13 protein-coding genes are annotated in these 42,308 nt (G+C 73.2%); 7 read left to right on the top strand and 6 right to left on the bottom strand.

All coding sequences use genetic code 11. The features are described 5' to 3' along the window. Positions 1 to 165 precede the first annotated feature (165 nt). Positions 166 to 2,829, bottom strand: coding sequence for a winged helix-turn-helix domain-containing protein (locus QQ657_RS52190; RefSeq protein ID WP_284749933.1), 2,664 nt, complete (start codon positions 2,827 to 2,829; stop codon positions 166 to 168). 118 nt (positions 2,830 to 2,947) lie between these two features. Here QQ657_RS52190 and QQ657_RS52185 point away from each other — a divergent pair, with 118 nt between their 5' ends. Continuing rightward, positions 2,948 to 3,286 (top strand): hypothetical protein, encoded by a 339-nt coding sequence (locus tag QQ657_RS52185; RefSeq protein WP_284749932.1) that lies wholly within the window; start codon positions 2,948 to 2,950, stop codon positions 3,284 to 3,286. After that, entirely contained in the window at positions 3,193 to 3,555 is a 363-nt protein-coding gene (locus QQ657_RS57070) for a DUF8691 family protein (protein WP_491047362.1), read from the top strand. The genes QQ657_RS52185 and QQ657_RS57070 overlap by 94 nt, the downstream gene beginning before the upstream one ends. Before the next feature lie 35 nt (positions 3,556 to 3,590). Here the strand turns inward: QQ657_RS57070 and QQ657_RS52180 are convergent, their stop codons facing one another. Together QQ657_RS52180 and QQ657_RS52175 are read right to left on the bottom strand one after the other, a co-directional pair. Further along, positions 3,591 to 4,955, bottom strand: coding sequence for a DUF2252 domain-containing protein (locus QQ657_RS52180; protein ID WP_284749931.1), 1,365 nt, complete (start codon positions 4,953 to 4,955; stop codon positions 3,591 to 3,593). Between the two features lie 333 nt (positions 4,956 to 5,288). Next, on the bottom strand, positions 5,289 to 5,795 hold the full coding sequence (locus QQ657_RS52175; RefSeq protein ID WP_284749930.1) for a DUF1269 domain-containing protein: 507 nt from the start codon (positions 5,793 to 5,795) through the stop codon (positions 5,289 to 5,291). A 202-nt stretch (positions 5,796 to 5,997) separates the two neighbouring features. Between QQ657_RS52175 and QQ657_RS52170 the strand changes: the two genes are divergently transcribed. After that, on the top strand, positions 5,998 to 6,459 hold the full coding sequence (locus QQ657_RS52170; RefSeq protein ID WP_284749929.1) for a DUF7144 family membrane protein: 462 nt from the start codon (positions 5,998 to 6,000) through the stop codon (positions 6,457 to 6,459). Positions 6,460 to 6,550: 91 nt separating this feature from the next. Next, entirely contained in the window at positions 6,551 to 9,109 is a 2,559-nt protein-coding gene (locus tag QQ657_RS52165) for a winged helix-turn-helix domain-containing protein (protein ID WP_284749928.1), read from the top strand. Between the two features lie 4 nt (positions 9,110 to 9,113). Here the strand turns inward: QQ657_RS52165 and QQ657_RS52160 are convergent, their stop codons facing one another. From QQ657_RS52160 to QQ657_RS52150, 3 genes are all read right to left on the bottom strand, one after another. Continuing rightward, positions 9,114 to 10,343, bottom strand: a complete 1,230-nt coding sequence (locus QQ657_RS52160) for an AI-2E family transporter (RefSeq protein WP_284749927.1) — start codon at positions 10,341 to 10,343, stop codon at positions 9,114 to 9,116. A 119-nt stretch (positions 10,344 to 10,462) separates the two neighbouring features. Continuing rightward, positions 10,463 to 11,632, bottom strand: coding sequence for a hypothetical protein (locus QQ657_RS52155; protein ID WP_284749926.1), 1,170 nt, complete (start codon positions 11,630 to 11,632; stop codon positions 10,463 to 10,465). Positions 11,633 to 11,714: 82 nt separating this feature from the next. Continuing rightward, positions 11,715 to 12,251, bottom strand: a complete 537-nt coding sequence (locus QQ657_RS52150) for an EF-hand domain-containing protein (protein WP_284749925.1) — start codon at positions 12,249 to 12,251, stop codon at positions 11,715 to 11,717. 213 nt (positions 12,252 to 12,464) lie between these two features. Between QQ657_RS52150 and QQ657_RS52145 the strand changes: the two genes are divergently transcribed. The 3 genes from QQ657_RS52145 to QQ657_RS52135 are packed head-to-tail and all read left to right on the top strand — an operon-like array spanning position 12,465 to position 42,192. After that, positions 12,465 to 28,724, top strand: a complete 16,260-nt coding sequence (locus QQ657_RS52145) for a type I polyketide synthase (RefSeq protein WP_284749924.1) — start codon at positions 12,465 to 12,467, stop codon at positions 28,722 to 28,724. Then, positions 28,725 to 41,030 (top strand): type I polyketide synthase, encoded by a 12,306-nt coding sequence (locus QQ657_RS52140; protein ID WP_284749923.1) that lies wholly within the window; start codon positions 28,725 to 28,727, stop codon positions 41,028 to 41,030. Next, entirely contained in the window at positions 40,942 to 42,192 is a 1,251-nt protein-coding gene (locus tag QQ657_RS52135) for an activator-dependent family glycosyltransferase (protein ID WP_284749922.1), read from the top strand. The genes QQ657_RS52140 and QQ657_RS52135 overlap by 89 nt, the downstream gene beginning before the upstream one ends. Positions 42,193 to 42,308 lie beyond the last annotated feature (116 nt).

Here is a 42,308-nt window from a genome sequence, read left to right as displayed (position 1 = left end):
CGGCCCCCCCCCCCCCACCCCCCCCCCCCCCCGGCCCCCCCCCGGGGCCCCGCCCCGGGCCCTCCCGGGGGGCCCGGGGGCGCCCCCGCCGCCCCCCCCCCCCCCCCCACTCGACCGGATCCCGGGCCCGTCCGCCTCACCCGCGCCGGGTGGGGCGAACGGGCCTCAAACCGTGAAGTCGGCGACTTCGGCGTCGAGCAGACCGCGCTCCTGCGCGATCGCCACGGCCTCGCGCCTGCTGCGGACGTCGAGCTTCGAGTAGATGCCGCGGACGTGGGTCTTGACGGTGTTCGGCGAGACGGTCAGGTCCTGGGCGATCTCGTCGATCGACCGCTGGGTCGGCAACAGGCGCAGGACACTGCGTTCGCGTTCGGTCAGCGGCGCCGGCATCGCCGGGGTGCGCAGCCGGCGCCGCGCGGCCAGGATCTCGCCGGCGAACCGCTCGCCGGTCCCGAGACCGCCCAGCCGGCTGGTCAAGAACCCGATGAGCTCGGCCGGGGCGAAGACGAAGGGGAACCGGACGCCGGTGGGCTCGGCGGTGCGCAACGCTTCGTCGAGCAACCGGGCCGCCCGCTCCCGCGCCCCGGCGGCCAGTGCGGCCTGCACGCCGACCAGCGAAGCCTCGATCGCGGCCCACCCCAGCTCCATGGGCACCTCGTCGTCGGCCAGTGACCGCAGCACGGTGCTCGCCGCGTGGTGCCTGCCGAGCCGCAGCTGGGTCCGGGCGCGCATCAGCAGCAGCTCGCCCGATCCGACCAGGACCGGCAGGGCCCAGCGAACGGTCTCCCGCGCCTGGGCCGCCGCGCCCAGCCGGAGCGCCGCGCGCTGCTCCAGCACGGCACACAGGGCGGCGTACCCCGGCGGGCAGAGCCGGGCCCGGCCGATTCCGAGGCGGGTGCGGGCCCGGCGCATCCGCCGCAACCCCGCGTGCCAGCCGCCGAGCTCGAACTCGGCGGCGCCGTGCAGCGTCTCCGAAAGCAGCCGCAGGTCGCAGGCGGCTCGCGCCGGGGCGTCCCCGACGAGGTGCCGGATTCCCTTCGCGTACTGGAGGCACTCGGCGGGCTCGCCCCGCAGCAGGGCGCCGTAGGCCAGCAGGGCAGTCGCCTTGGCTCCCTGCAGGGACCGCAGGGAATCCCGGCGCGGCCGGCGGGTTTCCGCCCGGCGGGCCAGCGTCTCCATCACCCGGTAGTCGCCGTCTCGACCGGCCAGCTCGGCCAGTGTGGTGAGGCACAGGGCGACCGTGAAGTCCTGCCGGGACTCTTCCGCGGTACCGAGGAGCCGCACGAGGGTCTCCCGGGCCTCTTTGCGGGCGAGCAGGATCCCGGCGCGGTGGAGGATCGCGAGGCCGCCGAGACCGGTGTCCGCGGCCAGCCCTTCGTCGATCTCTTCGGCCGCGCGGCGGACCTGGGCCGGCGTGCGGTCGAGCTGGGCGAGCCGGGAGAGCGCGAGCTGCCGCAGGACGACCAGCTCCGCAGCTGGCCGGTCCGGCCACACCGAATCCGCCCTGGCCAGCTGCAGGCCTGCCGCCGACGTCTCGGCCGTCTCGAGGCAGAGTGCGGCCGAGATCAGGGCGGCCAGCGGGTCGGCGGGCATCCGCCGGTCTTCGAACACGGCGAGCGCGAGACGCAGGACGTGGTGCTCGCCCGCGAGGAACAGCGTCACGGCGTGCTCGCGCAGCAGCTCGCCGACCCGGGCGGGATCGCCCGCGCGGACGCTGTGCAGCAACGCTGGCGCCGGGCGGTCGTGCCCGGCGAACCAGCGGGCGGCGGCCGAGTGGAGGGTCCGGGCCCGGTCCGGTGCCCGGCGTTGCAGCTCGGCCCGCAGGTAGGTGCGCACCAGTGGAGTCACGCTGTGGTGGGGCGGGGTGCCGTCGGAATCGACCACCCGGGTGGCGGGCTCGCCCAGCTCGTGAAGCATCGCTTCCGCGTCCGCGCGGCCGCTGAGCACGGGTGCGAGCCCGGACGGGAGCTCGTCGCAGATGCTGATCGTCCGCAGCAGTTCCCGCTGCGCCGGGGTGAGGGGCGCGAGGACTTCGTCGGTCAGGTAGTCGAGCACACCGCCGTCGTGCCCGGTGTCGAACTCCCGCAGGCTGCCGTGCCGGGCGGCGGACGCCGCGGCCAGGCGCAGTCCGGCCGGCCAGCCCCCGGTCCGGGCGACGAGCGGAGCGACCTCGTCCGGCGGGATCGCCGCGTCGGCCGTAGCGAACAGGGCGTCCGCCTCGCCGGCGGTGAACCGCAGCCGGGCGGCGCCGATTTCGACGAGCCGGTCCGCGAGCCGGGCCCGGCCCAGGGGCAGCGGTGGTTCCCGCCGGCTCGAGACCGCCAGGCACAGCCCGGCCGGCTGGTGGCGGACCAGCGATCGCAGCCCCTGCCACGGATCGGGGGAGGTGATCTCCTGAGCGCCGTCGAGGACGAGCACGACGGGTTCGGGCAGTTCGTCGAGCGCGTCGGCGACCTGGCCCAGGAAAGCGAGGTCGGTGCTCGGGGCATCGGGGACCGCCAGCAGCCGCAGCGGGTTGCCGTCCGGGATCCGGCCGCAGCCCCCGAGTGCTTCGAGGACCGCGGACCAGAAGAGCCGGTCATCGTTGTCATCGGCGTCGGCGGACAGCCAGGCGACCGTCTCGCGATCGCGGCTCCGTGCCCACTCGGCGAGGAGCACGGTCTTGCCGAACCCCGCCGGGGCACCGACGAACACCATGGCCGCCTCGCTCGCTCCGTCGAGGACGGTGAGCAGACGCGGTCGCGAAACGAGATCCGCCGGGGGACCGGGGACCGTGATCTTCGTGCTCGGTACGCGTCTTCGGGACGGAACTTCGCGGCACTGGGGCATGCGCAATTCTCCTTCGAGCTCGGTCCGGGCATTCCCGGCGGATCCTGCCACGCCATTTCCCCCGGCTCACCCGCTGCGGGCGAGGAAAACAACGGCCGTCAGCAGAATTGTCAGGCGGGTGAAAAGTCTTGGGAATTCCTCGGGAAGCCGCCGTCGACGATTCGCCTTCTCGCAGTTCTTCTGGCTCGGGCCGGGCGAGGTCGTGGTGCTCGACGTCGTGCGGACGGGCCGGGTCGGCATCGGGTCGGTGCTGCTGGGGGTGGCCGTCGTGCTCTCCGCCCTGACCCCGGTGGCCGAGGTGCGGACCGGTGTCCGTGCCGGTGCCGACCTGGTCGCGAGGCTGGTTTTCCTGCCGGCGCGCGGGTGGTCGGCGGTGGTGGTGCTGCTCGACGTGGTGGTCGTCGCCCGCGCCTGGTACTCGGCCGGCCGGGCCCGCCGGGACGGGAGTGCCCGGTGAGCCGGGCGGGCATTCTCGCCCTGGACGCGGGTACGAATTACGTCTTCCGGGGATGCGGTGCCATTTCGGGACGGGTCGACGAGAGTGCCGAGGATTTCCGCGGGGTGCTCGTCGTGCCCGTTCCGCCGGAAACGATAGTTTTCGGGACGGTCACCGACCCCGGATGCCTTCCGGGGATTTTGCGCAGGCTCGAGGTGCTCGGGATGCACGTGGAATCCGTGCACCGGGTCCGGGAGCTCCCTCGGCCGGTGCGCCGCGCCGGCGGGTGACGGGCCGGCTCGCGTCACCCGCGCGAGGCGATCCGTCACGACCCGGACGCCGCCGTCACGTGCCCGGTCCGGATCGCCTGCCGCAGGGCGGCGTGGTCGCGTTCGTTCTGGTCGGCGCAGGCCACCGCGAACTCCCGGACGGCTTCGGCGAACACCGGACCCGAGCCGAGGTACGCGGCGATGGCGAGCGGATCCCCGGTGCGCGCGTGCGCCCGGGCCAGGGTCCACCCGCAGAGCCGAGCGTGGGCTCGCAGCACGTCCGGGGTCATCGTCGTGACGTCGCCGGCGTCCTGGTCGTCGCGCAGCCGGCGGACGTGGAATTCGCCGTCGTGACCGTCGAACCCGGCGGTGCGGGCCCAGCCGAGGAAGACGTCACCGGTGGCCTGGATCCGCCGTTGCCCGGTGACCACCCGCCGGCCGGGGCCGCCCGGCGCGGCGGTGCCGGTGTACTCCTGCAGCACCGACGACCGTGCTTCCTTGACCTGCAGGAAGAGTGGGTCCCCGGTGCCGGTCCGGACGAGCAGCGCCACCCAGCACCGGGTGCCCGCACCGCCCGGCCCGGTCACCGTGCGGGCCGCGTCGGCCAGCCGGTAGCGGTCCAGCAGCGCCTGCCGCGCCGGGCCGAGCGTGCGCCGGTACTGCGCGAGCACGGCGCCGAGGCGGTCGGTCAGCGTCACCGGGTCGCCGTCTCCGGCCAGGCGGCCCGCCGGGACGACCGAGGGCGGGCGAGCGGCCAGCCGCAGGTGCCCGTCACGGATTTCGGTGAACCGGCGTGTTCCGGCGGCGCGGCGTCTCGCCGGTCCCAGCCGGTGGGCCGCGACCGCCCGCAGCGTCCGGGTGTCGGCCGGGGTGAAGAAGATGTCGAGCGGTGTGCGGCGCGCGAAGTCGTGCATCGCCAGGCGGTACGACTCGACCGAGGCGAGCACCGTGCGCCGGCGCTGGGCCGCCGGGTGCTCGTTGTCCCGGCCGGTGACCTCGAAGCTCGCGGCCAGCCGTTTGACGTCCCATTCCCACGGTGCGAGCAGGGTTTCGTCGAAGTCGGCGAAGTCGAACACCATCCGCCGGCCCTGTGCGGCGAACAAACCGAAGTTGGCCAGCTGGGCGTCTCCGCACGCCTGGACCGAAAACCCGGTTCGCGGGGTCTTCGCGAGGTCGGCCGCCGCGGGGAGCACGGCGCCGCGGAAGTAGGCCAGCGGCGACGCCGCCATCCGGCCGTACCGCAGCGGCACCAGTTCCGGGACCCGGTCGCGATCCTGGCGAGCCAGCAGCGCGAGGGGATCGCCGCGCCGGAGCGAACCGGGGAACTCGGCGTGGCCGGCCGCCGGCACGGCGGTGCGCGCGGCGCGGGCCCGGGCGATCCGCGCGTCGGGTGCCGCGGTCTCCTTGTCGATGAGAGTCATGGGACGGATCGTCGGCCGCGGAACCGGCCGGGGCGTCGCCCGCCGGGGGTGAAGCGGGGAGTCATCCACCACGGGTGACGACCGGAAGCGGCGCGCGCCGCAGGGTGTTCCCCGGAGGTGCGGTGATGACGAAGTGGACGACGAGCGCCCGCCGGCGCCGGGCCGGAGTGCCACGGGGATCTCCCCGGCGATGCTCGGCGCCTCGCTTCGCCATCCCGTCTGCCCGCCCCGCGGCGCTCTCGGGGGAGCGCCCCCGGGCGGGCTGAACCTCCCGCGGGGCCGCGGCGACGCTCGGGGGCGCCGCCGCGGTCCCGCCCACGGAAGTTCCGGGCGCTACAGCGTCTCCCGCTGCGGGGCTTCGCCGAAAGCGTCGCGCAGCCGGGCTTCTTCCTCATCGGACAGGTTGGTGCTCAGCAACGTCGCGCCGGTTTCCTTGAACGGCTCGACGACCCGGTCCAGCACGGTGTCCTCGGACATCACGAACAATGCCGAAGTCCCGGGCGTGACCTGAGCCCGGACGGCGTCGATGAACTCTTCGTCGATCCCGACGTGACTCAGTGACCCGGTCAGTGCCCCGATCGCCGCGCCGACGGCCATGCCCAGCAGCGGGACGAGGAAGATGAGGCCGAACAGCAGACCCCAGAAGCCTCCGCCCAGCGCGCCGGCGCCGGTCAGGGAGCCCAGGTCCTTGGTCTTCGGCTTCTTCCGTCCTTCCGGCCAGGTCACGTAAGCCGCATCGGCGATCGACATCAGCTGCTGCTTTTGCAGCTGCCGGAGCAGATCCAGTGCGGTTTCGGCACCTTCGACGGTCGGGAACCGCCATACGGTCAACGTGGACATGACATCCTCCTCGGTCCGGGATCGGTGGTCGTGCCGCACTGTCGCCCGGGTGCCGGCGTGGGGCATCGCCCGCGTCACGTGAGCCGCGGACCTCCTGCGATCGGGACACCTGATCTCACCTGGGGCGGGCGAGGCCCGGCGGACGGGCGACCGACCATGATCGCCCGGTCCGCAGCCCGTCCACGAACGAGGAAGAGGGATCATGACCGAACCCATGCAGCCCCGGACCGGAACGACCGGCGCCCGGGTGCCCCTCCCGCCGGAGCGGGCCGTCGCGCGGTCCCGGCGGGTCGGCTGGATCTGGTTCGCCGCGGCGATCACCGTCCTGGCCGGACTGTTCAACGTGGTGGAAGGCCTGGTCGCGTTGTTCGACCGGGACTACTACGTCATCGGCCCGGCCGGGCTGCTCGTCTTCTCCTTGGCGGGCTGGGGCTGGCTCCACCTGGTCGTCGGTGTTCTCGTCGTGATGACGGGCATCGCGTTGTCCACCGGTTCGCAGTGGGCGCGGGTGCTCACGGTCGCGCTCGCCGGGTTCAACGCACTGGCGCAGCTGGCTTTCCTGTCCGCGTACCCGTTCTGGGGCGCCATCGTGATCGCCCTGGACGTCCTCGTGATCTGGGCCGTCATCGTGCACGGGGACGAATCGACCTACGAAATCTGGTGACCCGGCGCCCCGGTGATCAGTACAGTCGTGGCCTCCGCCCGGCGTCGACCGCGGAACCGGGGCGAAGTCTCCCGACAGCCGAGAGGTTGACGTGCCTGATCCTGCGACGCCCCTGTTCCGGCCGGTTCCCGGCGCCAAGGTCGCGGTTCCGCGGCTGCCGGGGATCTTCGTCCCCCGTGCGCGGCTGGGGGTGCTGCTGGATCGCGCCACGACCCGGCCCGTCACCCTGGTCCGGGCACCGGCCGGGGCCGGCAAGACCACGGCGCTGGCCGGCTGGGCCGGCGATGGCCACGATGTCGCCTGGGTGTCCCTGGACGACGACGACAACGACGAGTCCCGGTTGTGGGCGGCGATCCTCTGCGCGTTGCGCCGGTGTCCCGTGGTGCCCGCGGACGGAGCTCTGCACCGGCTGGGCCCGCCGCCGCCCGGGCGGCGGCGGGCGTTCCTGGCCGACCTGGAAGACGCGGTCGCGGGTCTGGACCATCCGGTGCGGCTGGTCCTGGACGACCTCCAGGAGATCTCCGGTCCGGAACCGCTGGACGCGCTCGCGGCCCTCGCCCGGCACCTGCCGCCCGGGCTGAGACTGGTGCTGGCCACGCGCGTCGAGCCGCGGCTGCGGCTGGCCCGCCTGCACGTCGAGGACACGCTGTCCCGGGTGGAGGCCGGCGAACTCCGTTTCACCGCAAAGGAAACCGCCGTCCTGTTGCGGGCCACCGGAGCCAAGGTGGGTGACGACCGCGTTCGCGAGCTCACCGAACGCACCGCGGGCTGGGCCGCGGCCCTCGGCTGGGCCGCGGTTTCGGTGCGCGATGCCGATGACGCGGACGCACTCGTCGCGTCCGTCACCGGTGATGATCGCACCGTGGCAAGGTTCCTCGCCGACGAAGTGCTCTCGCGACTGCCCGCGGCCACCGCGGATCTCCTGCTGTGCCTCAGTGTCTGCGACGCGGTTTCCGCGACGCTCGCGGTCTGCCTGTCGGGTCGTGCGGACGCCGGGGCCAGGCTGGACGAGCTCGAGCGCGCGATGGGCCTCGTCACGCGCACGCCGGCCGAGACCTACCGGCTCCCGCCGCTGCTGCGCGTCTTCCTGCGTGCCGAGGTGGCGCGGCGGGACCCGGCGCGGGTGCCGCGGCTGCACGGGATCGCCGCGCGGTGGTACGCCGGCGAAGGACGGTTCGGCGAAGCACTCCGGCACGCCGTGGCGGGCCGCGACGGGGAGCGGGTCCTGGCCCTGGCGCGAGGCCAGGCCGTGCGCCAAGTGCTGGCCGGTGACGGGGATCCGGTGCGGGTCGCCCTCACCCACCTGGGCGCCGAAGCGGTCGCCGAGAGCCCGCAGCTGCGGCTGGCGTCCGCACTGGAGAACATCCAACGCGGCCGGCTCGCCGAAGCGACGGCCGATCTCGGCGAAAAGGCGGCGGACGACGACTTGTGGCCGCTCGCCGTCCGGCACCTGGCCTCCGTGACGGGACGGCGGCCGCCGGAGACCGAACTGCCTGCGGCCCGCCGCCCCGAGGCCGACGCCTGGGCGAACCTGGACCGCGCGTGGCGGTCGCTGTACCGGGGTGCCCGCCGGCACGCCGTGACCCAGGCGCAGGAAGCCCTCCGCCTGGCCCACGCCGAGCGGCTCGACCACCTCGTGCTCCACAGCAGGCTCGCCCTCGCCGTCGCCACCGCCGTGGGCGGGGAGCACCCGGCGATGCGCCGGGCTTGCACCGGAGCCCTCGCCGTCGCCCGCCGGCACGGCTGGCGCCGCTCCCCGGGAGTGGCCGAATGCCACCTGTTGCTGGCCTACGACGACCTGATGCGCGCCGAGCCGGTCGCCGCGGCCCGGGAACTGGCCCAGGCGACGTCGGCGGAGGTCCCCGGCGGAATACCGGTGCTCCGGCCGCTGCGCGAGTTCTTCGAAGGCATGGTGCGCTTCGACGACGGCGACCGGGTGGCGAGCTCGCAGGTCATGCGGGCGGCGCGGCACTGGCTCGCCGACCTCGAGCTGCCCCGCGAGGTCGTCGGGGTGTGCGCGGTCGCGGAGTACCACGCGGCGATCACCCTCGGGGAGGGTCTGCACGCGGCGGAGGTGCTCGCCTGGGTGCAGGAGCGGCTGCCCGGCAGCGGCGAGCTGGCGGTCCTGCGGGTCCGCGCCCACCTCGCCGCCGACGAACCCGACGCGGCCGAGGCGGTCCTGCGGGACACGGTTTCGGCGATCGCGGTGCTGCCGGCCACCCCGGTCGACCGGTGCCTGGCCGAAACCGCGCTCGCGCTGCGTTCGCATCGGCGGACCAAGGCGCTGCACGCCCTCGACCGCGCGCTCGCCCTCGCCCGGCCGAACGGGCTGGTGCGGCCGTTCGCCCTCGCCGAGCCGCAGGTCGGGCACCTGCTGATCGACCACTCCGGCGGGTTCGGCTCGCTGGACCGGTTCGCCCAGGCGGTCCGCGGCCGGCTGGTCCCGCACACCCCGCCCAGCGATCTGACCGACCGGGAGCAGGTGGTGCTGCAGCGGCTGCCTTCCCAGCGTTCGCTGGACGAGATCGCGTCCGACCTCACGGTTTCGGTCAACACGGTGAAGACCCACGTGCGGGCCATCTACGGCAAGCTCGGCGTGAACAACCGGCGCTCCGCGGTCGTGGTCGCCCGCCAGCACGGCCTGACCTGAGCCCTCACTCTTCGTCGCGGCGCGGTGCGGAAAGCAGCGCGTCGGCCCAGCGGGCCCGCGGGTCGACGTCCACCAGCAGGGCCTTGGCCAGCAGGGTCGCCGGCACGGCGAGGACCGCGCCGAGCGGGCCCAGCAGCCAGGTCCAGAACACGAGCGCCAGCACGGTGACCAAAGTGGACAGACCGACCGAGCCGGCGACGAACCGGGGCTGGATCAGCGACTGCACCACGAAGTTCAGCCCGGCGTACACGACGAGCACCACGAGCAGGCTGCTCCAGCCGCCGTCGAGGAGCGCGATGAGCGCGGGCGGGGCGACCCCGATCACGAAGCCCACGTTGGGGACGTAGTTGGTGACGAAGGCGAGCAGCCCCCACAGCACCGCACCCGGGACGGAGAGCAGGGCCAGCGCGGTGGTGTCGAGCGCCGCCACGAGCCCGCCGAACACGGTCGTCACGAGCAGGTACCGCCGGGTGCCGATGACGAAACCCCGCAACGACGCGGAGATCCACGGCCGGTCGCGCCCGATCCGGCCGAGGCGCTGGCCCGCCCAAGCCGTCTCGGCGCTCAGGAACAGCAGGAGGGCGAACAAGAAGGCCAGGTTGGTCACCAGGCCGCCCACCCCGGCGAGCAGGGAACCGGCCAGGCCGACGAGCTTCCCGGCGTCGACGGACGACAGCATGGTGCGCAGCTCCGGTTCGCCGACCCCGAACCGGCCGAGCACGGTCAGCCCGTCGTGCAGCAGCTCGTCGACGCGCCCGGTGTACCGGGGGAGCAGGACCGACAGCTGCGCGACGGACACCACGACGACGAGGAAGAAGGCGAGCAGGGCCGTGTAGACGGTGACGACCAGCACGGCGACGGTCAGCCAGCGCGGCAACCCCTTGCGCCGCAGCCAGGTCCGCACCGGATCGAGGGTGATCACGACGACGAGGGCGAGGAAGACCGGGCCGGCGAACCAGGCGACGGCTTGCACGCCGGCCAGCACGACCACCGCGGCGGCGGCGCCCAGTAGCACCACGAGCGCGCGGGGCAGGGAGGTGCCACCGGTCCCGTGGTCGCTTTCGGGCGGCCACGGGATCGGCGGCGGGTGCGCGCCGGCGCCGAACCGGTCGGCGAGTCTCCGGAAGGGGTGCCGGACGGAGCGGTGCGCTCGCCGGTCACCGGGCTCGGCCCGGCGCCGCCGGGGCTTGCGGAACCGGCGGGCCGATGAATCGGTGAGCGAAGCTCGCACCATGCGAATCCTCCAGGAGACGGGCGGCGGCGACGTCCACGATGGCCCGTCCCGGCGGCCCCGCCGTCACCTGGCGAGGGCGAGATCGGGGCTGGTTCGGCCGTCTCCGGGCGCAGCGGTCATCACGGGGACGTCGCGGTGTTCGTCTGGAGGGTGAGGTAGACGGCGCGGACCGCGAGGGTGCGTTCGATCTCGTCGATGATCGGGGCGAAGAACTGTTTGCGGTGTTCGGTGTCGCTCATCGAGGTGACCGCGAAGTACATGCTGCCGAATCCGGCGAGCAGGGTGGCGTTGCGCAGCAGGGCGACCGGGACGCCGGGCAGCAGCGGCGAGATCGCCGGGGTGCTGCCGATCCATTGTTCGGCCGCGGCGGGGGTCACGATGATCACGCCGAGGAGGACGAAGAAGGCGAACGAGGCGAGGCCGATGACCGCGGCTTGGACGAGCTGGCGGGTGGCGAGCATCAGCAGCAGGTTGCGTTTCTGGCGGCCGTTGAGGCTGATCGCGCGGATGGGCCCGTCGATGGTGACGGCAGCCAGGGGGGTGCCGGCGCAGGCGGCGGTCAGCATGGGCGGGCTGAAGTCCTGCTCGACCCGGCCGATTTCTTCGCGGAGGCGGGCGGCCGCGGCGAGGACGGTGACCGCGCCGAAGAGGGCGACGACGAGGGTGAGGCGCCACCAGGCGAGCTGGTTCATCAGCTGCCACAGCTCGCCGGTGAAGAACAGGAACAAGGTGACGAAGAGCAGGACGGGCAGGGCCCGGCCGAGGACTTGGACGCTGTTGCGGAGGTCGGTGATGGCCTGCCGGATGGCTTGGCGCAGGAGGGTGCCGAAGCCGTAGGTGGCGGCGAGGGCAGTGGCCGCGAAGACGGCGGCGAAGAACACGAGGAACGCGAGGACGCCCAGCGCGCGGGCGCCCGGGAGGGTGATGGCGCCGTCGAAGGCGAGCTGCAGCAGCGGCACCGCGACCGGCATCGCGGCGTAGGTGATCAGGATGGCGATGGTCGCGCCGCGGGAGAAGCGGGGGAGGCGCCGGACGAACAGCGAGATCGTCACCCAGGCCGCGATGGTCACGGCGACGACGACGCCGAGCAGAACCCACCGGCCCGAGCCGGCGGTCTTGAGCGGGACGAGCCAGGCGAGGCTCGCGAGGGTGACGAAGACGAGCGCGGGCAGCATGCGGGGCAGGACGTGCTCGGTGAAGCCGTATCCGGCGATCATCGTCGGGGTCCCGCGCCGGAGGAACCAGCGTTCGGTCCGCTGGACTCGCGCCCGGGGTGAGGAGGTCGGCATGAGGAGATGATTCCCCGCGGCTTCGGCGCGGGCCCGCCCGGCCCGGGCTAGCCGAATCCCCCTGCTTCCGGCGGGGCCGGGGTCAGCCGAGCAGCCGGATGTCCGAGCGCCCGTAGTGGAACTCGCGGACGGCGATGACGAGCTCGTCGACCGTGAGACGGCCGTCGCCGTCGAGGTCGATGCGGTCGAACGTCGCGTCGGAGTCGGCGTCGCCGAGTCCCACCGCCGGGCCGAGCCAGCGGCGCAGCTCCACCTTGCTCACGTACCCGTCGCGGTCGGTGTCGCACAGGTCGGCGATCGCGGCGATGGTCGGGCGGAGCAGCTCTTCGAACCCGCTGTCACCGCGGTCGTACATCAGCTCCCGGTTGGCGGCGAGGTACTGCTCCTGGTTCATGGCCCCGTTCGGGCCGACGCCGGCGGCTTCGGCCTGGCGCTGGTACATCGCGAGCAGGGCATCCCGCACGGCCCGGCCGCGGTCACTGGTCGTCGTTTCGCCGAAGGCCTCGACGATGCGGCGCGCTTCCGCGTCGTAATCGGTGCGATCGATGACGCCGTCCCCGTTGGCGTCCCATTTCTTGAATCGCTTGACTTCGTGCTCGGTCCTCAGGGCGGTGGTCATGGCCTGGAACTCTAGGGCTGAACGCCGGTATCGGGCAGTCGCACGAAAGGTGGACCGGATCGCCGACGGTGTTTCTCTTGTGGGCGGGCACTTCACGGACGGTGAGGTCGACCAGGCATCGCCCCTAACGGGACCGCTAGGGGTGGAGTTCGGATCGTACCGATCGGTATGTTTTTGGCCGGATTCGGACCACACCGCCCGGGGGCAGGGGACATGGGGATTTCCGATGGTGTCGCGGTCGTGGGGATGTCCTGCCGGTTTCCGGGGGCGCCCGATCCGGACGCGTTCTGGCGGCTGCTGCGGACCGGCACCGATGCGGTGACCGGAGTACCGGCCGATCGGGTGGATCCGGGCCTCGGCCGGGGTGGGTTCCTGGACCGCGTCGGGGACTTCGATCCGGCCTTCTTCGGGATCTCCCCGCGCGAAGCGGCGGCGATGGACCCGCAGCAGCGGCTGATGCTGGAGCTGGGCTGGGAGGCGTTCGAGGACGCGGGCCTGCCGCCGGGCGGGAACGCGGGCGTGTTCGTCGGCGCGATCCGGGAGGACTACGCGGATCTGCGGCCGGACATCAGCGCGCATTCCATGACCGGCCTGCAACGCGGGATGATCGCGAACCGCGTCTCCTACGCCTTGGGGCTGCGCGGTCCCAGCTTCGTGATCGACGCGGCGCAGTCGTCCTCGCTGGTCGCCGTGCACACGGCCTGCGCGAGCCTGCTGGCGGGCGAGTGCACGCTGGCTCTCGCGGGCGGCGTCACCCTCAACCTGAGCGCGGACAGCGCCCTGACCGCGGTGCGGTTCGGCGGGCTCTCCCCGGATGGCAAATGCCAGGTGTTCGACGCGCGGGCCAACGGTTACGTCCGCGGTGAGGGCGGTGCGCTGGTCGTCCTCAAGCGGCTGGCCGACGCCGTGGCCGACGGCGACCTGATCCACTGCGTGATCCTCGGCAGCGCCGTCACCAACGACGGTGGCGGCAAGAGCCTGACCGCACCGGAGCGGGCCGCGCAGGAGGAATGCCTCCGGCTGGCCTACGCACGCGCCGGCGTCGACCCGGCCGACGTGCGGTACGTGGAGCTGCACGGCACCGGCACCAAGCTCGGCGACCCGATCGAAGCCGCCGCCCTCGGCGCGGTCCTCGGCGAAGGCCGCGGCGCCGACCGGCCGTTGCTGGTGGGCTCGGTCAAGACCAACATCGGTCACCTGGAAGGCGCCGCGGGCGTGGCGGGCCTGCTCAAGACCGTGCTCAGCCTCGAGCACGGCGAGCTGCCCGCGAGCTTGAACTTCAGCACCCCGAACCCGGAGATACCGTTGGACGCGCTGAAGATCCGCGTCCAGGACCACCCGAGCCCCTGGCCCGGGGCCGGGCTGGCCGGGGTGAGCTCGTTCGGCATGGGCGGCACCAACTGCCACGTCGTGCTGGCGAAGTGGACCGGCAGCGCGGCGCCACGCGGGTCGCGGGTGGCGCCGTGGGTGCTCTCGGCCAAGACCGGCCGGGCGTTGCAGGAGCAGGCCGCGCGGCTGCGGGAGCACCTCGAGACGCACCCGGAGCTGGACCTGGCGGCCGCGGCGCGCTCCTCGGCCACGACCCGGCCGGCGTTCGACCACCGCGCGGTGCTGATCGCCCCGGACCGCGACCGGCTTCTCCCCGGCCTGACCGCTCTGGCCGAGGGCGTCCCGTTTCCCGGGCTGACCACGGGAGTCGCGCGGCGCGCGGGCAAGGTCGCCTTCGTCTTCCCCGGGCAGGGCACGCAATGGCGCGGCATGGCCGCGGAGCTGCTGGATGCGTCGCCGGTTTTCGCCGCCCGGATGCACGAATGCGCCGACGCGCTGGCCCCGCACGTGGACTTCTCGCTCCTCGACGTCGTGCGCGGGGAAGTGCACGACATCGAGGTCATCCAGCCGGCCCTGTTCGCCATGATGGTCTCGCTGGCCGCCCTGTGGCGTTCCCTCGGCATCGAGCCGGACGCCGTGGTGGGCCATTCGCAGGGGGAGATCGCGGCCGCCTGCGTGGCGGGGGCGTTGTCGCTCGAGGACGCGGCGAAGGTGGTGGCCCGGCGCAGCCAGGCCTTCCGCGACCTGCTCGGCGAGGGCGCGATGGCCTCGGTGACCCTGCCGGAGCGGGACGTGGCACCCAGGCTGACCGAGCGCGTGTGGATCTCCGCGGTGAACGGGCCCGCCTCGACCGTGGTCGGGGGCGACGTGGCGGCGGTCGCGGAGTTCGTCGCCGGCTGCGAACGCGACGGCATCCGAGTCCGGCGGGTGAACGTCCGGCACGCGTCGCATTCACCCCTGATGGAGCCGCTGCGCGAACCGCTCCTCGCCGCCCTGGCCGGCATCCGGCCGGTGGCCACGGACGTCGCGTTCGTCTCGACGGTCACCGGTGGCGTGCTGGCCGGCACCGAGCTGGACCCGGCGTACTGGTACCGGAACCTGTCGCAGCGGGTCGAGTTCGAAAAGGCCACCCGATCGCTGGCCGCACTGGGCTGCGACCTCTTCGTCGAGTCCAGCCCGCACCCCGTGCTCACCGCGCCGGTGCAGCAGATCGCCGAGGACGCCCTGGTGGTCGGTTCGCTCCGCCGGGACGCGGGTGGGCTCGAGGAGGTCCTGGCCTCGGCCGCCCGCCTCCACGTGCGCGGGCGGGCACCGGACTGGGGGCGGGCGTTCGACGGCGGCCGCGTCCGGCTGCCCACCTACGCGTTCCAACGCCGGCGCTACTGGCTCGACGAGACCGCGCCCGAACCCGAGGTGCACGAGGCACCTCGGGACGTGCTGGGTCTCGTGCGGGCACACACCGCCGCGGTGCTGGGGCATCCGACACCGGAAGCCGTCGCGGTGGACGCGACCTTCCGGGAACTGGGGATCGACTCGCACCTCGCGGTCGAGCTGCGCAACCGGCTCGCCGCGGACACCGGCGAGGACTTGTCCGTCACGGTCCTGTTCGACCACCCCAGCTGTACCGACCTGGCGGCCCACCTGACCGGGGGCCGCGGCGAGCACGCGCCCGAGATCCGGGCGGCGTCGGACGACGATCCGGTCGTCGTGGTGGGGATGGCCTGCCGTTTTCCGGGCGGGATCGCTTCGCCGGAGGACCTCTGGGACGTGGTGGCCGAAGGCCGGGACGTGGTGTCCGCGTTCCCGGCGGACCGGGGCTGGGGCACGGGGTCCGGCGGGTTCCTCGACGACGTCGCCGGGTTCGACGCGGACTTCTTCGGGATCTCACCGCGCGAGGCACTGGGCATGGACCCGCAGCAGCGACTGGTCCTGGAGTGCTCGTGGGAGGCGCTGGAGCGGGCCGGGGTCGACCCGTCGGCGGTGCGGGGCAGCGATCTCGGCGTCTTCGTCGGGGTGATGGGCGGGGAAGGGGCCGGGGTCACCGGTCGCGCGGCGAGCGTCGTGTCCGGGCGGGTCGCGTACGTGCTCGGGTCCGAAGGCCCGGCGATGTCGGTCGACACGGCTTGCTCGTCCTCGCTGGTGGCGCTGCACCTCGCGGCCCGGTCCGTGCGTGACGGCGAGTGTTCGATGGCGTTGGCCGGCGGGGTGACCGTGTTGTCGTCGCCGGAGCTGTTCGAGGAGTTCGCGCGCAACGGTGGCCTGGCGGCCGACGGCCGGTGCAAGTCGTTCGCGGACGCCGCCGACGGCACCGGGTGGGCCGAAGGCGTGGGCCTGGTGGTGGTGGAACGGCTGTCCGACGCCCGCCGCCGGGGCCATCGTGTGCTGGCGGTGCTCCGGGGGAGTGCGGTGAACCAGGACGGCGCGTCGAACGGGCTGACCGCACCGAGCGGTCGTGCGCAGCGGCAGGTGATCCGGCAGGCGCTGGCGAACGCGGGTCTCCGGCCCGCCGACGTCGACGTGGTCGAAGCACACGGCACCGGGACGCGCCTCGGCGATCCGATCGAGGCGCAGGCGGTGCTGGCTACCTACGGCCAGGACCGGACCGAGCCGGTCTTGCTGGGGTCGGTGAAGTCGAACATCGGGCACACGCAGGCGGCCGCGGGGGTGGCCGGCATTGTGAAGATGGTCCTATCCATGCGGCACGGTGTCGTGCCGGCGAGCCTGCACATCGACCAGCCGTCGTCCTTTGTGGACTGGGAAGCGGGCGCGGTCGAGCTGGTGGGGGAGCCGGTGCCGTGGCCTGAGGTGGCGCGGCCACGGCGGGTGGGCGTGTCGTCCTTCGGGGTCAGCGGGACGAACGCGCACGTGATCCTCGAGCAAGGACCGGACGTCGAGGTCGCCGACCGGCCGGACGGTGGCCTGGTGCCGTGGGTGCTGTCCGCACGGTCGGATGACGCGTTGCGAGCGCAGGTTTCGCGGTTGCGGGACCGGCTCGGGACGCGCCCCGAATCGGGCGTCGATGTCGGCTATTCGCTGGCGTACGGTCGTGCCGCTCTGGAGCATCGCGCGGTGCTGCTGGGTGATCGGGTGGTCGACGGTGTCGTCGAGCCGGTGGCCAAGACCGTGTTCGTCTTCCCGGGGCAGGGTTCGCAGTGGATCGGGATGGCGGCGGAGTTGTGGGACTCGTCGCCGGTGTTCGCTCAGTGGATGGATCGCTGTGCGAGTGCGCTGGGTCCCGGATTCGACTTGCGGGAGGGGCTGAGCAGTGAGCGTGTGGAGGTGGTTCAGCCTGCGTTGTGGGCGGTGATGGTGTCGCTGGCCGGGTTGTGGCGGTCGTTCGGCGTCGAACCCGATGCGGTGGTGGGACATTCGCAGGGTGAGATCGCCGCGGCCTGCGTAGCGGGAGCGCTGTCGCTCGAGGACGGCGCACGGGTTGTGGTGGCACGCAGCAGGCTCATCGCGGAGCGGCTTTCCGGCCGGGGCGCGATGGCGTCGGTGACGCTTCCGGACGGCCACGCGCTGGACGACCGGCTGTCGGTGGCGGTGGTGAACAGCCCGGCTTCCGTCGTGGTGTCCGGGGATCCCGAGGCCATCGACGAGCTTCTGCTGGCTGTTCCCGGCAAGCGGATCGCCGTCGACTACGCGTCGCATTCGGCTCAGGTCGAGTCGGTGCGGGACGAGCTTCTCGCCGCGCTGGACGGGATCACGCCGCGTCGGCCGACGATTCCGTTCTGCTCCACCGTGTCCGGCGCCGCGGCCTTCGACGCCGAGTACTGGTATCAGAACCTCCGGCAAACCGTGCAGTTCGAGCAGGCCGTCCAGTCCCTGGGTGACGGCGTGTTCCTGGAGATGAGCCCGCATCCGGTACTCACCCTGCACATCCCCGGCACGGCCATCGGCTCACTGCGCCGCGACGACGGTGGGCTCGAGCGGTTCCTGACATCGCTGGCCGAGGCGTACGTGCGCGGCGTCGAAGTCGACTGGATGCCCCTGCTTGCCGGCGGGCGGCTGGTGGACCTGCCGACCTACCCCTTCCAGCATCGCCGGTACTGGCTCGATGCCCGGCCGGCGAGTGGATCGGCACACCCGACCCTGGCGGCCACCGTCGAGCTGGCCGACGGCGCCGGATCGCTGTCCACCGGCCGGATCTCGCTGCGCGCGCAGCCCTGGCTCGCCGACCACGTCGTGGCGGGCAAGGTCTTGTTCCCCGGCACCGGCTTCCTCGAACTGGCGGGCCACGCCGGCGCCCGGCTGGATTCGGCGACCGTCCGGGAACTCACGGTCGAGGCGCCGCTCGAACTGTCCACACCGGACGTCGTGGACGTGCAGGTGCTGGTGGGTCCGGTCGACGGCTCCGGGTGCCGGCCGGTGAGCGTGCACGCACGGTCCGCCGGCGACGCCGAGTGGCGCAGGCACGCGAGTGGATCGCTGGCCGCGACCGAGCCGCCGACGGGGTTCGGCCCGGCGGTGTGGCCGCCGGAAGACGCGGTCCCCCTGGAAATCCGCTACGACGTGCTGGCCGAGACCGGCTTCGAGTACGGGCCCGCGTTCCGGGGACTGCGCGCGGCCTGGCAACGCGGTGAAGAGCTGTTCGCCGAGGTCGACCTCCTTCCCGAGCCGGACGGGTTCGCCCTGCACCCGGCGTTGCTCGATGCGGCGCTCCACCCGCTGCTGCTCGACGGCGGTGGCTTGCGGGTACCGTTCGCCTGGGCCGGAGTGCGATGCGTGGCAACGGATGCGACGACACTGCGAGTCCGGCTGACACCGGCGGGTGAAGGCGCCTTCGCCGTGGCCATGACGGACGCCGACGGCAAGCCCGTGGCCACGATCGAATCCTTGACACTCCGCCCGGTGGGCCGGGTCCGCCGCACTCTGTACGAAGTGGACTGGAAGCCGGCGCCTCCGGCCGGGAAACCGGCGACGGCCACCGTCTTCGAGTGCCCGCAACCCGACCAGGCGTTGGTCGCGGCGGTACGCGAGGTGCTGAAGCAGGTCCTCGACGCGACCCGGGACTGGCTGGCGGACGAGCACACGCCGGACGAGCGGCTGGTCCTGGTGACCCGGAACGCGACGGGCGCCGACCCGAACCTGGTCCACGCTCCGGTGTGGGGGCTGGTCCGCTCGGCGCAGGCCGAGCACCCCGGCCGGTTCGTCCTCCTCGACCTGGACGAGTCCGGCGCCGTTCCGGACGTGGTGGGCCTGGACGAGCCGCAGCAGGCCGTCCGCGACGGTGCCGTCCTGGTACCGAGGCTCCGCAAGCTGACGGCCGAGCCCGGTCCCGCGCTGGATGGGACGGTGCTGGTGACGGGCGCGACCGGAACGCTGGGTGGCTTGCTGGCCCGGCATCTCGTGACCGCGCACGGCGTCCGGCGGTTGCTGCTGGTGAGCCGGACCGCGACGGCCGGCCTGGGCACCGAACTGACCGGACTGGGGGCGACGGTCGAGGTGGTCGCCTGCGACCTCGCCGATCGTGACCAGGTGGGCAGGTTGCTCGCCGACCACTCGGTCGATGCCGTCGTCCACGCGGCGGGTGTCCTCGATGACGGCCTGATCGAATCGATGACCCCGGAGCGGCTGGACGCGGTGCTGGCCCCGAAGGTGGACGCCGCCTGGCACCTGCACGAACTGACGAAGGACCTGTCCCGGTTCGTGCTGTTCTCGTCCATGGCCGGCGTGGTCGGCACGGCGGGACAGGGCAACTACGCGGCGGCGAACGCGTTCCTGGACGCACTGGCGGCCCACCGGCGGGCCCGTGGCCTGCCCGCGGTGTCGATGGCCTGGGGCCTGTGGGACGAGCAGAGCGGCATGACCAGCGGGGTCGGCGAGCTCGAACGCCGGAGACTGGCGCGCGACGGGATGGCTCCGCTGCCCACCACTCAGGCACTGGACCTGTTCGACGCGGCACTGGGCGCTGACCGCCCCGTGGTGGTCGCGACCAGGATCGATCCGCGCGCTTTGCGTACCGACGCCACCATGCTGCGCGATCTGGCCAAGTCCGCGACGGTCGATCGTGGCCGCGCGCTCGCGGACCTCCCCGAGGCCGAGCGGTACCAGGCCGCACTCGACCTGGTTCGCACCCACGCGGCCGCGGTCTTGGGACACCCGTCGCCGGAGGCGCTGGCGCACGGACGTCCCTTCCGGGAACTGGGCTTCGACTCCCTGACCGCGGTCGAGCTGCGGAACCGGATCGCGGCGGCCTGCGGCGTCGCACTGCCCAGCACGCTGGTCTTCGACTACCCGACGCCGGAGGCGATCGCCGACCGGCTGCTGGAACGAACGCTGGACGAGAAGAAGCCCGCGGTGCGCCAGGCGTCCGACGACGACCCGGTCGTGCTGGTGGGGATGGCGTGCCGTTTCCCGGGAGGTGTGGCTTCTCCGGAAGACCTGTGGGACGTGGTGGCCGACGGACGCGATGTGGTGTCTTCGTTCCCGGTGGATCGCGGCTGGGGAACCGGCTTCGGCGGGTTCGTCGACGACGTGGCGGGGTTCGACGCCGAGTTCTTCGGGATCTCGCCTCGGGAAGCACTGGGCATGGATCCCCAGCAGCGGCTGGTCCTGGAGTGTTCTTGGGAGGCGCTGGAACGGGCGGGGATCGATCCGTCGTCCGTGCGGGGCAGTGGGCTCGGCATCTTCATCGGCGTGATGCGCGGCGACTACCGGACCGACGGCGATTACGGCCTGACCGGCGGTGCCGGGAGCGTGGTGTCCGGCCGGGTGGCGTACGTGCTGGGGACCGAGGGCCCGGCGATTTCGGTCGACACGGCGTGCTCTTCCTCGCTGGTGGCCCTGCACCTGGCGGCCGAGTCGGTCCGGCGGGGCGAAAGCACGATGGCGCTGGCCGGCGGGGTGACCGCGATGTCGTCACCGGTGTTGTTCGAGGAGTTCGCCCGGCAGGGCGGCCTGGCCGCCGACGGGCGGTGCAAGTCGTTCGCCGGCGCCGCCGACGGCACCGGGTGGGCCGAGGGCGTGGGCCTGGTGGTGGTGGAGCGGCTGTCGGACGCCACCCGCCACGGGCACCGTGTGCTGGCGGTTCTGCGGGGCAGCGCGGTCAACCAGGACGGCGCCTCCAACGGGCTGACCGCGCCGCACGGACCGAGCCAGCAGTGGGTGATCCGGCAGGCGCTGGCGAACGCCGGTCTCCGGCCGGCCGACGTGGACGTGGTCGAAGGACACGGCACCGGCACCCGGCTCGGCGATCCGATCGAGGCGCAGGCCGTGCTGGCGACCTACGGCCAGGACCGGGCCGCGCCGCTGTGGCTGGGGTCGGTGAAGTCCAACCTCGGCCACACCCAGGCCGCGTCCGGCATGGCCGGCTTGATGAAGATGGTCCTGGCCATGCGGCACGGCGTCGTCCCGGCCACCTTGCACGTGGACGAGCCTTCACCGGTCGTGGACTGGGAATCCGGCGCGGTGACGCTCGTGCGGGAGCCGGTGGCGTGGCCCGAGGCGGACCGGCCGCGGCGGGCGGGGGTGTCGTCCTTCGGGATCAGCGGGACGAACGCGCACGTGATCATCGAGCAAGGTCCGGCTCCCGAGGCGAGCGACCGGCCGGAGGGTGATCCGGTGCCGTGGGTCGTGTCCGCCCGGTCGGAAGTTGCTTTGCGGGAACAGATCGGGCGGCTGTCCGAGTGGCCGGGAGCGGCTGTCGATGTCGGCTATTCGCTGGTGCGCGGTCGTGCTGCCTTCGACCATCGCGCGGTGCTGCTGGGTGATCGGGTGGTCGAGGGCGTTGTCCGGCCTTCGGGGAAGACGGTGTTCGTCTTTCCGGGTCAGGGTTCGCAGTGGATCGGGATGGCGGCCGAGCTGTGGGATTCGTCGCCGGTGTTCGCCTCGTGGATGGATCGGTGCGCGGTCGCCCTGGCACCGTGGGTCGACCTGCGGGACGCGCTGGATAGTGAGCAGGTAGAGCTGGTTCAGCCTGCGTTGTGGGCGGTGATGGTGTCGCTGGCTGGGTTGTGGCGGTCGTTCGGTGTCGAGCCGGACGCCGTCGTGGGCCATTCCCAGGGCGAGATCGCCGCGGCCTGCGTGGCGGGTGCGCTCTCGCTCGAGGATGGCGCCCGGGTCGTGGTGGCCCGGAGCCGGGTGATCGCCGAGAGGCTTTCCGGCCTGGGCGCGATGGCATCGGTGACGCTGCCCGAAGGCCACGTACTGGACGACCGGCTGTCGGTTGCGGTCGTGAACAGCCCGGCTTCCGTTGTGGTATCCGGTGATCCCGAAGCGATTGACGACCTTCTGCTGACTGTCCCGGGCAAGCGGATCGCCGTGGACTACGCGTCGCACTCGATGCTCGTCGAATCGGTGCGCGACGAACTTCTAGCGGCGCTGGGTGAAATCACGCCGAATCCGCCCGAGATCGCATTCTGTTCCACGGTGTTCGACACGGCGACCTTCGACGCCGAGTACTGGTACCAGAACCTCCGCCAGACTGTGCAGTTCGAGCGGGCCGTCCAGTCGCTGGGTGACGGTGTGTTCCTGGAGATGAGCCCGCACCCGGTGCTCACCATGCACCTCCCCGGCATCGCCATCGGCTCGTTGCGCCGCGGCGACGGTGGACTCGAACGCTTCCTGACGTCGCTCGCCGAGGCCTACGTGCACGGCGTCGAGGTCGACTGGACGCCACTGCTCGAAGGTGGCCGGCTGGTCGACCTACCCACCTACGCCTTCCAGCACCGGCGTTACTGGCACCGGACCGAAGCGTCCACAATGGACGACTGGCGGTACCGGATCACCTGGCGGCAGCTGCCCGAGACGCGGCAAGCCTTGGCCGGAGTCTGGATCGCCGTGGTGCCTGACGACGGCACCGCGGACCTGGGCCCGGACGTGGAAATCGTCGCGCTGAGCAGGCTTGCCGAGCGCCTGGGTGCGGGCGAACCCGCCGGCGTGCTGTCGCTGCTCGGGTTGGACGACACCTTGAAGCTGGTCCGGCTGCTCGCGGACGCGGAGATCGATGCGCCGCTGTGGCTGGTGACGTCCGGTGCCGTCGCGGCGGCGCCAGGAGACGTGGTGCGCCAACCGGACCAGGCGCAGATCTGGGGCCTCGGGCTGACCGTCGGGCTCGAACACCCCGATCGCTGGGGCGGCCTGGTCGATCTGCCCGAGAACGTGGACGCCCGGGTGCTCGGCAGGCTGGCCGCCGTGCTCTCCGGCGACGAAGACCAAGTCGCGGTGCGGGCCGGCGGGACCTACGCGCGACGTCTCGTCCGCGCACCCCGCACCCGGCCGGGGCGCGTCTGGCGGCCGCGTGGAACCGTCCTGGTCACCGGCGGAACCGGCGGGCTCGGCGCCCACGTGGCCCGGTGGCTGATCCGGAACGACGCCGAGCGCGTCGTCCTGGCCGGGCGCCGGGGTCCCGACACCCCCGGCGCGGCCGAGCTCGCGGCCGAACTGGGGGACCAGGTCACCTTCGCCGCACTCGACGTGGCCGACCGGGACGCCGTCCGGGAACTGCTCGCGTCGCTGCCGGACCTGACGGCCGTGGTGCACGCCGCCGGAGCCGGCCAGCACAGCACACCCGTGACCGAGATCGGCGACCCCGCCGAGGTGATGCGGGCGAAGGTCGCCGGTGCGGCGAACCTCGACGCCCTGCTGGACCACGACACCCTGGACGCGTTCGTGCTGTTCTCGTCCGGCGCGGGGGTGTGGGGCGGCGGCGGGCAAGGCGCCTACGCGGCGGCGAACGCCTATCTGGACGCGCTCGCCCAGCAGCGCCGGGCCGCGGGCGGCAACGCCACCTCGATCGCCTGGGGCACCTGGGCGGGCGACGGCATGGCGCGAGGTGGCGTCGGCGAACGGTTCCGGCGGCTCGGACTGCCGGAAATGGACCCGCGGCTGGCGGTGCGCGCGCTCCAGGAGCTCGGCGAACCCGGCCTGGTCGTCGCCGACATCGACTGGCCGGTGTTCGGGCCCGCCTACTCCGTCGCCCGCAATCGTCCCTTGCTCGCCGAGGTCTTCGAAGAGCCCGAACCCGCGCGCCCGGTCGTCGGCGACGCCCTCCCGCTGGTCCGCGCGCAGGTGGCGGCCGTGCTGGGGATGGACTCCGGTGCCGCGATCGACGTCCGGCGTGCGTTCCGGGAGCTGGGCTTCGACTCGGTCACGGCCGTCGAACTGCGCAACCGGCTGAACCACGCGACCGGCTCGAACCTGCCGGCGACGGTCGTGTTCGACCACCCGAACTGCGCCGCCCTCGCCGCTTACCTGACTGGGCCCGCGCCCGAGCCGGTAGCGGCTGCTGTGCCCGTCGGCGAGCCGATCGCGATCGTGGCGATGAGCTGCCGGTTCCCCGGCGGCGTCGAGTCGCCCGAGGACCTGTGGCGGCTGGTCGCCGAGGGGGCCGACGCGATCGCCGGCTTCCCGGCCGACCGCGGCTGGACCGTGTCCGGCAGCGGCGGGTTCCTCTACGACGCCGCCGAGTTCGACGCGGGCTTCTTCGGGATCTCCCCGCGGGAGGCGACCGCGATGGACCCGCAGCAGCGGCTGATGCTGGAGTGCTCCTGGGAGGCCTTCGAGCGGGCGGGCATCGACCCCACGTCGCTGCGCGGCAGCCGGACCGGAGTGTTCGTGGGCGCGCTGGCCCAGGACTACGGCCCGCGGATGCACCAGGCGCCGGCGGACTTCGCGGGATACCTGGCCACCGGCAGCACCGGCAGCGTCATCTCGGGCCGGATCGCCTACACCTTCGGGCTGGAGGGCCAGGCGGTCACCATCGACACCGGCTGCTCCTCGGCGCTGGTGGCGTTGCACAACGCGTGCCAGTCGCTGCGGCAGGGCGAGTGCTCGATGGCGCTGGTCGGTGGCGTCACGGTGATGTCGAGTCCCGGCGCGTTCTCGGAGTTCACCAGGCTGGGCGGGATCGCCGCCGACGGCCGCTGCAAGCCGTTCGCGGACGCCGCCGACGGCACCGGCTGGAGCGAAGGCGCGGGCATGCTGCTCGTCGAGCCGTTGTCCGAAGCCCGCCGCAACGGACACCCGGTACTGGCGGTGATCCGCGGCAGCGCGGTCAACCAGGACGGCGCGTCGAACGGGCTGACCGCGCCGAGTGGTTCCGCGCAACAGCGCGTGATCCGGCAGACCCTGGCCAATGCGGGCCTGTCGCCTGCCGACGTGGACGTCGTCGAGGGGCACGGCACCGGGACTCGGCTGGGTGACCCGATCGAGGCACAGGCGGTGCTGGCGACGTATGGCCAGGACCGGACCGAGCCGGTGTTGCTGGGTTCGGTGAAGTCGAACATCGGACACACCCAAGCGGCCGCGGGCGTGGCCGGGGTGATGAAGATGGTGCTGGCGATGCGTCACGGTGTGGTGCCGGCGAGCCTGCACATCGACCGGCCGTCGTCCTTTGTGGACTGGACGGCAGGCTCGGTGTCGCTGGCGCAGGAGCCGATGGAATGGCCCGAGGCGGACCGGCCGCGACGGGCGGGGGTGTCGTCCTTCGGGGTCGGCGGCACCAACGCTCACGTGATCATCGAGCACGTGCCGGTCGCGGAGGCGCCGGACGGACCTGACAGCGGTCTGGTGCCGTGGGTGGTGTCCGCGCAGTCCGCGGGAGCGGTGCGGGACCAGATCCGGCGGCTTTCCGAGTGGCCGGGGACGGCTCTCGATATCGGCTATTCGCTGGTGCGGGGTCGGGCCGCCTTCGACCATCGCGCGGTGGTGCTGGGGGATCGGACAGTCGAGGGCGTCGCTGAGCCGGTGGCCAAGACGGTGTTCGTCTTCCCGGGTCAGGGTTCGCAGTGGGTGGGGATGGCGGCGGAGCTGTGGGAGTCGTCGCCGGTGTTCGCCGGGTGGATGGATCGGTGTGCGGCCGCGTTGGAGCCGTGGGTCGACTTGCGTGATGCGCTGAACAGTGAGCGTGTCGAGGTGGTTCAGCCTGCCTTGTGGGCGGTGATGGTTTCCCTCGCCGGATTGTGGCGGTCCTTCGGTGTCGAGCCGGACGCCGTGGTGGGCCATTCGCAGGGCGAGATCGCGGCGGCATGCGTGGCGGGTGCGCTCTCGCTCGAGGACGGTGCTCGGGTTGTAGCGGCCCGGAGCCGGGTGATCGCGGAGAGGCTTTCCGGCCGGGGCGCGATGGCGTCGGTGACGCTTCCCGAAGGCCACGTGCTGGACGACCGGTTGTCGGTGGCGGTGGTGAATGGTCCGGCGTCGGTGGTGGTGTCCGGGGATCCCGAGGCGATCGACGATCTTTTGCTGACTGTTCCGGGCAAGCGGATCGCGGTGGACTACGCGTCGCACTCGATCCACGTCGAGTCGGTGCGAGAGGAGATTCTTGCTGTGCTGGAGGGGATCGTGCCGCGCGCGGCGACGATCCCGTTCTGTTCCACGGTGTTCGACACGGCGACCTTCGACGCGGAGTACTGGTACGAGAACCTCCGTCGGACCGTGCAGTTCGAGCGGGCCGTCCAGTCGCTGGGCGATGCTGTGTTCCTGGAGATGAGCCCGCATCCGGTGCTGACCATGCACATCGAGGGGACCGCGATCGGCTCACTGCGCCGCGGGGACGGCGGGCTCGACCGGTTCCTGACGTCGCTGGCCGAGGCGTACGTGCACGGCGTCGACGTCGACTGGACGCCCCTGCTGGCCGGCGGGCGGTCGGTGGACCTGCCCACCTATCCCTTCCAGCGGCAGCGTTACTGGCTGAACGCCGACGACACGGACGCGACCCTGCACGGTCACCCGTTCCTCAGCACGGTGACCACGCTGGCGGACTCGGCCATGACGGTGTTCACCGGCCGGCTCGACCCGGACCGGACGCCCTGGCTCGCCGAGCACGCCGTCGGGGACACGGTGTTGCTGCCCGGAACAGCTTTCCTCGACCTCGCGTTGTGGGCCGGCGACCAGATCGGCGCCCCGAGGGTGGCCGAACTGACGCTCGAGTCTCCGTTGGCGTTGCCGGGCGCCGTCACGATCCAGCTCACGGTCGACGGCCCGGATCAGTCCGGTCGACGGCCGGTGCAGCTGTACTCACAGGCGGAGGACGTGTCGTGGACCAGGCACGCGTCCGGCGTCCTCACCGCCGAGGTCTCCGCGTCCGGCGAACCGGTGCCGTGGCCGCCCGCGGATGCGGAACCCCTTGAACTGACCGACCTCTACGCCAAGCTGACCGGGCTCGGCTACCACTACGGGCCCGCGTTCGGCGGCCTGCGGTCGGCCTTCCGGGCGGGTACGGACCTCTACGCCGAAGTGGCGCTGCCCGAACGGCTTCGTCCGGAAGCACGCCGGTTCCGGCTGCACCCCGCGCTGCTCGACGCGGCCCTGCACGTCCTCGGGGTCGACCGGACCAAGCCGGCCCTGCCGTTCTCGTGGAGCGGGGTCTCGCTCACCGCGCCCGGAGCGGCCGCGCTCCGGGTCAGGATCTCGCTGCGCGACAACGACGTCGTCTCGATGGAGATCTCCGACGACCACGGCAACGAGGTCGCGCGGGTGGACGCGCTGGCGCTGCGCTCGCCCACCCCGCACGACCGGCTGTTCCGGGTGGACTGGCGCACGGCACCCGAAGGAGCGCCGGAGGGATCGCACACGGCCGTCACGGACCTGGCCGAACTGAGGGACATCCCCGCGACCGTCTTCCTGGAAGCCTGCTACACCGGCGAAACCGTGCGAGAAGCCACTGTCGGGATGCTGGCGGTCTTGCAGGAATGGCTGGACGACGGCCGGTTCAGCGCTTCGCGGCTGGCGATCGTGACCCAGGGCGAGGAACTCGCCCGCGCGGCGGTCCAGGGCCTGGTCCGGTCGGCCTGCTCGGAGAACCCGGACCGGTTCGCCCTCGTCGACCTGCGGGACGGCGACCTCCCGGTGAACGCGGTCCTGGCGGCGCTGGCCGCCGGGGAGACGGAGTGCGAAGCCCGGGACGGGAGCGTCCGCGTTCCCCGCTTGACCCGGGTGACCGGGGAACGCGGGACCGCGGTCTGGGACACCACGGGCACGGTGCTGATCACCGGCGGCACCGGGGTGCTGGGCGGGCTGGTCGCCCGGCACCTCGTCGCCGAGCACGGCATCCGCAGCCTGGTCCTGGTCAGCCGGCAGGGGCACGCGCCCGATCTGGTGGCGGAGCTCGAAGCCGCCGGCGCACTGGTGACGGCCGCCGCCTGCGACGTGTCCGACCGGGACGCGCTCGCCCGCGTCCTCGCCGGGATCCCGGCCGGGTTCCCGTTGCGCGGGGTGGTGCACGCGGCCGGCGTCGTGGCCGACGGGATCATCGACTCCCTGACCCCGGAACGGGTGGACGCCGTCCTGGCGCCGAAGGCCGACGGGGCCTGGCACCTGCACGAGCTGACGAAGGATCTCTCCCGGTTCGTGCTGTTCTCCTCGGCGGCCGGCGTGTTCGGTACGCCGGGACAGGGCAACTACGCGGCGGCGAACGGGTTCCTGGACGCCCTGGCGCGCCACCGCCGGGCCGCAGGACTGCCCGCGGTGTCCCTGGCGTGGGGAATGTGGGAACCGCGCAGCGGACTGACCGGCGGGCTGGGCGAAACCGACGTGGCACGCATGGCCGGCTGGGGCGTGCGCCCGCTGTCCCCGGCCGACGGGCTCGCCTTGTTCGACGCCGGCTGCGCCCAGGACGAGCCGGTGGTGGTCCCGGTCCGGCTGGACGTCACCGGTGTCGAGGAAGTGCCCGGCCTGCTGCGGGGACTGGTCGCCGCCAAGGCACCGGTCCAGGTCGAGACCGGGCTCGCTCGGCGCCTCGCGACGCTGCCGGAAGCCGGTCAGCATCGCGCGTTGCTCGACCTGGTGCGGGGACACGCGGCCGCGGTGCTCGGCCATCCCGCGCCCGACCTGGTCGAGACGACCCGGGGGTTCCTGGACGCGGGCTTCGATTCGCTGACCGCGGTGGAACTGCGCAACCGGCTGGCCGCGGCGACCGGCGTGCGGCTGCCCACCACGGTGCTGTTCGACCACCCGACCCCGGTCGCGCTGGCCCAGCGCCTGCACGGCGAGCTGGTGGGCGGCCCGTGGTCGCCGATCGACGAGCTGGACCGGCTGGAGGCCCGGTTGCGGGAGTCGGCCGACGACGACACGCGGCTGGCGGTGGCGGGCCGCTTGCGGTCGCTGCTGGCGGGCCTCGGCGGCGGCGCGGACACCACGCGCCTCGACTCCGCCACCGACGACGAACTGTTCGAGCTGGTCGACGACGATCTGGGGATCCTCTAGATGGACAACGAACAGAAGCTGCGCGACTACCTCAAACGGACCATCGCCGACCTGCAGCAGACCCGGGACCAGCTGCGCGAGGCCCGGTCGGCGGCGGCCGAGCCGATCGCGATCGTCGGCATGGGCTGCCGGCTGCCCGGCGGGGTGATGAGCCCGGCGGACCTGTGGCACCTGGTCAGTTCCGGCGTGGACGCCGTCTCGGAGTTCCCCGCCGACCGCGGCTGGGACCTCGACGCCCTGTACGACGCCGATCCCGGCCGCACCGGCACCAGTTACACGCGCCACGGCGGCTTCCTGCACGACGCCGCGCTGTTCGATCCCGGCCTGTTCGGCGTGTCCCCGCGCGAGGCGCTGGCGATGGACCCGCAGCAACGGCTGATGCTGGAGACCACCTGGGAGGCCCTGGAAAACGCCGGGATCGACCCGCTTTCCCTGCGGGGCAGCGACACCGGCGTCTTCACCGGGGTGATGTACCAGGACTACGCCAGCCGGCTGCACCGGATCCCGGACGGCTTCGAGGGGCAGCTCAGCATCGGCAGCTCACCCAGTGTCGTGTCCGGCCGGGTGTCCTACACTTTCGGCCTCGAAGGCCCGGCGGTCACCGTGGACACCGCGTGCTCGTCGTCCCTGGTCGCCCTTCACCTGGCGAGCCAATCGCTGCGGCGCCGGGAGTGCTCGCTGGCCCTGACCGGTGGCGTGGCGGTGATGGCCACGCCGGGCACGTTCATCGACTTCAGCCGGCAGGGCGGGCTGGCCCCGGACGGCCGCTGCAAGGCGTTCGCCGCCGCGGCGAACGGCGCCGGGTTCGCCGAAGGGGCCGGCGTGCTGGTGCTCGAACGGCTGGCGGACGCCCGGCGCCACGGCCACCCGGTGCTCGCGCTCGTGCGGGGGAGTGCCGTGAACCAGGACGGCGCGAGCAGCCGGCTGACCGCGCCGAGCGGGCCGGCGCAGCAACGCGTGATCCGCCAAGCCCTGGCCGACGCGCGGCTCACGACGGCCGACGTCCACGCCGTCGAGGCGCACGGAACCGGCACCACCCTCGGCGACCCCATCGAGGCGCACGCCCTGCTGGCGACCTACGGGCAGGACCGGGCCGAGCCGCTGTGGCTGGGGTCGGTCAAGTCCAACATCGGGCACACCCAGGCGGCCGCCGGGGTCGCGGGCGTGATCAAGATGGTCCTGGCCATGCGGCACGGCACGCTGCCGAAGACCTTGCACGTGGACTCCCCGTCGGCGCAGATCGACTGGTCGGCCGGTGCGGTCGAGCTGCTGACCGAACCGCGTCCGTGGCCAGGCCCGGCTCGACGGGCCGCCGTGTCGTCGTTCGGCGCCAGCGGGACCAACGCGCACGCGATCCTGGAACAGGCCCCGCCGGAAGAGGCGAGTGACCGGGTCCGGTTCGCCGGGCCGGTGCCGTGCTTGCTGTCCGCCCACAGCGCGGCGGCGTTGCGCGCCCAGGCCGAACGGCTCTCGGCGCACCTGGCCGGGACCGACGTCGACGTGCTGGACGTGGGACACACCCTCTCCGGCCGGGCGATGCTCGGCGAACGGGCCTTCGTGGTCGCCGACGACCGGGACAGCTTGATCACCGCTCTCGGCCAGGTCGGGAGCGAAGGAGCGGTGGCGGCCGGCGGAGTCGCGTTCCTGTTCTCCGGTCAGGGCTCCCAGCGGGCGGGCATGGGGCGGGAGCTGGCCGCGACCTTCCCGGTGTTCGCCCGTGCCTGGGACGCGATCGGTGCTCACCTCGACCTCCGGACGGACGCCGAGTCGCTGGAGCAGACCGGGTTCGCCCAGCCCGCCCTGTTCGCGCTCGAGGTCGCCCTGTTCCGGCTGCTGGAGTCGTGGGGGCTGCGGCCGGACGCGGTGCTGGGACATTCGGTCGGCGAGGTCGCGGCGGCGCACGTGGCGGGCGTGCTGTCCCTTGTGGACGCTTGTGCGCTGGTGTCCGCGCGGGGGCGCCTGATGCAGGAGCTCCCCGCGGGCGGGGCGATGGTGGCGGTCCGGGCCACCGAGGAGGCGATCCGGCCGTTGCTGGGCGAGGCCGTCGACCTCGCGGCGGTCAACGGCCCGTCGTCGGTGGTGCTCTCCGGCGACGAGGACGCCGTGCTGGCGCTGGCCGCACGGTTCGAAGACTCGAAGCGGCTGCGGGTGAGCCACGCGTTCCACTCGGCGCGGATGGAGCCGATGCTCGCCGACTTCCGCCGGGTCGTCGAGGGCCTTTCCTTCCGGCAGCCCGGGATCCAGGTCGGGTCCGGTGCCGTCACGGACCCGGAGTACTGGGTGCGCCAGGTGCGGGAACCGGTCCGGTTCGCCGACGGGATGCGGACGCTGCTCGACCTCGGTGTCCGGTCCTTCGTGGAGCTCGGGCCGGATGGGACGTTGTCGGCGATGGGCCAGGACTGCGTGGGGGAGACAGGTGCGGCGCTGGTACCTGCCTTGCGCCGGGACCGGCCGGAGCCGCACTCGGTCGTCACCGCGCTGGCTCGCTTGCACGGGTGGGGTGTCCCGGTCGACTGGACGAAGTACTTCGCGGACACCGGGGCACGCCAGGTGGAGTTGCCCACCTATGCCTTCCAGCGCAAGCGGTACTGGCTCGACGCGCCCCGCGAGGCCGACGACGTTACTTCGGTCGAGCTGGCCGGGGTCGACGGCCTGCTGCTGACCAAGAAGCTGTCGCTGCGGTCGCACCAATGGCTGGCCGACCACGCCGTGCTGGGATCGGTGCTGCTGCCGGGCACGGCGTTGCTGGAGCTGGCGGTCCAGGCCGGGGACCGGGTGGGCTGTGGCCGCGTCGCCGAACTCACCCTGCACGCCCCGATCGTCTTGCCCGCCACCGGCGAGATCGACCTGCAGCTGAGGGTGGACGACCGGCGGGAACTGAACATTTACTCCCGCGACGGCTCCGAGTGGGTGCACAACGCCAGCGGCGTGCTGTCCAGTGGCGTGCCCGAGAGCTTCCGGCTCACCGACTGGCCGCCGTCCGAGGCCGTCGCCCTCGAGGTGGACGGCCACTACGACCGGCTCGCCGACGCCGGACTCCGCTACGGGCCGGCGTTCCGGGGTTTGCGAGCGGCCTGGCGGCGCGGTGACGAAGTGTTCGCCGAGGTCACGCTCCAGGACGCCCACCTCCCGGCGCTGCTCGACGCGGCCCTGCACGCGATCGGGCTGGGGCCGCTCGGCGACTCGGGCCTCGCGCAGCTGCCGTTCGCCTGGCACGACGTCGACCTGTACGCCACCGGCGCTTCGACGATCCGGGTCCGGATCACCCCGGCCGGGCCCAGCGCAGTCTCGCTCGAGATCGCCGACGGCACCGGGCTTCCGGTGGCGTCGATCGGATCGCTGGCACTGCGACCGGCCACAGTGGACTCGAAGCACGACAGCATGTACCGCGTCGAATGGGTTCCGGTGCCGGCCGGATCGCCTGCCACGGACGTGGTCCTGACCCAGTGCGACACCGGCGCCGAACTTCCCGAGGGCGGCGGGCAGGCGGCTCGCGACGCTCTGGAGCAGGTGCAGCGGTGGCTGGCCGAAGAGCAGCCGGAACGGCTCGCGTTCGTGACCAGGGGTGCCGTGGCCGTCGGCGCCCAGGACGTCACGGATCTGGCGAACGCCCCGGTGTGGGGTCTGCTGCGGTCCGCGCAGAACGAGCACCCGGACCGGTTCCTGCTGGTGGACGTCGACGACGACCCGGAGTCGGCGCGGATCCTGCCGGACCTGCTCGGTGCCGGGGAACCCCAGCTGGCGATCCGCGCCGGGATCGGTTACGCACCACGGCTCACCCGGTTCACCACGGGCAGCAGACGGCTCGACGTGTCCGCGCCGGGCACCCTGGACGGCCTCGCGTGGGTCCCGGCACCGGAGGCCGAGCGGCCTCTCGGCCCCGGCGAGGTGCGGGTCGAGATGCGCGCCGCCGGCGTGAACTTCCGTGATGTGCTGCTCACCCTCGGCATGTACCCGGGAACGGCCGTGGTCGGCTGCGAAGGGGCCGGTGTGGTCGCCGAAACCGGTCCGGGCGTGACCCGGTTCCGGCCGGGAGACCGGGTGTTCGGGCTGTTCGCGGGTGCGTTCGGCCCGCTCGCCGTGACCGATCACCTGCTGCTGGCGCCGACTCCGGCCGGCTGGACCGCCGAACAAGCGGCCGCGGTGCCGCTGGTGTTCCTGACCGCCTACTACGGACTGCACGACCTCGCCGGGGTCCGGGCCGGGGAACGGGTGCTCGTGCACGCGGCGGCCGGCGGGGTCGGGATGGCGGCGGTCCAGCTGGCCCGGCATTTCGGAGCCGAGGTGTTCGGCACCGCCGGTCCGGGCAAGCAGGATGCGTCCGGCCTGGACGACGAGCACTTCGCCTCCTCGCGGGAGCTGGGCTTCGAGGAGAAGTTCGGCGGCGTTGACGTCGTGCTGAATTCGCTGGCCCGTGAGTTCGTGGACGCGTCGCTGCGGTTGTTGCGGCCCGGCGGCCGGTTCCTCGAAATGGGCAAGACCGACGTCCGCGACCCGGCCGAGCACCCCGGCCTGGTCTACCGGGCCTTCGACCTGTTCGAAGCCGGCACCGACCGGCTCGGGGAGATGCTCGGCGAGATCGTCGACCTGTTCGACCGGGGCGTGCTCGGCCACCTGCCCGTGACTACTTGGCCGCTCGGCCGGGCCGAGCAGGCGTTCCGGTTCCTCGCCCAGGCCAAGCACGTCGGCAAGGTCGTGCTGACCGTGCCGAAACCCCTCGACCCCGAGGGCACGGTGCTGATCACCGGCGGCACCGGGGCGCTGGGCGGCCTGCTCGCCCGGCACCTGGTGACCAGGCACGGCATCCGGCACCTCGTGCTGGCGAGCCGTCGAGGCGAAGCCCCCGAGCTGTGCGCGGAACTGACCGCCTTGGGCGCCGAAGTCACCACGGTCGCCTGCGATCTGGCCGACCGCGCGGCCGTCGAGCGGATGCTGGCCGCGATCCCGCACCAGTTGACGGCGGTGGTGCACGCCGCCGGGGTGGTCGCCGACGCCACCGTCTCCGCCTTGACGCCGGAGCAGCTCGACGAGGTGCTGCGGCCCAAGCTGGACGCCGCCTGGCACCTGCACGAGCTGACCACGGACCTCTCGGCGTTCGTGCTGTTCTCCTCGGCGGCCGGGATCCTGGGCGGGCCGGGCCAGGCCAACTACGCGGCCGGCAACGCCTTCCTGGACGCCCTCGCCCAGCACCGCCGCGCACACGGCCTGCCGGGCGTCTCCTTGGCCTGGGGCGCCTGGGAACACGGCATGGCCGGTCAGCTCGACGAACGCGATCGCGCTCGCATCACCGGATCGGGCATCGCGGCCCTGTCCGAGCAGGACGGGCTGGCCCTGTTCGACGCCGCGCTCGGCGCGGAGGAAGCCGTGCTGGTCCCGGTCCGGTTCGACCCGGCCGCGCTGCGCTCGGAGTCACCGTTGCTGCGGCGCCTGGTGCGCGGCCGGACCCGCCGGGTGGCCGAAGCCGCGACCACGTCCACTGTGGACACTTCGGAACCCGCGCTGCTGGACCTGGTGTGCGAGCACGCGGCGATGGTGCTCGGGTTCGGCTCGGCGGCGGAGATCGACCGCGGCCGGGCCTTCCGCGACCTGGGCTTCGACTCGCTCACCTCGGTCGAGCTGCGCAACCGGCTGGGCGCCGCGACCGGTCTGCGGCTGCCGTCGACGCTGGTGTTCGACCAGCCGACCCCGGTCGCGCTGGCCGCCTTGCTGCACCAGGAACTGCGCGGCGGACCCGCCGAGACCGCCCCAGCGGCCCGGGCCGCGCCCGCCGACGAGCCGATCGCCATCGTGTCGATGAGCTGCCGGCTGCCCGGCGGGGCGGATTCTCCCGAGGACCTGTGGGAGCTGGTCGCCGCGGGCCGGGACGCCATCGCGGGGTTCCCGGCCGACCGCGGCTGGGACGTCGGCGGGCTGGGCCCGAGCGGGGGCGGGTTCCGGTACGACGCCGCCGAGTTCGACGCGGGCTTCTTCGGGATCTCCCCGCGGGAGGCGCTCGCGATGGACCCGCAGCAGCGGATGCTGCTGGAAGGGTCGTGGACGCTCTTCGAGCGGGCCGGGCTGGATCCCGCGTCGCTGCACGGTGCGCCGGTCGGGGTCTACGTCGGCGCGATCCACAACGGCTACGCCGAAAGCGTGGGCAGCGAACGCGACAGCGTCGAGGGCTACCTGGTGACCGGCACGATGAACAGCGTCGCCTCGGGCCGGCTGGCCTACACCTACGGGTTCGAAGGCCCGGCGATCACCGTGGACACCGCGTGCTCGTCGTCCCTGGTGGCGATCCACCTGGCGGCCCAGGCACTCCGCCAGGGCGAGTGTTCGCTGGCCGTGGCCGGCGGGGTGACGATCTCGGCGACCCCGGACATCTTCGTCGAGTTCGGCAAGCAGCAGGCCCTGTCCGCGGACGGGCGGTGCAAGGCGTTCTCGGCGGCCGCCGACGGTTTCGGGGTGGCCGACGGGCTCGGCCTGGTGCTGCTCGAACGGCTTTCCGACGCCCGGCGCAACGGCCACCGGGTACTCGCGGTGGTGCGCGGTTCGGCGGTCAACCAGGACGGGGCCTCCAACGGGCTGACCGCGCCGAGCGGGCCGGCACAGCAGCGGGTGATCGGCCAGGCGCTGGCGAACGCGGGCCTGCAACCGTCCGAAGTGGACGTCGTGGAGGCGCACGGAACGGGCACCCGCCTCGGTGACCTGATCGAGGCGCAGGCGCTGTCGGCGGCGTACGGGCCGGTCCGGGTGGGCTCGGTCAAGTCCAACATCGGGCACGCCCAGGCGGCCGCGGGCGTGGCCGGCCTGATCAAGATGGTGCAGGCGCTGCGCGCGGGTGTGCTGCCGAAGACCCTGCACGTCGACAACCCGCTGCCCGGGCTGGCGGAGCTGCGGTTGCTGGCCGAGGCCGAGGACTGGCCGGAGACCGGCAGGCCGCGCCGGGCCGGGGTGTCGTCCTTCGGGATCAGCGGCACCAACGCGCACCTCGTGGTGGAGCAGGCCCCGGCCGGCTTGCCGATACCGTCCACATCGGACGCTCCGGCGCCGGTGCCGTGGGTGGTGTCCGCCCGCAGCGCGCAGGCGCTGACGGCTCGGCTGGACCAACTGCGGGCGCACGTGCTGGCGCACCCCGAGCTCAGTCCCGCCGACGTCGGCTTCGGCCTGGCGACCGGCCGGTCGGAGATGCGGTACCGGTCGGTGGCGATCGGCGAAAGCCGCGAGGAACTGCTCGCGCACCTCGGCGCGGTGACCGGCGACGCGCCGACATCACCCGGGGTCGTGTTCGTGTTCCCGGGACAGGGCTCGCAGTGGACCGGGATGGCGACCGAGCTACTGGAGTCCTCGCCCGTGTTCGCCGAGCGGATGCGGGAGTGCGCGGCGGCCATCAAGTCCCTTTCGGACATCGACGTCTTCGCCGCGCTGCGGGACGGATCGGCGTTGGAGCGGGTCGAGGTCGTGCAGCCCACCCTGTTCGCGGTCATGGTGTCGCTCGCCGCGCTGTGGCAGTCCTACGGTGTGAAGCCGACCGCGGTGATCGGCCATTCGCAAGGCGAGGTCGCGGCCGCCTGCGTCGCCGGTGCGCTGTCGCTGGCCGACGCGGCCCGGGTCGTCGTGACGCGCAGCCGGTTGTTCGCGGAAACCATGGTGGGCGAGGGAGCCGTGCTCGCGGTGGCCCTGCCGGCCGACCAGGTCGCGCGGAGGCTGACCCGGTGGGACGGTCGGCTGTCGGTGGCCGGCATGAACGGACCCGCGTCCTCCACCGTGGCCGGTGACTTGGACGCGCTGGCCGAGTTCGCCGGGGACTGTGCGGCGGCCGGGGTGCGCACCCGGATGGTGCCGGGGACGATCGCGTCCCATTCGGCCCAGGTGGACCGGATCCGCGACCGCCTGCTGGCCGAGCTGGCCGACGTGGCACCCCGGGCCGGCGACGTGCCGTTCTACTCCACGGTCACGGCGTCCCTGCTGGACACGACGGTCTTGGACGCGGGGTACTGGTTCCGCAACGTCCGTGAGCCGGTCGACTTCGACGGCGCCGTCCGGACGGCCATGGCCGACGGGCACGCCGTCTTCGTCGAGGCCAGCCCGCATCCGGTCCTCACGATGAGCATCGCCGACATCGGCGCCCTCGCGGTCGGCTCGCTTCGCCGCGGCGAGGGGCACCTGCGGCGGTTCCTGACCTCGCTGGCCGAGGCGTACGTCCACGGTGCCGACGTCGGCTGGGCGTTCCCGCCCGGCGCCCGGCTCGTCGACCTGCCGACGTACCCCTTCCAGCGTGAGCGGTACTGGCCGGACGGCGCCCGGTCCGCCGACGTGCGGTCGGCCGGCCTGGACGCCGCGGACCACCCCCTGCTCGGTGCGACCGTGACCCTGGCGGAGTCCGACAGCGTGGTGTGCACCGGACTGCTGTCCCCGGGAGCCCAGCCTTGGCTGGCCGACCACGTCGTGGCCGGCACGGTGCTGTTCCCCGGCACGGGGTTCGTCGAGCTGGCCCGGCACGCGGGCGAGCAGGTCGGCTGCGGCACGCTCGACCGGCTGACCCTGACCACGCCACTCGCCCTGCCCGCCGGGGAAAGCGTGCAGGTGCAGGTCACGGTGAGCGCGCCGGATCCGGCCGGGGCCCGCCCGGTGGCCGTCCACTCCCGGCGGCCGGACACCGAGTCCTGGACCCGGCACGCCACCGGCCTGGTGACCTCCGAACAGCCGCGGTACTCCGAGCTGACCCACTGGCCGCCCGCCGACGCGGTCGCGCTGGACCTGGCCGGGCTCTACGAGCGGCTGGCCGAAGCCGGCCTGGCGTACGGCCCCGCGTTCCGGGGGCTGAGCGCGGCCTGGCGGCGCGGCGACGAACTGTTCGCCGAGGTGTCCCTGCCCGCGGAGCTGCGCGACGCCGGCCGCTACGGCCTGCACCCGGCCGCCCTGGACGCCGCACTGCACGTCCTGGGCATCGCCGGCCGGGGCAGGCTGCTGCCGTTCGAATGGTCCGGGGTGTCGTGGCACGCCACCGGGACGTCGACGCTTCGCGTGCGGCTGGCACCGGCGGGAACCGACGCGTTCTCGATCGACCTGGCCGACGCCACGGGTTCGCCGGTGGCGTCGGTGGAGTCGCTGTCGTTCCGGGCCGCCACCGGGGTGCGACCGGACTCGCTGTACCGGCTCGACTGGGTACCGGTGCGTGCGGCCGGGCCGGCCGCCGAGGTCGTGTTCGCCGAGAACTTCACCGGCACCGCGGACGCGCTCGGCCTGATGCAGGCCTGGCTGGCCCAGGACACCGGCGCACGGCTGGTGTTCGTCACCCGGGCGGCGGTGGCGGCCCGGCCGGGCGAGGACGTGACCGACCTGGCCAGGGCCGGAGTCTGGGGGCTGGTCCGATCCGCGCAGGCGGAGCATCCGGAGCGGTTCGGCCTGCTGGATCTGGACGGGGACCTGCCGGAAAGCGCCGTCGCCGCGGCCTTCGGTGCCGGCGAGACGCAGCTGGCGGTCCGCGGCGGCGAACTGCTGGCGCCCCGGCTGGAACGGCTCGCCGACGAGCTGCGGCCGCCGGCCGGCTCCTGGCGGCTGCACAGCGGCCAGGGCGCCCTGCGAGACCTGTCCTTGGGCGCGGCGCCGGAGGCCGACCGGCCGCTGGCCGCCGGTCAGGTGCGGGTCGCCGTCCGGGCGGCCGGGGTGAACTTCCGCGACATCATGGTCGCGCTGGGCCTGGTGCCCGAGGGTGACCGGGCGATCGGCGCCGAAGCCGCGGGCGTGGTCGTCGAGATCGGCCCGGACGTCCGAGGCCTGGCGCCGGGCGACGCCGTCCTGGGCCTGTTCTCCGGCGCGTTCGGCCCGGTGGCGGTCACCGACCACCGGATGCTGGCGCGGATCCCGCACGGCTGGTCCTACGCCCAGGCCGCCGCGACCCCGGTCGCGTTCCTGACCGCCTGCTACGCGCTCACCGACCTCGCCGGTGTCCGACCAGGGGAGTCGGTGCTGGTGCACGCCGCGGCGGGCGGGGTGGGCATGGCCGCCGTGCAGTTCGCGCGGCAGCTGGGCGCGGAGGTGTACGCGACGGCGAGCCCAAGCAAGTGGGACGCCTTGCGGTCGCTGGGACTGCCGGACGACCACATCGCCTCGTCCCGGGACCTCGAATTCGAAACGAAGTTCCCCCCGGTGGACGTCGTGCTCAACTCGCTGGCGAACGAGTTCGTCGACGCGTCACTCCGGCTGCTGCGCCCGGGTGGGCGGTTCCTCGAAATGGGTAAGACCGACATCCGCGAACCCGCCGACGTCGCCTACCGGGCGTTCGACCTGGCCGAAGCCGGGCCGGAGCGGATCGGGCGGATGCTGGCCGACGTGCTGGCGAGGCTCGAGGCCGGACAGTTGCTTCCGTTGCCCGCCAAGCTGTGGGACGTCCGCCAGGCGCGGGAGGCGTTCCGGTTCGTGGCGCAGGCCCGGCACGTGGGCAAGGTCGTGCTGACCGTGCCGCCGCCGCTCGACCCGAAGGGCACGGTGCTGATCACCGGCGGCACCGGCACCCTCGGGCGCCGGATCGCCGAGCACCTGGTGGCCGAACACGGCGTGCGGCACCTGCTGCTGACCGCGCGCCGCGAGGACCACGCGCCGGTGGAGGTGGACGCCGAGGTGGTCGTCTGCGACGTCGGCGACCGCGCCGACGTCGAGCGGATGCTCGCGCGGATCCCCGCCGAGCGCCCGCTGACCGCGATCGTGCACGCGGCCGGGGTGCTGGACGACGGCGTCATCGAGTCGCTGACGCCGAGCCGGCTGGACCGGGTTTCGCGGCCGAAAGCCGAAGCGGCCTGGCACCTGCACGAGCTCACCCGCGAGCTGGACCTGGCCGCGTTCGTGCTGTTCTCCTCCAGCGCGGGCGTCCTCGGCTCCGCAGGCCAGGGCAGCTACGCCGCGGCGAACACCTCCCTGGACGCGCTCGCGGCGCACCGGCAGGCGCGGGGACTGCCCGCGGTCTCGCTGGCCTGGGGCCTGTGGGCGGACGAAAGCGGGATGACCGCCACCGCGGACACCGCGCGACTGTCCCGGTCCGGACTCGAGGGCTTGTCCACCGCGGAAGGGCTGGCGCTGTTCGACGCCGCGCTGGCGGCCGGCCTGCCGATGGTGGTTCCCGCGAAGCTGGCGCCGCGGGCACGGGTCCCACGCCGGACCGTCCGGTCCGATGTGGACGGTCTACGGCGACGGCTGGCCGGCCTGCCCGCGGCCGACCAGGAGAAGACCCTGGTGGAACTCGTGCGCGGCCACGCGGCCGCCGTGCTCGGCCACGCCGGGCCCGAGGCCGTGGCGCCGGAGCAGGCGTTCCTGGAGGTCGGGATCGACTCGCTGACCGCGATGGAGCTGCGCAACAGCCTCAACGCGGCGACCGGCCTGCGGCTGCCGGCCAGCGCGGTGTTCGACCACCACACCCCGGCCGGGCTCGCCCGGCACCTGCTGGCCGAACTCGGCACGGAAGCGCCCGCGACGACGGACCTGCTCGGCGACCTGTTCCGCCAGGCCGTCGCGGACGGACGTGTACCGGAAGGCCTCGAGCTGCTCAAGGCGGCCGGCGGGTTGCGGCCCACCTTCACCTCGGCGGTGCGACCTCCGCGGCAGGTGCCCCTGGCCACCGGCCCGAACCCGACCGGCCTGCTCTGCTTCCCGTCCCCGATGGTGATGGGCGGCGTCCAGCAGTACGCCCGGCTGGCCGCGCACTGGCGTGCCGTGCGCGCGGTGCAGGCCATGCCGGTGCCGGGCTTCACCGGCGCCGAGCCGCTACCGGCCACAGTGGACGCTCTGGCCGGCGTGCTCGCCGAAGCCGCGCTGAGCCAAGGCGATCCACGCGGGCAGGTGCTGCTGGGCTACTCCTGGGGCGGCCTGCTCGCGCTGGCCACCGCGAGCGCGTTGGAACAGCGAGGAGTCCGGCCCGCGGGGGTCGTGCTGCTCGACACGTATACCGGCGAGGTCGACGGGCTTTTCGAGAACCTGTTGCAGGGACTGCTGGACCGAGAACCGCTGTTCGGCCCGTTCACCGGCACCCGGCTGTCGGCGATGGGCCAGTACCTCCGGCTGCTCGGCGGACACCGGCCGCCGGAGATCACCGCACCTGTGCTTTTCGTACGGCCCGAGGGCTCGGCCGGTCTGCGGCCGGGCTGGCCCACGGTGCTGGACGTGCCCGGCGACCACTTCACGATGGTGCAGGAGCACGCCGGCGACACCGCACGCGCGATCGAGGAATGGTTGGGAGAGTTCGATGAAGGTTCTGTTCACGACGCTGGCGGCGAACGCGCACCTGTACAACCTGGTGCCGATGGCGTGGGCGCTGCGCGCGGCCGGTCATGACGTCCGGATCGCGGCCCAGCCGGATCTCACCGACGCCATCGTCCACACCGGACTGCCGGCGGTCGCGGCCGGTCCGGCGCTGGACCTGGCCGGGCTGAGCCGCCAAGCTCAGAAACGGCCGGCCAATAAGACCGTCTTCGGCTCGGAGTTCGACATCACCGAGACCCGGGAGGACCGGCTCACCCTGGACTACGTCCGCGGCGTGTTCACGACGTGGTGCTCGATCGGGCTGGAGCGGCTCGCCCACGAAGCGGTGCTCGACGACCTGGTCGGGTTCGCCCGGGCGTGGCAGCCGGATCTGGTCGTCTGGGACGCGCTGACGTACCTGGGGCCGATCGCGGCGCGAGCCAGCGGTGCGGCGCACGTCCGGATGCTGTTCGGGCTCGACCACTGGGCCCGCATGCGCGGCCGGTTCTTCGCACTGGGCGGCGCCGGCGGAGCGGATCCGATGGCGGAGTGGCTGTCGGGCAAGCTGGACCGGTACGGCTGCACGTTCGACGAGGAACTGGTCCTCGGGCAGCGCACGATCGACCCGCTCCCGCCGTGGACCCGGTTCCCGGTCGGCGTGGACTACCTCCCGGTGCGCCACGTGCCCTACAACGGCCCGTCGGAGGTACCGTCGTGGCTGTCCGAGCCGCCCGCAAGGCGCCGGGTCTGCGTCACCCTCGGCATGTCCCGGCGCGACCTGTGGGGCGAGGACCGGTTCTCGGTCGACGACCTGTTCGACGCGGTGGCCGGCCTGGACGTCGACGTGGTCGCGACGCTGACCGCCCGGCAGGTTTCGGCGGCCTCGGCGGCACCGGCCAACGTGCGGTTGTTCGACTTCGTGCCGTTGGACGCGCTCCTGCCGACGTGTGCGGCGGTCCTCCACCACGGCGGCGCGGGCACGACCGGGAACGCCGTGGTGCACGGGGTGCCGCAGCTGGTGATCCCGGGCAACATGTGGGACAAGGCCGGTCTGGCCGATCTGCTGGCCGACCAGGGAGCCGGTCTGGTGCTGGACCCCGAGCAGGTCACCGCCGGGCACCTGCGTGCACAGCTGTTGAGGCTGCTCGACGAGCCGTCGTTCGCCGCGTCGGCGGAGAAGGTGCGGGCGCAGATCGAGGAGATTCCCACGCCGGCCCGGATCGTGCCGGAGCTGGAACGGCTGGCGAGCGTCTGAGGTCGTGGGGGTGTAAAACGGTTGGTAAAAGGTTTATGCCGCAACACCAGCCGCCGCAGGCCACCCCCCGCGGGCGGGCGGGGGCGGCGCGAGCGAGCGGGCCGGTCGGATGGTTT

The organism is Amycolatopsis ponsaeliensis, from assembly GCF_030182635.1.
GTDB classification, from domain to species: Bacteria; Actinomycetota; Actinomycetes; order Mycobacteriales; family Pseudonocardiaceae; genus Amycolatopsis; species Amycolatopsis ponsaeliensis.
This window is presented reverse-complemented; position numbering and strand designations above follow the sequence as displayed.

Excerpts from the sequence above, each read along its gene's own strand:
- QQ657_RS52190 (WP_284749933.1), bottom strand. The coding sequence starts at position 2,829 with ATGCCCCAGTGCCGCGAAGTTCCGTCCCGAAGACGCGTACCGAGCACG.
- QQ657_RS52180 (WP_284749931.1), bottom strand. The coding sequence starts at position 4,955 with ATGACTCTCATCGACAAGGAGACCGCGGCACCCGACGCGCGGATCGCC.
- QQ657_RS52175 (WP_284749930.1), bottom strand. The coding sequence starts at position 5,795 with ATGTCCACGTTGACCGTATGGCGGTTCCCGACCGTCGAAGGTGCCGAA.
- QQ657_RS52170 (WP_284749929.1), top strand. The coding sequence starts at position 5,998 with ATGACCGAACCCATGCAGCCCCGGACCGGAACGACCGGCGCCCGGGTG.
- QQ657_RS52160 (WP_284749927.1), bottom strand. The coding sequence starts at position 10,343 with ATGGTGCGAGCTTCGCTCACCGATTCATCGGCCCGCCGGTTCCGCAAG.
- QQ657_RS52155 (WP_284749926.1), bottom strand. The coding sequence starts at position 11,632 with ATGCCGACCTCCTCACCCCGGGCGCGAGTCCAGCGGACCGAACGCTGG.
- QQ657_RS52150 (WP_284749925.1), bottom strand. The coding sequence starts at position 12,251 with ATGACCACCGCCCTGAGGACCGAGCACGAAGTCAAGCGATTCAAGAAA.
- QQ657_RS52145 (WP_284749924.1), top strand. The coding sequence starts at position 12,465 with ATGGGGATTTCCGATGGTGTCGCGGTCGTGGGGATGTCCTGCCGGTTT.
- QQ657_RS52140 (WP_284749923.1), top strand. The coding sequence starts at position 28,725 with ATGGACAACGAACAGAAGCTGCGCGACTACCTCAAACGGACCATCGCC.
- QQ657_RS52135 (WP_284749922.1), top strand. The coding sequence starts at position 40,942 with ATGAAGGTTCTGTTCACGACGCTGGCGGCGAACGCGCACCTGTACAAC.